The organism is Pseudomonas sp. SDO52101_S400 (assembly GCF_054071635.1).
In genome coordinates this window covers 1-57,671 of sequence record NZ_JBSVWF010000005.1, presented here as the reverse complement: position 1 = coordinate 57,671, position 57,671 = coordinate 1, and the positions used below count along the sequence as shown (strand labels likewise).

Here is a 57,671-nt window from a genome sequence, read left to right as displayed (position 1 = left end):
TGACGGGCGATACGGCCAGTCTCGAGGGTAACGGTCGACTGACCGAACTGGAATTTTTTGATTACCGGGTTCACGGTGTCCTACCTTCTTTGTGGCTCTTGGGGGAACTGGTTTCTTGCGAAATTCTTGGGCAATGCCGGGAATCGGCCCGACGCCTGTCCTAGGTAAAACGTGCATCCAGATAAAACTTGAGGCTGGAAGCCTGCCATGCGCCAGCGGGAATCCCACTGACGCACGACAGACAACCAACCTCTAGCGCAATCGCTGATTAGCGACGCAGACCCAGGCGAGCGATCAGAGCGCTGTAACGGCTCAGGTCCTTGCCTTTCAGGTAGTCCAGCAGCTTGCGACGCTGGTTAACCATGCGGATCAGACCACGACGGGAGTGGTGGTCTTTACCGTTGGCCTTGAAGTGACCTTGCAGTTTGTTGATGTTGGCGGTCAGCAGTGCAACTTGCACTTCTGGCGAACCAGTGTCACCAACAGCTTGCTGGTAGTCAGCTACGATTTGGGCTTTTTCTTGAACGTCGAGAGCCATGAGGCAATCCTTTTATCAGGAAACCGTTTCAAAAACAGTTTCAACAGGCCAGGGACAAATCCCTGTATCTATAAATGAGTAGTGACCGTGCCTGTTAACAGCCACACTCGTTCGGTCATTCTGACCGAATCAGTCGACGCGGCGCGATGCGCCCGTCTTCGCTCACTTCACCGATACCGATGAAGCGACCATTATGATCCTGTACCCGCACCATGCCGAACTTCGGAGCATCCGGAGCGCGTACCGGCTGGCCGTTTAGCCAGTAGAACGCACTGTGTTCCGAGAAGTGCAACAGTGGCCAATCCTGCAGGCCGCTGTCCGATGGCATCAAGAAGCGATCGACCGCTTCGTTGCCGCCTTCGGCATGTACCGCTTCGAGCTCTTCGAGAGTCACGGTCTGCGCCAGGGTGAAAGGCCCGGCCTGGGTACGGCGCAATTCCGCGACGTACGCACCACAACCGAGTTGCTCACCGATATCCTCTACGAGAGTACGAATATAGGTGCCCTTGCTGCAGTCCACCGCAAGACGCGCAGTATCGCCTTCGAAGGCCAGCAATTCCAAGCGCGCAATAGTAACAGAACGCGGTTCGCGCTCCACTACTTCGCCTGCACGGGCCAGCTTGTACAGCGGCTGGCCATCACGCTTGAGAGCCGAGTACATCGGCGGTATCTGACTGATTTGCCCGCGAAATTTCGGCAAAACCGCTTCAATGTCGGCGCGACCAACGGTCACCGGACGCTCCTGCAAAACTTCACCTTCGGCATCTGCCGTGGTCGTTGTCTTGCCCAGTTGCGCCAGGGTTTCGTAACCCTTGTCGGAATCAAGCAGGTATTGCGAGAACTTGGTCGCCTCGCCAAAGCACAGCGGCAGAACGCCGGTGGCCAGCGGGTCGAGGCTGCCGGTATGCCCGGCCTTCTCGGCGTTGAGCAGCCAGCGAACCTTCTGCAACGCGGCGTTGGAGGTGAACCCCAGCGGCTTGTCGAGCAGGATGATGCCGCTGACGTTACGACGGATACGTTTGACCTGAGCCACCGAGTTACTCCTTGGTGTCTTCAGGTGCTGGAGCCGCCACGTGCTGATTGTCCTCAGCCACGGCACGCTCGATCAGGGCCGACAGGTGCGCACCACGGACAACGGACTCGTCGTAGTGGAAGTGCAATTGCGGCACGCTGCGCAGCTTCATTTCGCGGGCCAGCTGCATGCGCAGGAAACCGGCGGCGGCGTTGAGAACCTTGATGCTTTGCGCGATGTCTTCGGCGTTGTCCTGCCCCATCACGGTGATGAAGATCTTGGCGTGACCGACGTCACGGCTGACTTCAACAGCGGTAATGGTGACCAGGCCGACGCGCGGGTCTTTGACTTCACGACGGATCAGTTGGGCCAGCTCTCGCTGCATCTGATCGCCGATACGTTGGGTACGGCTGTATTCTTTTGCCATGATTTGTTACCTGTTACTGCCCCGCGGTGAAACCCGCTAGGTCTGAAAGCGGCAAACGCCCGGCCTGACAAAAGCCAGACCGGGCGTTGCGTTTAGAGTCCTGACGCCGTGCCGCGCATTTTCATGCGACGGCCCGACGTGGCCCTTGAAGTGCGCGAGTCAGAGGCTGCGAGCAACCTGAACCTTCTCGAAGACTTCGATCTTGTCACCGACTTTGACGTCGTTGTAGCTCTTCACGCCGATACCGCATTCCATGCCGGCACGTACTTCGGAAGCGTCATCCTTGAAGCGGCGCAGGGATTCCAGCTCGCCTTCGAAGATCACGATGTCTTCACGCAGTACACGGATCGGACGGTTACGGTGAACAGTACCCTCGATCACCATGCAGCCGGCGATAGCGCCGAACTTAGGCGAACGGAACACGTCACGTACTTCGGCCACACCGAGGATGTTCTCGCGAACATCGCTGCCAAGCATACCGGTCAGGGCTTTCTTGACGTCTTCGATGATGTCGTAGATTACGTTGTAGTAACGCATGTCCAGACCTTCCTGCTCGACGATCTTCCGTGCACCGGCATCGGCACGCACGTTGAAGCCGAACAGTACAGCGTTGGAAGCCAGTGCCAGGTTGGCGTCGGATTCGGTGATACCACCAACACCGCCACCGACCACGCGCACTTGCACTTCGTCGTTGCCCAGGCCATTCAGAGCGCCCTGCAAGGCTTCCAGCGAACCACGGACGTCGGATTTGAGGACGATATTGAGCGTCTTCTTCTCTTCCTGGCCCATGCTTTCGAAGATGTTTTCCAGCTTGCCGGCGTGAGCGCGAGCCAGTTTGACTTCGCGGAACTTGCCTTGACGGAACAGAGCCACTTCACGGGCTTTCTTCTCGTCGGCAACCACGCTCATCTCGTCGCCGGCATCAGGCGTACCGTCCAGGCCGAGGATCTCGACCGGAATGGCCGGACCTGCTTCCTTGATCGGCTTGCCGTTCTCGTCGAGCATGGCGCGCACGCGGCCATAGTTCGAACCAACCAGCACCATGTCGCCTTGACGCAGCGTACCGTCCTGAACCAGAACAGTCGCCACCGGGCCGCGGCCCTTGTCCAGACGCGATTCAACCACGACACCACGGCCAGGAGCCGATGGGGTAGCAGTCAGCTCGAGAACTTCGGCTTGCAGCAATACAGCTTCAAGCAGTTCGTCGACGCCGGTACCCATCTTCGCGGAGACCGGAACGAATGGAGTGTCGCCACCCCACTCTTCGGAGGTCACGCCGTGGGCCGACAGTTCGCTACGGATGCGATCGAGATCAGCGCCCGGCTTGTCGATCTTGTTCACCGCAACCACCAGCGGAACGCCAGCAGCGACAGCGTGCTGAACGGCTTCGATGGTTTGTGGCATCACGCCGTCGTCCGCCGCAACCACCAGGATCACGATGTCGGTCGCCTTGGCACCACGGGCACGCATTGCGGTAAACGCGGCGTGACCCGGGGTGTCGAGGAAGGTGACCATGCCGCGTTCGGTTTCAACGTGGTAAGCACCGATGTGCTGGGTGATACCGCCGGCTTCGCCAGCAGCTACCTTGGCGCGACGGATATAGTCGAGCAGCGAGGTCTTACCGTGGTCAACGTGACCCATTACGGTCACAACCGGCGCACGAGGAACCGCTTCACCTTCAAACTTCAGGGACTCGGCCAGGGAATCTTCCAGGGCAGTGTCGCTGACCAGGGTCACTTTGTGGCCCAGTTCTTCGGCTACCAGCTGAGCAGTTTCCTGATCAAGCACCTGGTTGATGGTCGCTGGAGTACCCAGTTTGAACATGAACTTGATGATTTCAGCAGCCTTCACCGACATCTGCTGGGCGAGATCGCCAACAGTGATGGTTTCGCCGATCTTCACTTCACGCACGACAGGGCCGGTCGGGCTCTGGAAACCGTGGGCGTTGCGTTTCTTCAGCTTGGCCTTGCCGCGACCACCGCGACGGAAGCCATCGCTTTCTTCGTCGGTAGTACGTGGTGCCACACGTGGAGCAGGTGCCTTTTCCTTGACCGAAGCACGATGCGGAGCGTTTTTGCGCTCGCCATCGCCACTGCCCCGACGATTGTTGTCGTCGGCACGTGGTTTGTCCGGACGGCGCTGTTCGTCACGCTTGCGAGTGTCGGCAGCTGGCGCAGCAGCCACAACCGGCGCAGCTTCGCGCACAGGTTCGGCGGCTGGCGCAGGTGCGGCAACAGGCTCGGCAGTTGCGATCGATGCAGCAGCAGGCTGGCGACGCGCTTCTTCTTCGGCGCGAACACGGGCTTCTTCTTCAGCCTTCTGACGGGCAGCATTTTCTACTGCGCGACGCTCATCCAGTTCACGCTTGCGCTCGGCTTCGATTTCTTCCGGGCTACGCTGTACGAAAACTTTCTTTTTGCGGACTTCAACGCTGATGCTTTTGCTACCAGCCACACGCAGGGTGCTGGTGGTTTTACGCTGCAGCGTGATCTTGCGTGGTTCTTCCACTTTCGCCTTGTGGCTGCTCTTCAAGTGAGTCAGCAGGGATTGCTTCTCACTGTCAGTCACATGTTCTTCGGCGGCGGTGTGCGGCAGACCTGCCTCACGCATCTGCTGCAACAGGCGCTCTACCGGTGTTTTGACCTCATCGGCCAGTTGTTTCACCGTGACTTGCGTCATGCATTTCTCTCCTCAGGCCGCGCCTAATTACTCGAACCAGTGGGCTCGGGCGGCCATGATCAACTTGCCGGCACGATCATCGTCAATGCCGTCGATGTCGAGCAGGTCGTCAATAGACTGCTCGGCCAGGTCTTCGCGGGTAATTACGCCGCGCACCGCCAGTTCCATCGCCAAATCCTTGTCCATACCCTCAAGCGAGAGCAGGTCTTCGGCCGGATGGGCGTCTGCCAGCTTTTCCTCAGTAGCGATGGCTTTGGTCAACAAGCGATCCTTGGCACGAGCACGAAGCTCGTTGACGATGTCTTCGTCAAAGCCGTCGATGTTGAGCATTTCTTCCAACGGTACGTAGGCAATCTCTTCCAGGCTGGTGAAGCCTTCGTCAACCAGCACCTGAGCCAGCTCTTCGTCGACTTCCAGCTCGTCGATGAAGTTGCGCAGGATGTCGCCGGTTTCCGCTTGTTGCTTAGCCTGGATGTCCGATTCGGTCATCACGTTCAGGGTCCAGCCAGTCAGCTGGCTCGCCAGACGCACGTTCTGACCACCACGACCGATGGCCTGAGCCAGATTGTCTGCGCCAACGGCGATGTCCATGGCGTGGGCATCTTCGTCAACGATGATGGCCGCCACTTCTGCCGGCGACATGGCATTGATCACGAACTGCGCCGGGTTGTCGTCCCACAGGACGATATCGACACGCTCGCCACCCAACTCGCCCGACACGGCCTGGACGCGCGAACCGCGCATACCGATGCACGCGCCCTGCGGGTCGATGCGCTTGTCCTTGGAGCGGACAGCGATCTTGGCGCGCGAACCCGGATCACGGGAAGCGGCCATGACTTCGATGAGGCCTTCAGCGATTTCCGGCACTTCGATACGGAACAGCTCGATCAGCATTTCCGGCGCGGTACGCGACAGGATCAGCTGTGGACCACGGTTCTCGGTGCGGATTTCCTTGAGCAGCGCACGCAGGCGCACGCCAACACGGAAAGTTTCGCGAGAGATGATGTCTTCGCGGGCCAGCAACGCTTCAGCGTTATTACCCAGGTCGACGATCACGTTATCGCGGGTCACTTTTTTCACGGTGCCGGAGATGATTTCTCCCAGGCGCTCGCGATAAGCGTCAACCACTTGAGCGCGCTCGGCTTCGCGCACTTTCTGCACGATGACCTGCTTGGCGGTCTGCGCAGCAATGCGGCCGAATTCGATGGACTCGATCTTTTCTTCAACAACATCGCCGACCTTGGCGCCTGGGTGCGTTTCAGCAACCTTGCTCGGCCAGGTTTCAATGGCCGGATCATCGAGATCATTCTCTTCGACGACCGTCCAGCGACGGAAAGTTTCGTAAGAACCGGTGTGGCGGTTGATTTCCACACGCAGATCAACTTCGTCTTCAAAACGCTTTTTGGTAGCAGTGGCCAGAGCCAGCTCCAGCGCTTCAAAAATTACGCTTGCCGGTACGCCCTTTTCATTGGATACCGACTCAACAACCAGCAGTACTTCTTTGCTCATCGTACGCCTCGCCTTTCGCAAGCCATTGGATCCGCGGGATCCGCGTCTCAGTCAAAACTGGGAATAATGTTGGCCTTGTCGATCATATCGATCGGCAACAGGAACTCATGGTCATCTACCTGCACCACGACATCCTGTTCTTCTACACCGCGCAGAAGGCCCTGAAAGTTGCGTCGTCCTTCAAAAGGCGAGCGCAGCTTGATCTTCACTTGTTCACCGACATATTTGGCAAACTGCTCAAGAGTGAACAGTGGGCGTTCCATGCCTGGCGAGGAAACTTCAAGGGTGTATTCAACGGATATCGGATCTTCAACATCCAGCACACCGCTGATCTGACGGCTGACGATGGCGCAATCGTCCACCAGTACGCCGCCTTCCTTATCGATATAAACGCGCAACATTGAGTGGCGACCTTGAGCCGAAAACTCAATACCCCAGCATTCATAGCCTAGGGCCACGACCACCGGGGCCAGCAAGGCCTGCAACTCTTCTAGCTTGCTCGACACCTGAACCCCCTCGTGCATGTATGTGCATGCTATGCAAAATAAAAAAATGGGCGAAACGCCCATCCTTGAAACGCCGTCGAACAGCGGCGTTGAAAGTGTCCAGCTAACAAAAAGCCCCTTAAAAGGGGCTCCTTAAACTGGTTGCGGGGGCCGGATTTGAACCGACGACCTTCGGGTTATGAGCCCGACGAGCTACCAGACTGCTCCACCCCGCGACAAAGCTGGGGCGGAAGTATACGACCGATCCCCAGTAGGGTCAATGTAACCTTCCACCTGCAAGAAAGCCCGCAACAGCGGGCTCTCCTGACTAATTGGTACCGAGAAGGGGACTCGAACCCCTACACCCTATGGGCACAACCACCTCAAGGTTGCGTGTCTACCAATTCCACCACCTCGGCAATACTACGTTTGAAACCCTTCTTACTTTTGCTCTTGAGCTGGAGGCACGTCAGTCGCTGGAGTAGCCGACTTTTGCTCTTGAAGCACCGGGACATCATCAGAAGCCGGTTGTTGCTTTGGAACTTCCAACACTGCCGGGTTTGGCAAACCTGCTTGAGTCAGCTGATGAGCCTTCTCTTTAGCAAAGTATCCTAACCCCAAGCTGGTTATGAAGAAACCGGCGGCAAGTATAGCAGTAAACTTACTAAGAAAGGTAGAGGAACCTTGGCTTCCGAACACAGTATTTGAAGCACCTGCTCCGAAAGACGCGCCAGCGTCCGCACCCTTACCCTGCTGCAGCAAAACCAGAGCTACTACGCCCAATGCACCCAGCAGATGAAAAACGACTACGACTGTTTCCAGCATTTTTTCAGTTTCCCGCGGCGCGACAAATCGCACCGAACTCATCTGCATTCAGGGAAGCTCCACCTATGAGCCCCCCATCGATATCCGGCATGCCGAACAGTTCGACCGCATTGGCCGCCTTCACGCTGCCGCCGTATAGAAGCCGCACACCTCGTGCGACCTCAGAATTCTCTGCCGCCAACTGCTCACGAATGGCCTTATGCACATCCTGAGCCTGTTGCGGCGTTGCAGTCAGCCCGGTACCAATGGCCCAGACCGGCTCGTAAGCGATCACTGCATTGGCAAAAGCACCGACACCCAGCTCCTCTATGATACTGCCCAGCTGACGCCCGACAACCTCAAGAGTTTTTCCAGCTTCGCGCTGCTCCAGGGTTTCCCCTACACACAACACCGGAATCAAGCCACATGCCTGTGCCGCTGCGAACTTGCGATTCAGCATCCCGTCTCGCTCGCCCATAATCTGACGGCGTTCGGAGTGCCCGACAAGCACCAGGGAACAACCTGCATCCACCAACTGACTCGGTGCAACTTCACCGGTCAATGCACCTTGCATCGATTCCACCGCAGAGTTCTGCGCGCCGACCGAAATCGACTTTCCTTTCAAGCCATCAATCACTTGATTGATATGCAAGCAAGGCGGGAATACCGCGACATCAACACCGCTTGGCAAGGCCAGATGACGAAGGCCGTTGATCAGCTCAGCGACGCTGGCGCGGGTACCGTGCATCTTCCAGTTACCAGCTACCATAGGGCGACGCATGCTGTACCTCGTCGGTCAAAGTGGGCGCAGATGTTACCCAACACAATCATGGCTGGCAAGCCGTATCAGGCAGAAACTTCAGTTACCAGTTTTGCCAGTTCTTCGGCGTAGCTGCGAACCTGAGTTTCGTCTTCACCTTCGACCATGACGCGCACCAGAGGCTCTGTCCCGGACTTGCGCAGAAGGACACGCCCACGCCCCGCCATTGCCTCGGTCACACGCTTGCTGGCTTCCTTGACAGCCGGATGGTCGAGCGGACTGTCGCCGCCGCCAAAACGCACATTGATCAGTACCTGAGGACACTTGCGCAGGGCCTGACGGGTTTGCGCCAGACCTTCATTACGGGCTTTCAACGCCATCAACACCTGCAATGCCGCGATGATCGCATCGCCAGTCGTGGTGTGATTGAAGCAGACGACATGTCCGGAATTCTCACCACCGACCAGCCAATCGCGCTCCAGCAACTCGGCGATCACATAACGGTCGCCGACATTTGCGCGCACGAAAGGAATCCCCAGATCCGCCAAGGCCAACTCCAGACCCAGGTTACTCATCAGCGTACCGACCACGCCACCCTGCAACTTGCCGCGCTCATGCAGATCGCGAGCAATGATGAAAATCAGCTCATCGCCATCAACAATCGCGCCGGTGTGATCAACCATCAGGACCCGGTCACCGTCACCATCGAAAGCGATACCCAGGTCAGCGTGCTCGGAAAGCACCGCCGCCTGCAGCGGCCCCATGTGCGTCGAGCCACAGTTGTCGTTGATGTTCAGGCCGTTGGGCTGGGCGGACAACACCACAACCTCGGCACCCAACTCACGAAAGACGCTCGGCGCGACCTTGTAGGTTGCTCCGTGCGCACAGTCGATCACGATCTTGAGACCGGCAAAACTGGTGTTGGTCGGTACGCTGCTCTTGCAGAACTCGATGTATCGACCGGACGCATCGTTGATTCGCGAGACCTTGCCAATCTTGCTCGACTCGACCACTGTCATCGGTGCGTCGAGCAACTCCTCGATCATCAGCTCAAGTTCATCCGGCAACTTGGTGCCGCGACCGGAGAAAAACTTGATGCCGTTATCGTCATGAGGATTGTGCGAAGCACTGATCACGATACCGGCCTCAGCCTGGAATGTGCGCGACAGGTAAGCGATCGCAGGCGTCGGCATCGGCCCGAGCAGCATCACGTCGGCACCTGCCGAGGTGAGACCAGCTTCCAGAGCCGATTCAAACATATATCCGGAAATTCGCGTGTCCTTGCCAACGAGCACCTTGCAGGCACCCATTTTTCGGAAAGCCATGCCGGCTGCCCAGCCGAGCTTGAGCATGAAGTCCGGAGTAATCGGGTATTCACCGACACGGCCACGAATGCCGTCGGTACCAAAGTATTTCTTGCTCATAAGCGCTCCATCATTCTTATTCGGCTGATTCTACGGCTGCGATCATCCGCACAACATCCACCGTTTCCGCCACATCATGGACGCGCAATATACGCGCACCTTTGACAGATGCCAGTGCCGCCAAGGCCAAGCCACCATACAGACGCTCGCCCACAGGACGATTCAGGGCCTGTCCGATCATGCTTTTTCGCGAGACGCCGACCAACAGAGGTCGCCCCAATGCATGAAGGGCATCCATGTGCCTGAACAAGCTTAGATTGTGCTGCAGGGTTTTAGCGAAGCCGAAACCAGGATCAAGGATGATTCGCTCAGCAGGTATCCCGACCGACGCACATTGATCCATACGCTCAGCGAGGAACTCACCCACTTCCCGGGTGACATCCTGATAGTGCGGATTGTCCTGCATGTCGCCCGGTTCGCCCAGCATATGCATAAGACAGACCGGCAGCCCCGTGGCCGCCGCCGCATCCAGCGCACCATCACGCCGCAGCGATCGCACGTCGTTGATCAATCCAGCCCCCAACCGCGCAGTTTCCCGCATGACAGCCGGGGTCGACGTATCGACAGAGATGATCACATCCAGCTCGCGATTGATCAGCTCCACGACTGGCGCTACGCGCTCCAACTCCTCAAGCGGTGAAACCGCTCGCGCACCAGGCCGAGTGGACTCGCCGCCGACATCAATCAGCGTCGCACCGGCCAACACCATCGCCTCGGCGTGACGCAGGGCTGCATCAAGCTGGCTGTATCGGCCGCCGTCGGAGAAGGAATCGGGAGTGACATTGAGAATGCCCATGACATGCGTCCGGGCCAAATCAAGAACCCGGTTGCCGCAAGGCAACCGGGTCAGGGACTGTACAGAAGTCATTTCAAACCTTAAACGTCAGCAGCCGGACCGCCAATCGGTGTTTCCGGACGCTCATCCTGAACCACCGGAGGAGGCGTGCCAGTACCGGTGCCACCCGACCAGTCGCGAGGCTCACGCGGCGTGCGACCCGCCATGATGTCGTCGATCTGTTCGGCATCGATCGTCTCGTACTTCATCAAGGCATCAGCCATGGCATCGAGCTTGTCACGGTTATCCGTAAGGATCTGCTTGGCGGTGCCGTAGCACTGATCGATGATGCTGCGAACTTCCGAGTCAATCAGCTTGGCGGTCTCACCAGAGAAACTGGCGTTCTGACCACCACCCCCACGACCAAGGAATACCTCACCTTCTTCTTCGGCGTACATCAACGGACCGAGCTTTTCCGACAGACCCCACTTGGTCACCATGTTCCGCGCAATTTGACTGGCACGCATGATGTCGTTGGAGGCGCCGGTTGTCACACCGTCGAAGCCCAGGGTCATTTCTTCAGCGATACGACCGCCGTACAGCGAGCAGATCTGACTGATCAACGCACGCTTGGACAGGCTGTAGCGATCTTCTTCCGGCAGGAACATGGTCACACCCAGCGCACGACCGCGCGGGATGATCGACACCTTGTAGACCGGATCATGCTCAGGCACGACGCGACCGACAATGGCGTGGCCGGCTTCGTGATAAGCCGTGTTCTGCTTCTCTTTTTCGGACATGACCATGGATTTGCGCTCAGCACCCATCATGATCTTGTCTTTGGCCAGTTCGAACTCTTTCATCTCGACGATACGCTTGCCGGCACGGGCAGCGAACAGCGAAGCCTCGTTGACCAGGTTCGCAAGGTCGGCACCGGAGAAGCCCGGAGTACCACGAGCGATAACGGCCGGAGCGACGTCGTCACCCATTGGCACTTTACGCATGTGCACTTTGAGGATCTGTTCGCGACCACGGATATCCGGCAGACCGACTACCACCTGACGGTCGAAACGACCCGGACGCAGCAGAGCAGGGTCCAGCACGTCAGGACGGTTGGTTGCAGCAATGACGATGATGCCATCATTCATTTCGAAGCCGTCCATCTCGACCAGCAACTGGTTGAGAGTCTGCTCACGCTCGTCGTGACCGCCTCCCATGCCAGCGCCACGATGGCGACCAACGGCGTCGATCTCGTCGATGAAGATGATGCAAGGTGCGTGTTTCTTGGCCTGTTCGAACATGTCGCGAACACGGCTGGCACCGACACCGACGAACATTTCAACGAAGTCGGAACCGGAGATGGTAAAGAACGGCACCTTGGCTTCGCCGGCAATCGCCTTCGCCAGCAAGGTTTTACCGGTACCTGGAGGACCGACCATCAGTACGCCGCGAGGAATGCGGCCACCCAAACGCTGGAACTTGCCCGGATCCCGAAGGAACTCGACGAGCTCGCCAACCTCTTCCTTGGCTTCGTCGCAACCGGCAACGTCAGCCAGGGTGGTTTTCACCTGATCTTCGGACAGCAGGCGCGCCTTGCTCTTGCCAAAGCTCATCGGCCCGCCCTTGCCGCCTGCACCGCCCTGCATCTGGCGCATGAAGAACATAAACACCGCGATGATCACCAGGATCGGGAAGCTGGCCACCAGAAGCTGGGTCCAGATGCTTTGCTGCTCAGGCTGCTTGCCTTCGACCACGACGTGGTTGTCGACCAGGTCGCCGATCAGGCCATTGTCCTGAATTGCCGGACGAATGGTCTTGAAGCTGTCGCCGTCGTTGCGCTTGCCGGTAATCACGTAGCCATCTACCGCTACGCGTTCGACCTTGCCATCCTTGACCTGCTGGATGAAGTCGGAATAGTTGAGGGTCTGCGGCTCGTTAGGGCTGGAGAAGTTGTTCATCACCGTCACCAGGACAGCCGCGATGATCAACCACAGGATCAGATTCTTTGCCATATCGTTCAATTAACTACCCTCTGAAGCAAGCTCCGCTATTGGCGCGCGCTTCGCATGATATTCACCGGCCTAACTTACTACATTACCTACAGCTCTGGCAGGCGCCGTCTGTAACCCTTTGTGAAACACTTTCTACACAATATTCGCTTATGCGCGCGGGGCGAAATACGAAAAACCTATCACCCCGCCAAAAAACCTCGTTTTACTCGCTACGGCCGCGATAGCCCCAAGCCAGCATATATTGCTCACGGGAGCTGCCACGAGAGGAATCCGGCTTGATCATCTGGATCTTGTCGAATTTCCGACGAGCATCCTTCAGGTAAACATCAAACCCTTCGCCCTGAAAAATCTTGATCACGAAATTGCCACCCGGCTTGAGTATCCGCTCCGCCAGATCAAGCGCCAGCTCGCACAGGAACATGGCTTTGGGCATATCCACTTCAGGCGTACCACTCATATTGGGGGCCATATCGGAAATCACAAGGTCCACCTGCGAATTACCCACAGCCTCAAGGATCTGAGTGAGCACTGCGTCCTCGGTGAAGTCACCCTGAATGAAAGTCACGTCCGGAATGCCGTCCATTTCCAGGATGTCCGAGGCGATCAGTCGCCCCTGACCACCGATCAGCCGACTAGTGACCTGCGACCAGCCGCCAGGCGCCGCGCCGAGGTCAACGACGCTCATACCCGGACGGATCAGCTTGTATTTCTCCTGGATCTCCAGAAGTTTGTAACTCGCACGCGAGCGGTAGCCATCCTTCTGCGCCTGCTTCACATAGGGATCGTTGACATGTCGTTTCAGCCAACCAAGGCTTGTCTTGGAACGCGCCATTGGGCACCTCGTTGATTAGGGTCGTGATTAATTGGGCGGATCCACGAGCCCTCGGGTAAAATGGCCGCCATTTTACAGAATCCAGACGAAAGGGTCAGATTATGCCGCTCACTCAAGAGCAGAAGAAACAGTACAAATCCATTGGCCACCACCTGAAACCAGTTTTGATTGTGGCTGACAACGGTCTGACTGAAGGTGTCTTAGCCGAGCTTGAACGCGCTTTGGCGGATCACGAGCTGATCAAGATCAAACTCAACATCCTCGATCGCGAGTCGCGCCTGGCCTCCATTGCAGAACTGTGCAAGGTCGGCAAAGCGGATCTGGTTCAGGTCATCGGCAAGATGGCACTGATTTACCGCAAGAACTTCAGCGTCAACAAGCAGCTGTCGAACGTCCATCGCTTCAAGTGATGACAAGGGTCAAGGGTGTGCTTCGCGCACCCTGCCACTCCATCCCGGCACGGGTTGCAACACCAGCACCAGCCCGGAAAAACCCAACACAAGAAAGCTGAACACCTGCCAGCGCTGCGCATCCGGCCAGCCGACACGCACTGCGACATACATCGCACTTGCATACAGCGCCATCAGCAGCACTTGCCCGCGAAAATCCCGCCATAGACTGGCAAGGCCCTCGGCCTGTACCAGCACCAAAGCCTGAAAAATCACGCACGCGGCAGCGAACCCAACCACCGGCACTTCAAACGCACTGGCGACCTCGTCGATCAACAGCGGCGCCAGGCCAATCTTGCCCAGCACCGGCTGCAGGCCGAGGTGTACCAGCCACAATCCGCCGACCCACAACATCTGGGTCAGCTGCCAGAGCATGGCGCCCGCATGTAGCGGGCGCCCTGTTTCAGATGTGACGGACTTCGACAATCTCGTACTCGATAACGCCACCAGGCGTTTTCACGGCAACGACGTCGCCCTCTTCCTTGCCGATCAAGGCACGGGCCAGAGGCGAACCGACCGAAATCTTGCCGAGCTTGAAGTCTGCCTCATCCTCACCAACGATGTGGTAGGTGACGCTTTCATCAGTCTCGACGTTTGCGATTTCAACGGTGGTGCCGAAAATCACTTTGCCTGTGTGAGGAATGGTCGTGACATCAATGACGACCTGATTCTGGATCCGGCCTTCGATGTCACGAATACGCGCCTCGACCATGCCCTGCTGTTCGCGGGCAGCATGGTATTCGGCGTTTTCCTTCAAGTCACCCAACTCGCGGGCCGTACCGATGTCCTGGCTGAGCTTCGGACGAACGACCTTGGTCAGGTGAGCATGCTCTTCTTCCAGGGCGCGAGCGCCCTGAACAGTCATTGGGTACTTGGTTATGCTCATGCCTTCAATCCTGCGTGTAGATCCTGCAAGCGGCGTACGGTCTTCTCTGGACCGAACTTCAGCGCTTCGCAGATGGCTTCGCCAGCAGCAATGGTGGTGGTGCAGTAAATCTTGTGCTGCAGGGCGTTGCGGCGAATGGAATAGGAGTCGGCGATCGACTGACGACCTTCGGTGGTGTTGATGATCAGGGTGACTTCGTCATTCTTGATCATGTCGACCACGTGCGGACGACCCTCGGTCACCTTGTTCACGCGACGCACTTTCAGGCCAGCCGCCTCGATGAGCTTGGCAGTCCCGGCAGTGGCGACCACTTCGAAGCCCAAGTTGATCAGATCACGGGCCACGCCTGCAACCAGCGGCTTGTCGTCGTCACGTACGCTGATGAATGCGGTGCCGCCGGTCGGCAGCACTTCGCTGGCGCCCATCTGAGCTTTGGCAAAGGCTTCGCCGAAGGTGTCGCCGACGCCCATCACTTCACCGGTGGACTTCATCTCTGGGCCGAGGATCGGGTCCACGCCAGGGAATTTGGCGAACGGGAACACCGCCTCTTTCACACTGTAGAAGTTCGGGATGATTTCCTTGGTGAAGCCGATTTCCTTCAAGGTCTTGCCGGCCATTACACGGGCAGCAATCATCGCCAGGGAAACACCGATGCACTTCGATACGAACGGCACGGTACGGGAAGCACGCGGGTTGACTTCGATGACGTAGATGTCTTCGCCTTGCAGCGCCAACTGAACGTTCATCAGGCCGACCACGCCCAGTTCCAGGGCCATTTTCTTGACCTGTTCGCGCATCTCGTCCTGGATGTGCGCCGGCAGCGAGTAAGGTGGCAGCGAGCACGCGGAGTCACCGGAGTGAACGCCCGCCTGTTCGATGTGCTGCATGATCGCGCCGATCACTACGTCCTTGCCGTCGCAGACCGCATCCACGTCCATCTCGATGGCGCAGTTGAGGAAGTGGTCGAGCAGCACCGGGCTGTCATTCGACACTTGCACCGCATCACGCAGGTAACGCTTGAGTTCTTCTTCCTTGTAGACGATTTCCATCGCCCGGCCGCCCAGCACGTAGGACGGACGCACAACCAGCGGATAACCGATCTTCGCGGCAGCACGAACAGCTTCGTCTTCGCTGCGCACGGTAGCGTTTGGCGGCTGACGCAGGTTCAGACGCTCAACCATCTGCTGGAAGCGCTCACGGTCTTCGGCACGGTCGATGGCGTCAGGACTGGTACCGATAATCGGCACGCCGGCCGCTTCAAGGGCGCGAGCCAGTTTCAGAGGCGTCTGGCCACCGTACTGGACGATCACGCCTTTCGGCTTCTCGACGCGGCAGATTTCCAGCACGTCTTCCAGGGTCACCGGCTCGAAGTACAGACGGTCGGAAGTGTCGTAGTCAGTGGAAACGGTTTCCGGGTTGCAGTTGACCATGATGGTTTCGTAGCCGTCTTCGCGCAGGGCGAGAGCGGCGTGTACGCAGCAATAGTCAAACTCGATACCCTGGCCGATACGGTTCGGACCGCCACCCAGAATCATGATCTTGTCGCGACCGGACGGCGCTGCTTCGCACTCTTCCTCGTAAGTCGAGTACAGATAAGCGGTGTCAGTAGCGAACTCGGCGGCGCAGGTGTCAACGCGCTTGTAGACCGGGAACACTTCCAGTTTTTGACGGTGAGTGCGCAGGTTTTTCTCGGTGACGCCCAGCAGCTTGGCCAGACGCTGATCGGAGAAGCCTTTGCGCTTGAGCTTGAACATCAGGTCGCGGTCGATAGCGGACAGACCGAGGGTCTTGACCTTCTCTTCGTCCTTGATCAGATCTTCGATCTGCACCAGGAACCACGGGTCGATCATGTTCATGCCGAAGATTTCTTCGACGGTCATGCCGGCGCGGAAAGCGTCCGCCACGTACCAGATACGCTCGGCGCCCGGCACGGTCAGCTCGCGCTTGAGCACGCTCATGCTTTCCGGATTGCTCAGGTCGACCTTCTCGTCCAGACCGCAAACGCCTACTTCCAGACCACGCAGGGCTTTCTGCAGGGATTCCTGGAAGGTACGGCCGATGGCCATGACTTCGCCTACCGACTTCATTTGAGTGGTCAGGCGTGCGTCAGCGTTGGCGAACTTCTCGAAGGCGAAGCGCGGCAGCTTGGTCACGACGTAGTCGATGGACGGCTCGAAGGACGCCGGGGTCTTGCCGCCGGTGATGTCATTCGACAGCTCGTCGAGGGTGTAACCGACCGCCAGTTTGGCCGCGACCTTGGCGATCGGGAAACCGGTGGCTTTCGAAGCCAGGGCCGAGGAACGCGATACACGCGGGTTCATTTCGATCACGACCATGCGGCCGGTGTCCGGGCAGATACCGAACTGAACGTTGGAACCGCCAGTCTCGACGCCGATCTCGCGCAGTACCGCCAGCGAGGCGTTACGCAGGATCTGGTATTCCTTGTCGGTCAGGGTCTGGGCTGGAGCCACAGTGATCGAGTCACCAGTGTGCACGCCCATCGGGTCGAAGTTTTCGATCGAGCAGACGATGATGCAGTTGTCCTTTTTGTCGCGGACAACTTCCATTTCATATTCTTTCCAGCCGATCAGCGATTCGTCGATCAGCAGTTCCTTGGTTGGCGACAGGTCCAGACCACGGGCGCAGATTTCTTCGAACTCTTCACGGTTGTAAGCGATACCGCCACCGGTGCCGCCCATGGTGAAGGACGGACGGATGATGCACGGGAAGCCCAGGCGCTCGAGCACCGCGTTGGCTTCTTCCATGCTGTGGGCGATACCGGAACGCGGGCATTCCAGACCAATGGCTTTCATCGCCTTGTCGAAACGCGAACGGTCTTCAGCCTTGTCGATGGTGTCAGCGTTGGCGCCGATCATTTCCACGCCGAACTTCTCCAGAACGCCTTCGCGCTCCAGGTCCAGGGCGCAGTTCAGAGCAGTCTGACCGCCCATGGTTGGCAGCACCGCATCCGGACGCTCTTTTTCGATGATCTTGGCAACGGTCTGCCATTTGATCGGTTCGATGTAGGTGGCGTCGGCCATGTCCGGGTCGGTCATAATGGTGGCCGGGTTGGAGTTCACCAGGATGACGCGATAACCCTCTTCGCGCAGGGCTTTGCAAGCCTGGGCGCCGGAGTAGTCGAATTCGCAGGCCTGGCCGATAACGATCGGGCCAGCGCCGAGAATCAGGATGCTTTTAATGTCTGTACGTTTTGGCATGGGTTTGTCACTCAAATCCGCAGGTCAGTCGGCAAGCCGTCTTGATCGATTTCTGAAGTCCCGAGGGGGCCGCCGGTTTCGGGGCCGCCCTCGAGGGGCTTCTCGCTACAGTCTCAAGGCGAACGCTTAGCGTCGCTTGGCCATCTCGTTGATGAAGCGGTCAAACAGTGGTGCCACATCGTTCGGGCCCGGGCTCGCCTCAGGGTGACCCTGGAAGCTGAACGCGCTCTTGTCGGTGCGCTCGATACCTTGCAGGGTGCCGTCGAACAGCGATTTGTGGATCGCGCGGACGTTGGCTGGCAGGGTTGCTTCATCAACCGCGAAACCGTGGTTCTGGCTGGTGATCATCACGACGCCAGTGTCCAGATCCTGTACCGGGTGGTTGGCACCGTGGTGGCCGTGGCCCATTTTCAGGGTCTTGGCGCCGGAGGCCAGAGCCAACAGTTGGTGGCCGAGGCAGATGCCGAACACCGGAATCTCGGTTTCCAGTACTTCCTTGATGGCCTTGATCGCGTAGTCGCAAGGCTCCGGGTCACCAGGACCGTTGGACAGGAACACACCGTCCGGCTTCAGTGCCAGCACGTCGGCAGCCGGGGTTTGCGCCGGCACCACGGTCACGCGGCAGCCGCGCTCGACCAGCATGCGCAGGATGTTGACCTTGACGCCGTAGTCGTAGGCAACCACGTGGTAAGGCAGCTCGGAGGCTTCGATGGTCGCGTGGCTGTCGGTTTTCAGATCCCAGACAGTGGAGCGCCATTCGTATTGGGTCTTGGTGCTGACGACTTTCGCCAGGTCCATGCCCTTCAGGCCCGGGAAACCTTGCGCAGCGGCAATCGCGGCTTCTTCGGAGATGTTGTCGCCGGCCATGATGCAGCCGTTCTGTGCGCCTTTTTCACGCAGGATGCGGGTCAGGCGGCGGGTGTCGATACCGGCGATCGCCACAACATTGTTGGCTTTCAGGTAATCGGACAGGGACATCGTGTTACGCCAGTTGCTCGCTACCAGCGGCAGGTCACGGATAACCAAGCCAGCGGACCAGACGCGGTCAGACTCGGCGTCTTCCGGCGTGGTGCCAGTGTTGCCGATGTGCGGGTAAGTCAGGGTAACGATCTGTTGGGCGTAGGAAGGATCGGTAAGGATTTCCTGATAGCCGGTCATTGCGGTGTTGAACACCACCTCACCAACGGTCTGACCGTCGGCTCCAATGGCTTCGCCGCGAAAAATGCTGCCATCAGCAAGGGCGAGTATGGCTGGCTTAGTCAAGAAGACCTCCCGTAAATAACGCATGAAAGGGCAATCGCAGGTTGTAAAAAAGCGGAGTGACGTATGGACACGTCACCCCGCTTCTTCACTGAATTATTCTGCGCGCTTTTAGTGGACACACTAAAGCTGTAGCTTACAGAAAAAGGGTTTTTTGGTCTACCGCCAATGAGCCTGAAAGGCCGGAGAATGCGACAGGGTGTCGCCGGGCGGAGCAAAACCGGCACAAACAGAGCGTTTGCGCCGGCTTCAAACAAGGATCAACGCAAGTCGAGCACGTCTTGCATGTCATAAAGACCGGGCTCGCGAGCATCCAGCCACAACGCAGCACGCACGGCACCTTTGGCGAACGTCATGCGGCTCGAAGCCTTGTGGGTGATCTCCAGTCGCTCGCCTTCACAGGCGAACAGCACTGTGTGATCGCCCACCACATCACCACCGCGAACAGTGGCAAAACCGATGGTTTCGCGCTCACGGGCACCGGTGTGACCTTCACGACCATAGACCGCAACCTTCTGCAGATCGCGATCCAGTGCACTGGCAATCACTTCACCCATACGCAGGGCCGTACCCGAAGGCGCATCGATCTTGTGACGGTGATGGGCTTCGATGATTTCGATGTCTGCATCATCACCCAGCACCCGCGCCGCCATATCGAGCAGCTTCAGCGACAGGTTGACGCCAACACTGAAGTTGGCAGCAAACACGATCGGAATATCCTTGCCCGCCTCGGCCAGCAACTGCTTCTGGGCAGCATCCAGACCAGTCGTGCCAATCACCATGGCCTTGCCGGCCTTGCGGCAGAACGCCAGGTTTTTCAGCATGACTTCCGGAAGGGTGAAGTCGATCAACACATCGAACTCTTCCGCCACCGACTCCAGATTCCCGGACAATGGCACGCCGATTCGCCCGAGCGACGCCAACTCACCGGCATCCACCCCGATCAGCGTACTGCCAGGGCGAACGATGGCAGCCGTCAAACCGGTCAACGGCGCGCGCTGCTGCACAGCCTCGACCAAGATCTTGCCCATGCGCCCGGCAGCGCCCATCACAGCTATACGTCGCATGCCGACTCCTTACAGATCGCCGAAGAAGCGTTTTACACCGTCAAACCAACCGGTGGTTTTCGGCGAATGGCTGTTGTCGTCCGCCAGGGAGCTGCGGAACTCTTCCAGCAGTTCACGCTGACGACGGTTCAGGTTGACCGGCGTTTCGACGGCCACACGGCACATCAGGTCGCCGGCACCACCGCCACGTACTGGCGCAACGCCCTTGCCGCGTACGCGGAACTGCTTGCCGGTCTGAGTGCCTTCCGGAATCTTCAGCTTGACGCGACCGTCGAGGGTCGGAATTTCCAGTTCGCCACCCAGAGCCGCATCGACGAAGCTGATCGGCACTTCGCAGAACAGATGCTTGCCGTCACGCTGGAAGATGTCGTGTTCGCGGACGTTGATCACCACATACAAGTCGCCGGTCGGGCCACCCTGAGTACCCGCCTCACCTTCGCCCGACAGACGAATGCGATCACCGGTGTCGACACCGGCCGGCACTTTGACGGAGAGGGTTTTGTACTCTTCGACGCGACCGTCACCGTGGCAGGAGTCACACGGATCGGAAATGATTTTGCCCTGGCCATGGCAGCGCGGGCAGGTCTGCTGCACCGAGAAGAAGCCTTGCTGCATGCGCACCTGACCGATGCCGCCGCAAGTCGGACAAGTCGATGGCGACGAGCCTTTCTTGGCGCCCGAACCGTCGCATGGTTTGCAATTGACCAGTGTCGGAACACGGATATTCACGGTCGTACCGCGCACCGCTTCTTCCAGGTTCAATTCCAGGGTGTAGCGCAAGTCGCTGCCACGCTGGGCGCCGCCACGGGAACCACCGCGACCGCCACCGAAGAAGTCACTGAAGACATCGCCGAAAATGTCAGAGAAATTCTGACCGCCGAAACCGGCACCGCCGCCGCCCATGCTCGGGTCGACGCCGGCATGACCGTACTGATCGTACGCCGCACGCTTGCTGGAATCGGACAATACTTCGTAGGCCTCGTTGGCCTCTTTGAACAGTTCTTCCGATGCTTTGTCATCGGGATTACGGTCCGGGTGATGCTTCATCGCCAGACGGCGATAGGCCTTCTTCAGGTCTGCGTCGCTTGAGCCGCGCTCAACACCCAACACTTCGTAATAGTCACGCTTTGCCATAAGTCTTTGCACTCTTAAGGACGTTCGGCAAACCCCTCCTGAGCTTCGCCAAACTCGTTGAGCCCCAATACAGGCCCGGACCCAACTCACGTCAATTCAACGATCCTGGTCTTTGATTCATGCGGCACTTTCGGCTCGAAAAGCAGGAGCATTTCCGGCCATGCCGCCAACACGCGAAGCTTGTCGCATGCTGTAAAAATTCGCGTATTCCAGATACGCCAACGCGGGAGCAAGCTCCCGCGCGGCGACATCCTACCAGTCAGTGCCCAAAGGCAGTCAACCGGCCGACCAACAACTTACTTGTGGTCTTTGACTTCTTCGAACTCGGCATCGACAACATCGTCAGCCTTTTCAGCTTTCTCTGCGTGCGGTGCCGCGCCTTCAGCAGGCTGAGCCTGTTCGGCGTACATCTTCTGGGCAACCGGAGCGGAGACTTTCGACAGTTCTTCAACCTTGGCGTCGATGGCAGCCTTGTCGTCGCCTTTGACGGCGGCTTCCAGGGCAACCACGGCCGCTTCGATTGCAGTCTTCTCTTCTGCAGTCACTTTGTCGCCAGCGTCAGCGATCATCTTGCGAGTCGAGTGAACCAGTGCATCACCCTGGTTGCGGGCAGCGGCCAGCTCTTCGAACTTGCGGTCTTCTTCAGCGTTCAGCTCGGCGTCGCGCACCATCTTCTGGATTTCTTCATCCGACAGGCCGGAGTTGGCCTTGATGGTGATCTTCTGCTCTTTACCGGTCGCCTTGTCTTTCGCGCCGACGTGCAGGATGCCGTTGGCGTCGATGTCGAAGGTCACTTCGATCTGTGGCACACCACGTGGCGCTGGTGGAATCTCGGCCAGGTCGAACTTGCCCAGGGACTTGTTCTGAGCGGCTTGCTTGCGCTCGCCCTGCAGAACGTGAATGGTCACGGCGCCCTGGTTGTCGTCGGCAGTCGAGAACACTTGCGATTTCTTGGTAGGAATCGTGGTGTTTTTCTCGATCAGCGCGGTCATCACGCCGCCCATGGTTTCGATACCCAGGGTCAGCGGGCTGACGTCGAGCAGCAGAACGTCTTTCACGTCACCGGCCAGAACGGCGCCCTGGATGGCAGCACCCATGGCAACAGCTTCGTCCGGGTTCACGTCTTTACGTGCTTCTTTACCGAAGAAGTCGGTAACTGCCTTCTGCACCAGTGGCATACGAGTCTGACCACCGACCAGAATCACGTCGTCAATTTTGCTGGCGTCGATACCGGCGTCCTTCAGAGCAGTACGGCATGGCTCGATGGTGCGGTTTACCAGATCTTCGACCAGCGACTCGAGCTTGGCACGAGAAATCTTCACGTTCAGGTGCTTAGGACCCGTTGCGTCTGCAGTGATGTACGGCAGGTTAACGTCGGTCGACTGAGAAGAAGACAGCTCGATCTTGGCTTTCTCAGCGGCTTCTTTCAGACGCTGCAGAGCCAGAGGATCGTTCTTCAGGTCCATGCCGGACTCTTTCTTGAACTCGTCGACGAGGTAGTCGATCAGACGCATGTCGAAGTCTTCGCCGCCCAGGAAGGTATCACCGTTGGTGGCCAACACTTCGAACTGGTGCTCGCCGTCAACTTCAGCGATTTCGATCACGGATACGTCGAAAGTACCGCCACCCAGGTCATAAACGATCACGGTGTGATCGCCCTTGGCCTTGTCCATACCGTAAGCCAGAGCGGCTGCGGTTGGTTCGTTGATGATACGTTTCACGTCCAGACCAGCGATGCGACCAGCATCTTTAGTCGCCTGACGCTGGCTGTCGTTGAAGTAGGCCGGAACGGTGATCACCGCTTCGGTCACAGCTTCGCCGAGGTAGTCTTCGGCGGTCTTCTTCATTTTCTTCAGGACTTCAGCGCTGATTTGCGGCGGAGCCATCTGCTTGCCGGAGGCCTCGACCCAAGCGTCACCATTGTTGGCCTTGACGATCTTGTAAGGCACCAGCTTGATATCTTTCTGCACGACATCTTCGTCGAAGCGGCGGCCGATCAGGCGCTTCACCGCAAACAGCGTGTTGTGCGGGTTGGTCACAGCCTGACGCTTGGCGGACTGACCCACCAGGATTTCGCCATCGTTGGCGTAAGCGATGATCGACGGCGTGGTACGCGCGCCTTCGGCGTTTTCAATAACTTTGGCTACGCCGTTTTCCAGCACGGAGACGCAGGAGTTGGTAGTCCCCAGGTCGATACCGATAATTTTGCCCATGTTCACTCTCCCGAAACTTTGGATTTGGTTGCCGCAGCAGTGGTGGCTAACTGCGGTAATACTTAAACGCTTGACTTCTAAATGGGGGCCTTGCGGCTAATTTCAAGCCTTCTCGTCAATCGAAGGCGAAACTGGCGCCGGCGCCTTGCTGACCACGACCATCGCCGGACGCAGCAGACGACCGTTGAGCTGGTAGCCCTTCTGGAAAACCTTCAGAACACTGTTCGGCTCCAGGTCGGCGCTTTCCTGCATGGCCATTGCCTGATGTTCCACGGCATTGAACGGCTCACCTTCCTGCGGACTGACGGCTACAAGCTGATAGCGCTTGAGAGTGTCCTGGAACATTTTCAGGGTCAGCTCGATGCCTTCGCGCATCGGACGGATGCTTTCGTCGTCCGGGTTCGACAGCTCGAGGCCGCGCTCCAGGCTGTCGACGATCGGCAGCAGGTCGCCGGCGAATTTTTCCAGCGCAAACTTGTGAGCCTTTTCGACGTCCTGCTCGGCGCGGCGGCGGACGTTCTGCAGATCGGCAGCTACGCGCAGAGATTGATCCTGCGCGGCGGCCAATTGCTCTTCGAGCACTTGTACACGGGTCGCCAGGTCATCACCCGAAGCCTCGGGCGCCTGATTGGCTTCTGGGTTTTGCGTATCTACTGTCTGTTCGTCAGCCATAGAATTCTCCTTTCAATATCGTCCGCGAGTTCGATTCGCGCTTCTGCCCCGGTATATGGGGCCGCAAAATCAGGCTTCAAGGGCTGACAACGATTAACCCTACAAAAAAGTGCTGCATTGTCATTCCCAGGCGCGATAAGCATTTGATCGGATCAAGCCAATCGAGCTAAACGAGGGCATTGTCAGGCCGAAACAAAACACTGTATAAATAACCAGACCTAAAGCCTGGGAGCGGCCTTTATGCTGGTGCACCTGTCCGTACACAACTACGCCATCGTTGAACATCTCGATCTCGAACTCGATCGCGGGATGAGCGTGATTACCGGGGAAACCGGCGCCGGCAAGTCGATCATGCTCGACGCCCTCGGCCTGACCCTTGGTGACCGCGCCGACAGCGGCGTGGTTCGCCCGGGTGCCGACAAGGCCGACATTCTGGCAACCTTCGACCTGGCCGACATTCCCGAAGCCAGCGCCTGGCTCGCCGAGCGCGACCTGGAAATCGACGGCCCGTGCATCCTGCGCCGGGTCATCACATCCGAAGGCCGTTCCCGTGGCTATATCAACGGCACGCCCTGCCCGCTCGGCGACCTCAAAGCTCTCGGCGAGCTGCTGATCGACATCCACAGCCAGCACGAACACCAATCCCTGCTCAAGACGGACACTCACCGCCGCCTGCTCGACGAGTACGCCGGCGCAACCGATCTGGCCCGTCAGGTACAACTGGCCGCTCAGCGCTGGCGTCAGACCCGACTGGAACTGGAGCGCCTGTCCAACTCCGGTGACGAGCAGCGCGCCCGCCACCAACTGCTCAGCTATCAGCTCGAAGAACTGGAAAACCTCGGTCTCGGCGAGAACGAACTGGAAGATCTGGAGCAGGAACACAAGAACCTGACCAACGCCGAAACCCTTCTGGGCATCTGCCGGCAAGTGGTCGAGCAGTGCAGTGAAAGCGATTCCGGCAACGTGCTCAATGCGCTGACCGCCAGCCTCAATCGCCTGTCGAGCGTGAACAACTCGATCGGCGCCCTGGGCGAAGCCAGCAGTTTGCTGACCAGCGCGCAGATCCAGGTCGAAGAGGCTGTCGGCGAACTCAACCGTTTCCTCGACAACTTCGACGCCGATCCGGCGCGCCTGCAGTATCTGGAAGAACGTCTGGACGCCATTTACACCCTGGCACGCAAGCACCGGATCCAGCCGACAGAAGTCGCCGAAATGCAGCAAAAACTGTTGGATGAAATCGAAACGCTCAACGCCAACGACGAATCCGTCGAACGCCTGGGCGAAGAACTCGCCTCGTATGCCCGTCACTACCAGGAGAAGGCCCGCGAACTGAGCGATCTGCGCCATCAGGCTGCGGGTAGCCTGGCCAGCGCAGTCGAACAGGAGATTCAACGCCTCGGCATGCCTGGAGGACGCTTCACCATCGAGTTGCGGCCCAACGCCAGCGGTGAGCTCCTACCCAACGGCCTCGAACAGGTTGAATTACTGGTGAGCGCCAACCCTGGCCAGCCATTAAAGGCCTTGGCCAAAGTGGCATCCGGCGGTGAACTTTCGCGGATCAGTCTGGCGATTCAGGTCATCACCGCCCAGACCTCACGCGTGCCGACACTGGTATTCGACGAAGTGGACGTCGGCATTGGTGGCCCGACCGCCGAGATTGTCGGCCAATTGCTGCGACGCCTGGGCGAACGCGGACAAGTACTGACCGTTACGCACCTGCCGCAAGTGGCAGCCCAAGGGCATCAGCATTTATTCGTGCACAAGGTGCGAGGCGAGCAGGCGACGCACACCGCCGTCTCGAAGCTGAGCAAAAATGATCGTATAGAAGAAGTCGCGAGGATGCTCGGCGGCATCGACCTGACCAAGGAATCTCTGGCGCACGCCAAAAAGATGGTCGTTACCGCAAAGGTTTAAGCACGACAGAAAGCACGAAGGCGACCCTTGGGTCGCCTTCGTTCGTTTCGCGAACCTGAAATTCGCGCGACATGCTTACTTTTTCTTGCGCACGTACAGCACCAGGTTGTGATCCACCAACTCGACACCGTGCTCCTCGGCAATTGCCTTCTGGAGCTTTTCGATTTCGATGCTGACGAACTCGACAACCTCACCGGTTTCCACGTTGACCATATGGTCGTGGTGGCCACCGTCGGCCAATTCGAATACCGCGTGACCGCCGTCGAAGTTGTGACGGACCACGAGGCCAGCCGCTTCGAACTGGGTCAGAACACGGTAAACCGTGGCCAGACCGACGTCCTCGCCAGCTTCCATCAACGCCTTGTAGACGTCCTCGGCACTCATGTGACGCTGCTCGGTAGAGTCGAGCATTTGCAGGATCTTGACCCGTGGCAGGGTCACTTTGAGGCCGGCTTTGCGTAGTTCGCTATTTTCAACCATGGTCAGCTTTCTCGCGATGCTGCTTCGCAGCTTCTCTTAATGCGGGTATGATCGGCGTTTACGTTGTCCCAGCCAAGATAGTGGAAGTCGCCCACCGATGCAAAACACCAAGCTCTTGCTAACCAGTTTCACCTTTGTGGGACTGCTCGCACTCGCCGGTTGTTCATTCCCCGGGGTTTACAAAATCGACATCCAGCAGGGCAATGTCGTCACGCAGGACATGATAGACCAGTTACGCCCGGGAATGACCCGGCCGCAAGTACGGTTTATCATGGGTAACCCTCTGCTTGTCGACACGTTCCATGCCAATCGCTGGGATTATCTGTACAGCCTGCAACCTGGTGGCGGTGAACGCCAGCAGGAACGCATGAGTGTCATTTTCGACTCAAACGACCGCCTTGTCAGCCTGTCCGGTGACTTCATGCCGGGCGTGAGCCGTGACGAAGCCATTCTCGGCAAGGACAGTGGCACCAGCGTGACCGCTCCTGCTGAAAACGCCGAGAAGCCAAAACCGGAAAAACCGGTCAAGCCAGGTTCCTTGCTGGATCAGATCCAGAAAGACGTCGATGGTGTTGAAACCGTTCCGGTTCCGACCCCAGAGCCGCTGGACACCTCGCCGCAATAATTTGCGATGCAATAAAAAACCCGGAAATTCCGGGTTTTTTATTGCCTGCAGATTGGCGCATCACTGATTTCTGGCCTTGGCCTCGGCAGCCTTGGCTGCCCTCAATCGACGCACTTCTTTTGGATCAGCCAGCAGCGGTCGGTAGATTTCGAGGCGATCCCCCGCCTGAACAACCCGAACATCCGGATCGGCAATCACCTTGCCGAAAATCCCGACCGGGCAACCGGCCAGATCCAGCTCAGGAAAGTCGGCATCAATGCCGCAGGCCAACAGCGCAGCACGCACCGTCGAACCCTCTACAACGCTGATCGTACGCAACACCTGACGATCAACCGCCGCGTACACCACTTCTATTTCGATCACCGGCTCAACCATGCATCTGCTTGGCGCGCTGGCAGAATGCATCCACCAGTGTGTTCGCAGCCTGATTGAACAGCGGCCCGAGCGTGGCGCGCACCAAGGGGCCGGCATAATCGAAGGACAGATCGAGGCTGATCTTGCAGGCCTTCTCGTTCAACGCCTTGAACACCCAGACCCCGTGCAACTGATTGAACGGACCTTCCTCAAGATTCATCTCGATCGACTGTCCCGGCACCAGGGTATTGCGTGTCACGAAGTGCTGACTGAGACCGCCCTTGGCCACACCGACGCTGGCGCGCATGTGTTCAGGCGAGCTTTCCAGGACTTCTGCTGACGAGCACCACGGCAGAAACTCCGGATAACGCGCCACGTCATTAACCAGGTCATAGAGAAATTGCGCCGGGTAAGGCAGCAGCGCTGATCGTTGAATATGTGTCGTCATGTAAGCGTCACTTCCAGAGCTGGGTGGCAAACACTACAAGAATGCCGATGGGCGCCACATAGCGCATCAAGAACAGAGACAAGGCGAACAGCACCGGGCTGCGAATCGACAATTCGTCACGCACCGCTTCACGCCCCATCACCCAACCGGCAAACAGCACAAAGCACAGCCCGCCGAGCGGCAACATGATCCGCGAGGTGAAGAAGTCGATCACACCAAAGAAGTCCAGACCGCCCGCGGCACCCCATTGGTAGAGATGGAACATCCCGCCTTCGTTCACGAAAAATTTCGCTTCCTTCCAGATATTGAAGGAAAACACCGTGCCCAGACCGACAAACCAGCAGGTGAACGCCAACCAGAATGTCACCCAGCCACGACTGATTTTAGTCCGCTCGACCAAATAGGCGACCATCGGCTCCAGCAGGGAAATCGCCGAGCTCCAGGCCGCAATGGCCACCAGAACGAAGAACACCACGCCCATCAACTGGCCGAAAAGCACGTTGCCGAAAGCAAATGGCAGACTGACGAACATCAACCCCGGGCCTTCGCTCGGGTTCAAACCGCCGGCGAACACAATCGGAAACAATGCCAGACCGGCCACCAGCGAAACGAAGGTATCGAGCAACGCCACACCCACGACCGTGCCGGACAGCGAGGCTTCCTTCGTCATGTAAGCGCCGTAGATCATGATCGAGCCCACGCCCACGCTCAGGGAAAAGAAAGCGTGCCCCATAGCCGGCAGCAAGCCGTCGAGGACTTTTTCCGGGTGGAAGTCGAACATGAAATGCACGCCCTCCATGAAATGCCCGGTGGTCATGCTGTAGCCCAGCAGGACGAGGACCATCACAAACAGCAGCGGCATCATGATCCGCAGACTGCGCTCAAGCCCGGCAACCACCCCTTTGGCAATCACCACCGCAGACAGCAGCATGAAAACCGTGTGCCACAGCGTGAGGCGCCAAGGGTCGGCGATGACATTACCGAAGTAGGCACCGACCTGATCGGCCGTCGCGCCCTGGAAGTCCCCGCGCCCCATATCGATGATGTAATCCAGCGACCAGCCGCCGACCACACTATAGAAAGACAGGATCAGCAACGCCGTGATCATCCCGGCGAACGCGCCCCACGACCACTTGCCCGAATGCCCGGCTTCGAGTGCCAGCACCTTGAGAGCGTTGGCCGGACTCAGCCGCGCACGCCGGCCGATCAGGGTTTCCGCGAGCATCACCGGAATGCCGATCAGCGCGATGCAGGCCAGAAACATCAGCACGAAGGCGCCGCCACCGTAGACCCCGACCATGTACGGGAACTTCCAGATGCTGCCCAGTCCCACGGCCGAGCCGGTCGCGGCGAATATGAAAACCCAGCGGCTAGCCCAACTGCCGTGGACAGAAACCTTGTCTGTCGACATCGTTTATCACGCCCAAGCGTTAGAAAAAGAGGCCGCATTGTCCGGGATTCACTCAACCTGCTCAAGCACGCAGCATCACCGTAGCCGACAGCCGTTTATCTCCATATAATGCCGCCCCTATGGCTAAACAGAAGAAACACCCAACAGGGACCATCGCGCAGAACAAAAAGGCGCGACACGATTACTTCATCGAGCACAAGTTCGAGGCTGGTCTGGTCCTGGCCGGCTGGGAAGTAAAAAGTCTGCGGGCAAGCAAGCTGCAACTGGTCGACAGTTACGTCCTGCTCAAGGATGGCGAAGCCTGGCTGCTTGGCAGCCACATCACGCCTCTGATGACCGCCAGCACCCACGTCATCGCTGACCCGGTCCGCACCCGGAAGCTGCTGCTCAACCGGCGCGAGCTGGAGAAGCTGGCCGCCGCCGTGCAGCAGAAGGGTTATGCCTGCGTATGCCTGTCCTGGTACTGGAGCAAGCACATGGTCAAGTGCGAGATCGCTCTGGGCAAGGGCAAGAAGGAATACGACAAGCGTGATACCGAGCGCGAACGCGATGCCGGTCGCGAGTTGCAGCGTGCGGTGCGCAACAAGGGCAAGGAAGACTGACTCTTCTGCCTGAATGACCGTTCCCATGCTCGGCACGGGAACGGTCATGCTCACATCCCCTTGCGCCGCTCGGCCCGAGCCACGCGCTGAACTTCCTGGCGTACCTCTTCCAGCACTTCCTGCACATACAAAATGTGTCGGCTGGACACCTCTCGCGCCTGCTCCGCACGCCCTTCAATAATTGCCTGATACAGCTCCCGGTGCTGAGTGATCAGCATGTCGCGGGTTTCCGTGCGCTGCTTGTACATGCCGCCGATGTTGGTCACCACATTGCGCTTGAGCAGGTCGAACAGCCCGCGAATGGTGTGCAGCAACACTGCGTTATGACTGGCCTCGGCGATCGCCAGATGAAATTTCGCATCCGCCGCCCCCTCCTCCGCCCGACTCACTTCGTCATGGCGCGAGTAGCAATCCTGTAGTTCTTCGAACGCCGCGGTCAGCCGCTCGCGATCCACATCGGTGGCGCGCAATGCCGCGTAATAGGCGCACGATGCCTCCAGAGTGTGGCGAAACTCCAGCAGATCGCGCTGGGCCTCGGGATTGCTTTCCAGCAGTTGCAGCAACGGATCGCTGAAGGTCGAGCCCAGGCTTTCCACCACGTAATTGCCGCCGCCCTGCTTGCTGACCAGCAGCCCCTTGGCCGCCAGCTTCTGAATCGCCTCGCGCAACGAAGGCCGGGACACACCGAACTGCTCGGCCAATGCACGCTCGGCCGGCAGCCGCTCACCGGACTTCAATGTCCCCTCGAGGATCATCCCCTCAAGCCGCTCGACAATATCGTCAGACAAACGGCGCTGACGTATCTGATCAAACCCCATCACTCAATTCTCCACGATCCCGACCACTCGCCGGGCTCTCTATTCTGGCCTATCGGCGCCTTGCCGACACCTGCCAGATGAAACGCCCCGGACCGGATCAGATCGATTCTGCACCGGTGATTCGACGAAAGTTTCAGGGCGGCAAATTGACACACCGACATCAAGGCTTTTACCCTAGCCAACAGCGATTGTAAATTGGTCTTACCAATTAACCAAGAACGCTGACAGTGCCTGACCAACAACAATTAGGGGCCACCCCATATGCAAACCTGGCAACAGCTCTACAGCCCGCTCGGCAGTCTCGGCGTGTCCGCTCTCGCGGCCGTCATCCCCATCGTGTTCTTCTTCCTCGCCCTGGCGGTGTTCCGCCTCAAAGGTCATGTCGCCGGCAGCATCACGCTGGCCCTGGCGATTCTTGTGGCGATCTTCGCGTTTCAGATGCCGGTGGACATGGCGTTCGCCGCCGCCGGGTATGGTTTCGCCTATGGTCTTTGGCCGATTGCCTGGATCATTGTCGCGGCGGTGTTCCTCTACAAACTGACGGTCAAGAGTGGTCAGTTCGAAGTCATCCGCAGTTCGGTGCTGTCGATCACCGATGATCAGCGCTTGCAGGTGCTGCTGATCGGCTTCTGCTTCGGCGCCTTCCTCGAAGGTGCAGCCGGTTTCGGCGCACCGGTGGCGATTACCGCTGCGCTGCTCGTAGGACTGGGCTTCAACCCGCTGTATGCCGCCGGCCTGTGCCTGATTGCCAACACCGCGCCGGTCGCGTTCGGCGCATTGGGAATTCCCATCATCGTGGCCGGGCAGGTCACCGGCATCGACGCGTTCAAGATCGGCGCCATGACCGGCCGCCAACTGCCGCTGCTGTCGCTGTTCGTGCCGTTCTGGCTGGTGTTCATGATGGACGGCCTGCGCGGCGTGCGCGAAACCTGGCCAGCCGCGCTGGTTGCCGGCCTGAGCTTCGCCGTGACCCAGTACTTCACCTCGAACTTCATCGGCCCGGAACTGCCGGACATCACCTCGGCCCTGGCCAGCCTGATCTCGCTGACCCTGTTCCTGAAAGTCTGGCAGCCAAAACGCACTGCGGGCGCACAGATCGCTGGCGCCACCTCGAACGTGGCGGTCACTGCCAGCGTCGGCGGTTTCGGCCAGAAGCGCACCACCATCGCTTCGCCCTACAGCTTCGGGGAAATCTTCAAGGCCTGGTCGCCGTTCCTGATCCTCACCGTGCTGGTCACCATCTGGACCCTCAAACCGTTCAAGGCCATGTTCGCCGCTGGCGGCTCGATGTACGCCTGGGTGTTCAACTTTGCGATCCCGCACCTGGATCAACTGGTGATCAAGACTGCGCCGATCGTAGCCACGCCGACAGCCATCCCGGCGGTGTTCAAACTCGACCCGATTTCCGCCACCGGCACAGCGATTTTCTTCTCCGCGCTGATCTCGATGGTCATCCTGAAGATCAATTTCAAAATTGGTCTTACCACATTGAAAGAGACCTTCTACGAACTGCGCTGGCCGATTCTGTCGATCGGCATGGTGCTGGCGTTTGCCTTCGTCACCAACTACTCAGGTATGTCTTCGACCATGGCCTTGGTGCTGGCTGCGACCGGCGCGGCATTCCCGTTCTTCTCGCCGTTTCTGGGTTGGCTGGGTGTGTTCCTCACCGGTTCAGATACCTCGTCCAACGCGCTGTTCAGTTCGCTGCAAGCGACCACCGCGCATCAGATCGGGGTCAACGACACCTTGCTGGTGGCGGCCAATACCAGCGGCGGCGTGACCGGCAAGATGATTTCGCCACAGTCGATTGCCGTGGCCTGCGCCGCGACCGGGCTGGTGGGCAAGGAATCCGATCTGTTCCGCTTCACCCTCAAGCACAGCCTATTCTTTGCAACGATTGTCGGCCTGATCACCCTGGCTCAGGCCTACTGGTTCACCGGCATGCTGGTGCACTGATAACGACAAGAAGACCACAAGCGACATGGAAATAACCGACGCCGGTTCGTGATTCCGGCGTCAGCAATTCACAACCCGGTCTGTAAGGCTGCTGAAAGCAACGCGCTCTATATTCGGCAGCCTCAATAGACGGATAACCGGGCCCACCCGGAGACACGCCTGATGAGCGAGCTTTTTTACAACGCTGTGCCCAATGCCACTCGCGTTGCACCGCCACTGCCCGAACCCCGGCAATACCCGAGCGAGAAACCGTCGCGGGTCTACCTGTTCGGCACCTGCGTGGTCGACCTGTTTTATCCCGAAGCCGGGATGGACGCGATCCACTTGCTGGAGCGCGAAGGCATTCGGGTCGACTACCCGCAAGGGCAGAGCTGCTGCGGACAACCGGCCTACACCTCGGGCTACACCGAGCAGGCGCGGACCGTAGCGCGCTCGCAACTGGCGCTGTTTGCCGGGGATTATCCGGTGGTGGTGCCGTCGGGTTCCTGCGCGGGAATGATCCGTGAGCATTACGCCGACTTGTTCAAGGACGAGCCGGAAACGTTGAAACAGGTTCAGGCCCTCGCGGCGAGAACCTATGAACTGGCCGAGTTCCTGCTGTTCGTCTGCAAGGTGCAGCTCAAGGACAGCGGCGAGCCGGTCAAAGTGGCGCTGCACACCTCGTGTTCGGCGCGACGGGAAATGAACACCCACCTGCACGGCCGCGAGTTGTTGGCGCAGCTGAGCAACGTGGAACGGGTCAATCACGACCATGAAAGCGAATGCTGTGGCTTCGGTGGGACATTCAGCGTCCGTATGCCAGACATTTCCGGCGCGATGGTGGCTGACAAGACCCGGGCGTTGAAGGAGTCCGGCGCGCATCAGGTACTCAGTGCCGACTGCGGCTGCTTGATGAACATCAACGGCTCGCTGGAAAAACAGCAGGAAGCGCTGCGCGGGCAACACCTGGCGAGCTTTCTCTGGCAACGAACCGGAGGTGCGCGATGAGCACTTCCACGATTATTCCTACGGTTGCCGTAGAAGAAGATTTCCGCACACGGGCGCACAACGCCCTGGGCGATTCGCAGTTGCGGAACAACTTCCGCACCGCGATGGATTCACTGATGACCAAGCGGGCAGCGGCTTTCAGCGATGCCCACGAAAGAGAACACTTGCGCGCCCTGGGCAACTCGATCAGGGCGCGTGCGCTCTCCAAGTTGCCCGACCTGCTCGAGCAACTGGAACAGAACCTGACCCGCAACGGTGTGACAGTGCACTGGGCGGAAACGGTGGATGAGGCCAATGGCATCGTCCTTTCGATCATCCGCGCTCACGAGGCGCGGCAAGTGATCAAGGGCAAATCGATGGTCAGCGAAGAGATGGAGATGAACCATTTCCTCGAGGCTCGGGACATTGAATGTCTGGAGTCCGACATGGGGGAGTACATCGTCCAGCTCGACCACGAGAAGCCTTCTCACATAATCATGCCGGCAATCCACAAGAATGCCGGTCAGGTCGCGTCCTTGTTCCACAACAAACTTGGCGTGGAATACACCAAGGACGTTGACCAACTCATTCAGATCGGTCGCAGGGTCCTGCGGCAGAAATTCTTCGAAGCGGACATCGGCGTCTCCGGCGTCAACTTCGCCGTGGCCGAAACCGGTACCCTGCTGCTGGTGGAAAACGAAGGCAACGGGCGCATGACCACCACCGTGCCGCCGGTACACATCGCCGTCACCGGCATCGAAAAGGTCGTGGAAAACCTGCGCGACGTGGTGCCGCTGCTGTCGTTGCTGACCCGCTCGGCGCTGGGCATTCCGATCACCACCTACGTCAACATGATCTCCGGCCCGCGCAAGGAACACGAACTCGACGGCCCGCAGGAAGTGCATCTGGTGTTGCTCGACAACGGTCGCAGCCAGGCGTTTGCCGACAGCGAGTTGCGCCAGACCCTGAACTGCATCCGCTGCGGCGCGTGCATGAATCATTGCCCGGTCTACACCCGTGTCGGCGGCCATACCTACGGCGAGGTTTACCCTGGCCCGATCGGCAAAATCATCACTCCGCACATGGTCGGCCTGGCGAAAGTCCCGGATCACCCGAGTGCGTCTTCGTTGTGCGGCGCCTGCGGTGAAGTGTGCCCGGTGAAAATCCCGATCCCCGCGTTGCTGCGTCGTCTGCGCGAAGAAAACGTCAAAGCCCCCGACAGCCCTCATCAAGTGATGCACGGCCAGGGCAGCAAGTATTCGCGCAAGGAACGCTTTATCTGGAACGCCTGGGCGAAGCTCAACAGCTCGCCGACTTTGTATCGGCTGTTTGCGTTTTGCGCCACGCGCCTGCGCGCTCTGGCGCCGAACAATGTCGGCCCGTGGACGCAGAATCACAGTGCTCCGAAACCCGCCGCCCGCTCACTGCATGACATGGCTCGCGAACATCTGGCCAAACAAGGAGACCGCTGATGAGCGCCAAGCAAAACATCCTCGGCAAGCTGCGCAAAAGTCTGACCGGCACCACTCCGATTGCCGACAACTTCGATGTCGATCTGGTGACCCAGCCCTACACCTACAGCGACGAACAACGCATTCCGCAGCTGCGCAAATTGATGGAGGCGGTGCACACCGAAATTCACCTGACGTCTGCTGAAGCGTGGCCCGCGCTGCTGGCGCAATTGCTGCGCGACCGCCAGTTACCGAGCCTGTTGATCGCACCGACTACGCCTCACGGACAGCGCATCACACAGCACTGGGCGAACACTCCTGATCTGCCAGCGCTGAAGTCCTACGACCGCTCTATGGAAGAGTGGAAAGCCGAGTTGTTCAACGACACCCCGGCCAGCCTCACCGGCACCCTCGGCGCCATCGCTGCTACCGGCAGCCTGATTCTGTGGCCGACCCGTGAAGAACCACGGCTGATGAGCCTGGTACCGCCGGTGCATTTCGCCCTGCTCAAGGCCAGCCAGATCCGCGACAACTTCTATCAGGTCCAACAGGAATTCGAGTGGGCGCAAGGCATGCCGACCAACGCGCTGCTGGTGTCCGGCCCGTCGAAAACTGCCGACATCGAACAAGTGCTGGCCTACGGCGCCCACGGTCCGAAAGACCTGGTGGTGTTGATCCAGGAGGACCAATGACCCTACCGGCGACTTTCCTGCGCGATGCGCAGCAACTGATTCCTGCCGAACGGCGCTTCGACGATCCGCTGTCGACCCTGGCCTTTGGCACCGACGCCAGTTTCTACAGGTTGATTCCGCAACTGGTGATTCGCGTCGAGTCTGAAGACGAAGTGGTGGCGCTGCTGAAACTGGCCCAGCGCGATCAGGTCCCGGTGACCTTCCGCGCCGCCGGCACCAGCCTGTCGGGCCAGGCGATCAGCGATTCTGTGCTGATCGTGCTGGGGGATAACTGGAACGCTCGAGAAATTCGCGGCCAAGGCATGCAAATCCGCCTGCAACCGGGCGTGATCGGCGCCCAGGCCAACGCGTGGCTTGCGCCATTCGGGCGCAAGATCGGCCCGGATCCAGCCTCGATCAACGCCTGCAAGATCGGCGGCATCGTTGCCAACAACGCCAGCGGTATGTGTTGCGGCACCGCGCAAAACACCTATCACACGCTGGCCGGGATTCGTCTGGTGCTGGCCGACGGTACACGCCTGGACACCGAAGACGCCGCCAGCGTCGCGGCATTTCGCACAAGCCACGGCGAATTGCTGGAACGCTTGGCGACATTGGGCCGCGAGACCCGCGCCAATGCCGAACTGGCCGCACGAATCCGCCACAAATACCGTCTGAAAAATACCACTGGCCTGTCGCTCAACGCCCTGGTGGATTTCGATGAGCCTGTGGATATCCTGAGCCACTTACTGGTCGGCTCAGAAGGCACCCTCGGCTTCATCAGCGCGGTGACCTATGACACGGTGATCGACCACCCGAACAAGGCCTCGGCACTGATCGTTTTCCCCGACGTGGAAACCTGCTGCAACGCCGTCACCGTGCTGAAAAGCCAACCGGTGTCCGCCGTGGAACTGCTGGATCGACGCAGCTTGCGCTCGGTGCAGGACAAACCCGGCATGCCGGATTTCGTACAGCAGCTGTCGAACAATGCCTGCGCGCTGCTGATCGAATCCCGCGCCGCCTCCTCCACGTTGCTGCAGGAACAACTGGCGCAGATCATGGCCTCGCTCAGCGGCTTCCCGGTGGAGAAACAGGTCGACTTCACCGAAGACCCGGTCGAGAACGCCCGCCTCTGGGCGATCCGCAAGGACACCTTCCCCGCCGTCGGCGCCGTGCGCAAAACCGGTACCACGGTGATCATCGAAGACGTGACCTTCCCGGTGGAACAACTGGCGATCGGCGTGAATCGCCTGATCGAGCTGTTCGACAAACATCACTACGACGAAGCGATCCTTTTCGGACACGCGCTGGAAGGTAATCTGCACTTCGTCTTCACCCAAGGCTTCAACAGCCCGGAAGAAGTCGCACGCTATCAGGCGTTCATGGACGACGTGGCGCAACTGGTGGCCGTGGAGTTCGGCGGTTCGCTGAAGGCCGAACACGGCACCGGACGCAACATGGCGCCGTTTGTCGAACTGGAATGGGGCAGCGATGCCTATCAATTGATGTGGCAACTCAAGCGCCTGCTCGACCCTCAGGGCATTCTCAATCCGGACGTGGTGCTCAGCGAAGATCCGCAGATTCACCTCAAGCACCTGAAGCCGCTGCCAGCCGCCGATGAGATTGTGGATAAGTGCATCGAATGCGGTTTCTGCGAGCCGGTCTGTCCATCGAAAGGCCTGACCCTGAGCCCGCGCCAGCGCATCGTGATTTGGCGAGATATTCAGGCGAAAAAACGTGCCGGAATCGACACGCGCGAACTTGAAGAAGCCTACGAATACCAAGGCATCGACACCTGCGCCGCGACCGGTTTGTGCGCGCAACGCTGCCCTGTAGGAATCAATACCGGCGAACTGGTGAAGAAGCTGCGCAGCCGTAACGCCACGAGTACGAAAACGGCTAACTGGATCGAAGGAAATTTCGCCACCACCCTGCAAGGAGCGCGCGTCACCCTGCACGTGGCCAACGGTGCGCGGATGTTGCTGGGGGCTCCACGTCTGGCGAAGCTTTCGGCAACGCTGACGCGCTTGTCCAAGGGCCAAGTACCGCAGTGGACCAACGCGATGCCGCAGCCGGAAAGAGCCATTCGCCTCAGTCCGACACTCTCGGACGAACGCCCCCGCGTGGTGTATCTGGCGGCCTGCGTATCGCGGGTGATGGGACCTGCAGCGGGCGACAAGGAGCAGATGTCGCTGTACGACAAAACCCGTGGCCTGCTGGAGAAGGCCGGTTATCAGGTGGTGTTCCCGGACAATCTGGACAACCTCTGCTGCGGTCAGCCTTTCGCGTCCAAGGGCTATGCCGAACAGGCCGAGCACAAGCGTCAGGAACTGATCGGCGCATTGCTCCACGCCAGCCGTGGCGGACTCGACCCGATCTATTGCGACACCAGCCCCTGCACCTTGCGACTGGTGCAGGATGTGGGAAATTTTCGCCTTGATCTGTATGACCCTGTCCGTTTCATTCGCACACATCTGATCGACCGGCTGGAATTCACCCCGCAGGAAGCACCGATTGCCGTTCATGTAACGTGCAGCACTCAGCATCTGGGGGAAAGCCAGGCGTTGATCGATCTGGCGCGCAAGTGCAGCAAGAACGTGGTGATCCCGGAAGGCATTCATTGCTGTGGTTTTGCCGGCGACAAAGGCTTTACCACACCGGAACTCAACAGCCACTCGCTGCGCACCCTCAAGGATGCGGTGCAGCATTGCAGCGAAGGGATTTCCACCAGCCGCACTTGTGAGATCGGTCTGACACAACACGGCGGAATCGACTACCACGGTCTGGTCTATCTGGTGGATCGAGTGACCCGGGCCAAAACCTGCGAAACCGCCACCTGAAGAAAAATAGAACCCTTGCGAGCGACCGTAGTCCACAGAACAGGCCCCGCTGACGGGGCTATTCCTCCACTCGGTTGCCCGTCCTGACGGCCAGCGAAGTCTGGATCCTCAGTTCAAGGAGATTCATATGAAACGTTCTGTACTGTTAGGTCTGTTCGTTACTGCCTCGATGATGGCGTCTGCTTCGTTTGCCGCTGACAAGCCTGCCAGCCTTTGCGATACCAATATCCAGACCATCAACAACGCCAAGGGGCAGCTGTCATCGTCGCCCGAATTGAGTCAGCGTGCCGAGGCCAGTGTGCAGAAGGCACAAGCGCTCAAGGCCCAGGGCAAGATCGACGACTGCGTTGCGGAAACCCAGCAAACCATTCTGGAACTGCGCAAATCCACCGGCACCAACAATTGATCCAGGCCCGGCCAACCTTCGGGTTGGCCTTGACGGCCGATTGGCGTACACTGCGCAGGCTTGCTGCTCTTTAAGATGTACAGAGCATCAGGCTCGGGGCCGTTTAGGATTCGACGCCGGTTGCGAAACTTTAGGTGCATGCCGACTTGGTAACAGAAGTCGTAAATCCACTGTTGCAACTACTTATAGTTGCCAATGACGACCAATACGGTGCTGCTCTCGCTGCTTAATTGCAGCTGACATGCACTCCTGGTACCTTCGGGTCCAGCAATCATCAGGGGATGTCTGTAAACCCAAAATGATTGTCATATAGAACAGAATCGCCGTGCAGTACGTTGTGGACGAAGCGGCTAAAACTTACACAACTCGCCCAAAGCACCCTGCCCGTCGGGTCGCTGAGGGTTAACTTAATAGACACGGCTACGCATGTAGTACCGACAGCGGAGTACTGGCGGACGGGGGTTCAAATCCCCCCGGCTCCACCAAATAAGCGTTAAAAAATCAGGCACTTAGCGAATAGCTACAGTGCCTTTTTTGTGCCTTTCTGGGCTGTTTTGGCTGTGTTATGCCAGCTCTAGACAGCGTGTCTGCCCGTGAAGCCCATCTGCGGCTGTCGCCTTTCCAGTGTCCACCTGATTTTGTTGGGGTCGCTCGTATCGTGGCAGTCAGCGCCCTAGCCGCGGTTTCGTAGGTAGCCCTTCTCCCTGGCAGGGATAAAAACTGCCACAACAACAGTGATCTCCGAGTTCCTACCTACTTGGGTGAGCCGGCCAGCTAGTTTGTGACTCACTCTTCCGCGAAGTAATCACTATCCAGCTGCTTCACTTCGTACACCTGCTTAACGCTCACGCCCAAGTTGTTCTCCACCATCAACCGCGCCAGCTCAACACCATCGATCAGCACCACTTTGATGTCCAACCCTTGCGCTGCAGTACGGGCACCATCGGAAAAATCCGAGGTAGTAATAAACACGCCTTTCCGCGCCCGCTGACGAGTCAGGGCGCCGATGAACTTGTCGATCTCCGGCCGATGTACCGTGTTCGTCCAGCGTTTGGCTTGCAGGTAGATCACGTCGAGGCCGAGCTTGTCCTCCTTGATAATGCCGTCGATGCCGTCATCGTTGGTCGCCTGGGTCGCCTTACCAGCTTCCTTGCGCGAACCGCCGTACCCCATGGCAATCATCAGATCGACCACCAACTGCTCAAAGAAGCTGGGTGTCGCTGCCCGGACCTGCGCCAGCAACTCGTCTGCGAGGGACTGCACAAGCGCCTGATGCGCCTCGGCCAACTGCTCGTCCGGCGTAGTTTCGGCAGTCTCAATGCCCAACTCGGCAGGTGCGTCAGGTGTTTGCGGCTTGGCGGTATGAAAGTTCGCGAACTCGGGAAACTGCTTCAGCCAGCTCACAGTGATGCGCTCGGGGCCACTGACCAAAGCGTCCCGGCCACGCGCAGTGATCTGCACCATGCCCTTGGAGGGAATGCACAGCAGCCCAGCCTTATTCAAGTAGGTGCGAGCCCAGCCCACACGGTTGTTGATCACCGTCTGATGGCCGGAGGGCAGCCGCTCCTTACGCTCGTCCTCGGTCAACTGAAAATGGTTGGCCACCCGCTCACGCAACTCATTGAGAGACAGCGATGCACCGTTCTGCACGGTAGCCAGCACCGGTCGCATGACGCTTTGAAAATCCGGAATTGCCATCATCACTCCCCAACATTATTGGCCGCTTAGATGCCGCGCGAGCCGCCCTTATCGAGCCCGGCCACCGTCTTCAGCATCTTCAAAATCACCAGCGCAAACGCACGGCTCTTGGTCTCGTTATCCAGTACCTCCAGCGACAGCTTCTCGTGGTCGGTCATGGCATCCAACACTGTATCGAGGACGCGCTTGGGGAAAAGACCGTGCATCACTTGCTCAACCGAGTGATTGTTCACTTGAGCCATCACGTCTTCTTGGCGGCTGATGCGCTGGGCGATACCGGTGAGGAACTGCAGTTGGTCGTCGTCCCCCACCTCGGCACCGAAGATATCGTTCAGCGCCTCGATGATTTCCGACAGGAGCTTTTTCTCCGGGTCGTGGGGCTTACCGCTGCCTACATCGCTGCCGGGCTTGAGGGTGTATTCACCGTGTTCTTCGCTCAGCCGCAATTGATGCTCGGCGCGCTTGCTCAGGCGGTAGTGGCTCAGCTGCAGTTCGCCCACGTCCACGTCGTCTTGTTGCAGACGATCCACGCGTAGCAGCGGGTGTAGGTGCTTGGCGTACACACACAGCTGCTCTAGCTCGCGGTCCTCATAAGGCACGATCTGGGAGAGGAACTCATACAGGCGCACAAAGCTCTGCAGGTTCTTGCGGAACAGGTCGAGCTGATCAATTTGCTCGCCAGCCTCTTTCAGCGCGTGCTCGGCCTTTTTCAGGCCGGCGCTGTCGCCGTTGGCTTCGGCGGTGCGCTTGTAATCCAGCGCCTGCTCGCGCGATTCGATCGAGAAAGCATAACGCTTGGCAAAGCGCTCTCTAGCCGGGGCGCAGTAGTAGCTGAGCTTGCTGGCCGCCGCCTTGGGGTCGAAGAAGGCCATGGCGAACGCTTCGACCTCCTGCCAGTGATAAATTCCCTCTGCATCCAGCGTCTTCTGCAGGTCATAAATGATCTGCGGATCAGTCACATCGGTCAGTTCGGCCTTGGTGTAGTAAGGCAAGAAGGCGTCAAGAATGTCCTGCGGCTCGTTGAAAAAGTCGAGGATGAAGGTTTGCTTGCTATCACCGAAAGTGCGGTTCAGCCGCGACAAGGTTTGTACACAGTCCACGCCTTGCAGCTTCTTGTCCACGTACATGGCGCACAGCTTGGGCTGATCGAAGCCGGTCTGGTACTTGTTAGCGGCGATCATCACGTTGAAGTCTTGGGTGTCGAAGGCGTCCGCCAAGTCCCGGCCATTGAGGCCAGCGTTGAGCAGGTTACTGTTTTCCGTCACTTCTTCGGGGATCACCTCATCCGGTAACACGCTACCGGAGAACGCCACCAGCGGGTGCACATCGCTGTAACCCATCTGCTGCACGTAAGCCTTCATCGCCAACTGGTAGCGCACGGCTTCCTGGCGGCTAGTAGTCACCACCATCGCCTTTGCCTGCCCCCCCAGCAGGCCACGGATATTGGCGCGGAAGTGCTCGACGATCACTTCGACCTTTTGGCTAATGTTGTACGGGTGCAGGCGCACCCAGCGTGCCAGCTTGATGCGCGCCTTTTTGCTGTCCACTTCGTCGTCTTCGCCATCCGGGTGGGCGATCTTCCAGGCGGTGCTGTAGGTGGTGTAGTTGCGCAGCACGTCGAGGATAAAACCTTCCTCAATGGCCTGGCGCATGGAGTACAGGTGAAACGCCTCCGGCTTATTGCTTGAGCTGGCTGGCAGCGTCGGGTCGGCCGGGCGCCCGAATAGCTCCAAGGTCTTGGCCTTGGGCGTGGCGGTAAAGGCGTAGTAGCTGATGCGCTCATTCGGTTGACGCGCCTGCACGGCGGCGTCGAGCAGCTCTTCGGCGCTGACTTCTTCCCCTTCCAGGGCATCGCTGCCAAGAATCTGCTTCAGCTTGCTGGCCGATGAGCCGGTTTGCGAGGAATGCGCCTCGTCGGCGATTACCGCATAGCGCCCGCTGGCGAGCTTGGGGTATTTATCCAGCGCGTCGAACAACGCCGGGAACGTCTGAATCGTGACGATGATGATGCGCGTCTGCTCGGCCAGTGCTTCGGCCAGTTGTTCGGATTTACTCTGGTTGCTGGTTTCACGATTGATCTGCTTGACCACGCCTTGGGCATGCTCGAACTGGTAGATGGTGTCCTGCAGCTGCTTATCCAACACGGTGCGGTCGGTAATCACGATCACCGAGTTGAACAACCGTTGGCCGGCATCGTCGTACAGCGAGGCCAGTTGATGCGCCGTCCAGGCGATGGAGTTGGACTTGCCCGAGCCGGCGCTGTGCTGGATCAAATAGCGCTTGCCCGGCCCTTCGGTGCGGGTGGTATCGATTAGCTTATTGACCACTTCCCATTGGTGATAACGCGGGAAGATCATCGTCTCCTTGGTCACCAGCGTTCCATCGAAGCTTTCACTGGTTTTCTTGTCCAAGTGCAGAAAGCGACCCAACACTTTTAGCCACGCATCCGGCTGCAGCAGGCGTTGCCATAAGTAGCTAGTGGAGTATTGGCTGTCGTCCTCAGGTATCGGATTGCCCGCGCCGCCTTCCTCGCTGCCGAGATTAAACGGTAGGAAGAAGGTGTCTTTACCTGCCAGCTTGGTGGTCATCGCCACCTCGTTCTGACCTACGGCAAAGTGCACCAGCGCGCCACGCTTGAAGGTCAGCAGCGGCTCGGGCTTGCGCGTGAGCGGGTCTTTGACCGGGCGGTCTTGGCGGTACTGGCGCTTGGCGTTTTCCACCGACTGCTTGAAGTCGCTTTTCAGCTCCAGCGTGGCGGTGGGGATGCCGTTGACGAACAGCACCAGATCCAGCCGTGGGTTGTAGCTTTGCCCACTGCTGCCAGCCTCACGCGCATGCGGCGAGTAGGACACCTCCGGCACCACGCGCAGGCGGTTGCACTGGTAGCGTTTGAGGGTATCCGGGTTCATGCCGTGGTCGGGCTGGAAGCTGCACAGCTCCACCTTGACTGCCGGTAGTTTGAAACCATGGCGCAGCACATCCAGGGTGCCGCTCTGCTCAAGCTCGCGGACCAGCTTTTGCACCAGCACGCCATCCGGGTCATTCGGGTTAGCCTTGGCGAACTTGTCCCAACGCTCCGGCCAGGCATCCTTGAAGTAGCCCAGCACGTCTTCGGTATACAGCGCGGTGCGCCGGTCGTAGCCGCTGGCGGTGCCGACTAGCCAGCCTTGGGCGGCCAAGGCGTCGATAATGTCGCGTTGAAACTGAGCTTCCTTGCTGTCCGCCATTACATGGCCTCTTGTTCTAATTCTGGAGTTGGCGCGCTGGTCGGTGGCTGCCAGCCGCGCACGTCGATTTTTCCGGTGACGGCGGCGGAGATGAGGGCGGAGCGGCGTTCTTTTAGCAGATCAATAGCCTTGATTCCTTGCTCCAGTAAAGAAGCGAATTCCGCAGTGACTTTTTCTAAAAAGTCAGAGATTTTTATTTGCTCAACTATCGGCGGAAGGGTTACAGGCAGCAGCTTCAATAAGTCCTGACTTAAAGACGCTCTGGTAACCAAATTCATTTCCTTGTTGAAGAAAATACGTAGTCCTTGGTTACGGAAATAATATTTCGAGAACCCAGGCATTAGAGACGTCCCTGTCGGCCTGAATCGAATGAGGAATCCAGCGAAAACAGCATTTGGAAGCTCTTGAAGGCAGGTAGCACTGAAGCCTATCTCTTCAACTGTTTCCGATGTCCGGGTGAAAAGCACATCTCCGTACTCAATCGAGTAACGTTGCCGGTCTTCAGGTGATGATTGAACAAGCCCCGTAACTTCAGCAGGTAACACGTCGTTCTTATACACATCGCCATAACTTACAAAAGGGGAGCCCGACCCGAAAGCCTCTCCTCCAATGTTAATACCGTTTTGGCACTCACCCAGATAACGCAAAGCCTTCACATCCCAATGCGCCGGCACCTCGCCTAGCCACTCCACGCCGGAGTCTTTCATCAGCACCGTAGGGTCGAGGCCTTTGGTGACGGCGCGGAAAATCACGGCCTGGCGCTTTTCTTTGAGCAGTTCGATCAGAAGTTTCTGCTCTTCAATTAGCGCGTCTATACGGGCGGTTTCGTGGTCGAGGAAGCGGGCGATTTTAGTTTGCTCGAATAACTCGGGCGCTGCGATCTTGAAGTTATTAATCACATCAGTGGGCACCCGCTTAAGCCCCCCAGCACCGATCATGCTAGACGTGCAAAAGTTCATATAGCTGCCTTCTTGCACGCGGTAAAAAAGATACTCCGTATTAACACCCTTATAGGGTCTGAGTACGTTGATTTCGCTGGAGCCAAACCCAATTCCATTAGTCAACCCCTTGGCAATCGCAACATTCATGTTCTCGAAGCAAGGAGTGACCTTGGCCTGAAGTACGTCTCCGTCCTCGAAATAGGTGTAGCCGCCAATAACCTCTTCGATGGGGCGCTCTTCGTCCAGCTGAACAACACCAGTTTTCAGCTTCTCCATGGGCACAAAGCTGCATAGCTGCTTAGTATCACCAGCGAAACCTGACTTCCTCGGATTGAGTAATGCGAGATGCTTTATAGGCATCAACTTCCAATGCTCTGGTACCTCGCCTAGCCACTCCACCCCGGAATCCTTGTACACCGGATACTTCAGAACCGCACTCAGGTTTTCCCTGCCCTCGCCCCACGGGTCAATGGCTACGCCGTTGTACAAATATTCTCCCGACAAACTTGTCATGCCGACAGCCCCTCAATCATCTGCTTGATGCGGTCAGTGCAGGCTTTCAAGTCGCTATCGATCTCGGCCAACGGGCGCGGTGGTTGAAACACATAGAAATGGCGGTTAAAGGGAATCTCGAAACCGACAATGCCGACCTCACCATCCTGCGCATCGGTTTTGCTCTCGTCGATCCAGGCATCCGAGACATGGGGGATGACTTCGCGCTGGAAGTAGTCGTACACCGACTCGCCCAGCGGCACATTCTCGTTGTCGCGCAGGCCAGTGTCCGCTTCCGGCTGGCCCTTGGTGGTGCAGATATCCGCCTCTGAATCACGCTCGCTCAGGGCGCTCATCAGGGCTTTCAGTTCCGGCGTGCTGAGGCTGACGCTGTGCGCGGTGAGGACTTTTTTCAGCAGCTTGCTGAACTGCTCGCGGTTGCGGTGCAATACGCTGGCGTCCATTGCTTGCAGGGCGGCTTGCAGCTGCTGCAGGGCGGCGCTGTCGAGCTTCTGCAGGGCTTTTTCTTCCAGCACTTTAGCGATGCGCTCGGCGCTGGTTTGGAAGTTCAGCCGCAGCGGGCGCTCGACGGTGATACGGCGGTATCCGAAGGCGTCGATGGGGAAGATTTTGCTCTGTGCGGTTTGCTCGAAGCTGCCATACAGGCGCACCAGCTCGCTGATTTGATCCTCGGTGATGTACTGGCGTTTGCTGCCCAGCGACTTGCGCATTTTGGCGTAGTGCTGGCTGCCATCGATCAACTGCACCTTACCCTGGCGCGCAGCGGTCTTGTGGTTGCTGAGTATCCACACATAGGTAGCGATGCCGGTGTTGTAGAACATGTCGGTGGGCAGCGCGATGATGGCTTCAACCAGATCATTCTGCAGCAGGTAGCGGCGAATCTCCGACTCACCCGAACCCGCACCGCCGGTAAACAGCGGCGAGCCGTTGAGGATGATGCCGATGCGCGAGCCACCGTCGCGCGGGTCACGCATCTTGCTAACCAGGTGCAGGAGGAACAGAAGCGAGCCATCGGACACACGCGGCAGGCCGGGGCCGAAACGACCGTCGAAGCCCTTGTGGCTGTGCTCGTCGGTGATCTGCTTCTGCACCTTTTTCCATTCCACGCCGAACGGCGGGTTGCTGAGCATAAAGTCGAAGTGATGTTCAGGGCCGGTCAGTTGGTCGTTGGACAGGGTATTGCCGAGCTTTATGTTCTCGACCTTCTGGCCCTTGATCAGCATATCGGCCTTGCAGATGGCGTAGGACTCGGGGTTGAGCTCCTGGCCGTGCAGCGACACGCTGACATTTTCGCTGATGGACTGGATGTACTCATCACCCTCAGACAGAAAGCCGCCGGTGCCGGCGGTTGGGTCGTAGATGGTGACGATGTTGTTGGGCGCGAGCTTCCCGTCCTGCCCGGTGATCACCAGCGAGGTAGTCAGGTGCACGATATCGCGCGGAGTGAAATGCTCCCCGGCTGTTTCGTTGGAGCTTTCCGCAAACTTGCGAATCAGCTCCTCGAAGATGATGCCCATACCGAAGTTGCTGATGCGCTCAGGACTGAGATCAGTGGCAGCGAAACGTTGCACCACCTGATACAGCAGGTTGGCGGTTTCCAGCTGTTGGACGAAATCCTCAAAGTGGAAGTGCTCGAAGATCTCGCGGGCATCCTTGCTGAACGCCTGCACGTAGCTCATCAGGTCGGCGGCAGTCTGGGTGTCGGACAGGCTTTCCAGAGTTAGCTTGGAGCTATTGAAGAACTGCAGTCCGCCTGCGGCGCGCAGCATATACATCTCGCGCACGGTATCCGGGCGGCCTTCCTGAGCGTAGGACTCGCGAATCACGGCATCCTTGGTGGGCGCCAGAACGCATTCCATACGGCGTAGCAGGGTGAACGGCAGGATGATGCGACCGTACTGGGACTGCTTGAAGTCACCGCGCAGCAGATCGGCAATGGACCATAGAAACGCGGCCGTCTGGGAATGATTTTCCGTGTTCACGCAATAATTCCTCGGAGTACGGGCAAAATCGCAAGTCTATCACCAGAGGAGGCTCATCCGGAGCGTGTGCTTTAGCGATCAGGACGTAAGGATCGCAACCCGAGTCAAACGCTGGGACTTAATCGCTCAAGCGTATACACCCGTGCACCGGCCCCCACGAACACCGGAAGAGCCGTTTCCTTACATTGAGGTACCTGCTTCCAGATTCTTAAAATTTCAACATTGAAATTCAGCAAGCTGAGAGGCGTCTCACTTCCGAAGCCTTGCGGTTTTCCGACCCTGTACACCGCGTCAATCGCCAGAGTACACGGGTCAAAAATGTAACCCTCACCATTGGCAACTATCCCAATGGCTGCGTATCGTCGCGTGTCTGCCAATAACAAAGGATTTGCCGTGTTCTGGAACAAGGAAAAGAGGATCAAGGTTGAGTTGATGTCACCCGTCAATCTTACGCTACCCCTAGGGAGGGATTGCTCGGTGGCGACCGAAACAGCGCCTCCGGTGGATCAACCGAAGGTCAACACGGAGCTCGCTTTCAAGCTTTTGATTTACGGGGCGGTTGTGTCACAGGCAGCTCTATTAATCATCGGATATTCGCTGCTGGTCGGTTACTACGAGCAGTTTGGCATTGATACGAACGAGCTAACCCTTGGCACACCTACCCTGCTGCTTTACGGATACATAAACATATTGTCGGGCGCTTTGTCCGTCACACATCGATTACCCTTGCTAGGTCCTGGCCTACTAGCTGCTGCTTACATCTGCGTATCCGCGTTGTTCCTTTTACTCATCACAAAACGACTGAAGGAAGGCGTCATCATTGGCTTATCGAGCTGGATCGGTTTCTCGTTACTGCTCATCTCTTTTGCTCCTGGAATAGGCGTTCAGAATGGCGCAGACATGGGCTTGAAAGACTTCGCTGAATATACGCATCAGGAAGTGCCTAAAGGACTGGATGATATTCATACAGTCATAACTGATAAAGGCGAAAGGCTCACTGGCTACTTGATCCTCGCGGATAGCAAATCCACCTTTCTCCTGATGGGCACCAAGGTACTTAAAGTAGATGGAGTCAAAGGCCGGATCATCCGTGAAACAGAGTTACGAGTGAAGGAACCTGCTTCGAAGAAACCCAACTGATGCGCGAGCTTATGAGGGCAAACAAAATGCTTTGTGTATACCCATCTGTATACCGAGTTCTTTAAAGCCACGATAAGCCAATGTTTATTGGGGCTTCCCTAATCAGTTCAATTGCCTCTTCAACGACAAGGCCTGCCCAGTACGGGCCTTGTCGCATCTGGAAATTCATATCCGAAGAGCAAGCTCCGATCCTCCCCGTCAACATCCTAGGAAATTTCCCTCAACCCGCGTCGACTTCCATGAACTAGTCCCCCCGCCCCCACCCGGTTACCCTCCACCCCTCGCAACAAACAGGTGAACGGCACTACCCCGCCGCAGCGCAAGGATCACCCCTCACATGGAGTCCGGTCATGAAAAAAGACACCCCCGATCCATCCGAAAATTCCCCGGTTGCCGAGTCCAGGACGATCTCGACTTCCGAACGGCCAATTACCGTTGCCCGCAGGCGCAATTCCCGGCTTCTTCCAGTTGATCAGATCTTCAGCGTGCGCCCCGACGCCGACCTGGTCACTCTGTTGACCCACGCCAGCCAGAATCTCGCGGCACTCAATATGATGGCGCATGATCTGGTCCATCGACCGGATGAGGTGCAACGTGCGCGGATCGTTGCGATGCATCAGTTGGCGGGGTTGGCGGAGATGCTGGTCAGCAGCGCCCTGAACAAGCTTGATCCATTGCAGCAGGCGGCCGATTCGAAGCCGGTTATCTGCCACTGACCCTCTTGAAAGAGCCGAAATCAGGGGGCCTGGCGTCTTGAGCTAAGGTGCAGCGAGATGAATTTTTCTTCACTGCTCCGCTTTCGCCAAAGCTGTAAAGTCCGCTCGCTCATTCAAGAAACTACGGTTCGCCCGCTCTCCTGCGGGCTTTTTTTTGCCCGGGTTTTGGCCACGCGTTTGTGTTTTGCAGCCCACCGCGCAATTCTGGCGATCAACCCCGATCCCCGGAGCCCCCAATGCCGCTGTTGACCCTGCCCTGCCAACGCCTGACGCTCGCGGTGCTCGATCCGGATCAGGCGCCTCTGGAAAGCGATTTCTATCAACGCAACCTGCGCCATCTCGCCCCGTGGTCACCGATTCGCACCACCGATTACTTCTCCACCGAACAGATCCGCCGACGTCTCGAAGTCCAGGCCAGCGCTTTCGATGCCGGGCTGGCGGTGCACATGGCGCTGCTGACTCCGGACGGTCAGCAAATGATCGGTGCGTGCAATTTCAGCGGGATCATTCGTGGCGCATTCCAGGCGTGTTATCTGGGTTATCACATCGATGCAGCCCATCAGGGTCAGGGCCTGATGCAGGAGGCGCTGGAATCCGCGATCGCCTACATGTTCGAGACCCAGAACCTGCACCGGATCATGGCCAATTACATTCCCGGCAATGAACGTAGTGCGCGGCTACTTGAGCGCCTTGGGTTCGAGAAAGAAGGCTACGCCAAGGCTTATCTGAACATTGCCGGACGCTGGCAAGACCATGTGCTGACGGCACTGGTCAATCCGGCATTCGAAGCACCGGATCAGCGCTGGTCGCGGCGTCTTGCGTGAGTTTCACAATTTGTTAAGCATTGGCGAAGTATGCTCACGCCTCTCGCCCCTTCCGGTTATCTGAAACCTATGTCGTCGCGTGCCGCCACTTCCCTGTTCCTGCTTGCCGCCCTGCTGTTTTTCTTCGCGCTGGGTAACCATCAATTGCAAGGCTCCACCGAGGCCCGCGTCGCTGGCATCGCCATGGAGATGCATCTGGACGATGACTGGGTGACGCCCCGTCTGTTCGGCGAACCGTTTCTGGAAAAACCGCCCCTGAGTCTGTGGCTGGACGCCGGCGCCATGCGCGTGTTCGGTGTTTCTCCATGGGCGGTGCGGCTGGCGTCGGCGGTGGCCGGTCTGCTCAGCGTGATGATTCTGTACGGCATGCTGCGGCGCTTCGGGCGACCGAAAGCGATTGCGTGGACGGCGGGGATTCTGCTGGCAACCATGGCCAGTTACTGGAGCAACGTGCGCGGGGTTGGCGAGGATGCCTTGCTCGCGCTCGGCGTGACCACGGCACTGTTGGCGTTCTTCCAGGCGCAACGAGCGTCGACCCTCGGCAATTCGCTGCTGTTTGTGGTCGGGATCGCGATCGCCACGTTGAGCAAAGGCGTGCTCGGTCTGGCGATGCCGGGGGTGGTGATTTTTGCTTACCTGCTGGCCGACAACCTGATGGACAGGCGCTTCAAACTGACCGAGTGGTTGCGGCCCGGTTTGTTGACAGCGCTCGGGTTGATCCCGCTGCTGATCTGGCTCGCGGTGCTCTATCAGCACGGCGGCGCTCAGGCAGTCAGAGAAGTACTGCTGACTAACAGCGTCGGGCGTTTCAGCGGGTCGTTCGTAGAGGCTGGGCACTACGAACCGTTTTATTACTACATCGCCAAACTGCCCGAAGCGTTCCTGCCCTGGAACATTCTGGTGTACCTGGGGCTGTGGCATTTCCGCAAACAATTGAAGGCCAATCGTTACCTGCTGTTTTTCAGCCTGTGGATCGTTGCGCAGTTCATCATGCTGACCCTGGCGTCGAGTAAACGCACGGTGTACCTGATGTCGATGACACCGGCGGCGGCGGTGATTGCGGCGGAATATGCAGGCGTACTGTTCGACAGGTTGAAGGACCGTAACAGCGGGTTTGTCGGATGGATCGCCCGTCATCGTCAGGCACTGGCGACCGGTATCCTGACCGTGGTGATCGCCAGCTACCTCGGCGCCGCGCAATGGGCACTGCCAAACGCAGACAAGGAATTGTCATTCCTGCCATTGACCCAACACATCCAGTCGCTGCAAGCCAGCGGCCATCAGGTCGCACTGTTCCAGGCCAACGAACGGGTCGGCGGCGCCAGCGTGTTCTACACCCAGAGCGTCCTCAAGGGCCTGGACACCGATGCGCAATTAAAGGACTTCCTCAGTGCCTCGCCTTCCAACATCGCGGTGATGTCAGGGGACAGCGAACCCGCCGCACCGCTGAAGGTGCTCAAGGTCATGATGGTCGGGCGCCAGGCGTACTACTTCGTAGGCTATTGATACAGCGATGCACCAACAAAAAAACCGCCGGTCATGGCGGTTTTTTCATTTCAATCGCGATGCTTCAGAGAGCAGCCTCAGGCTGAGCACTGAAGACCTGCCGCTCACGCTTGCTCAGCACCGGCAACTCCAGACGCGCCCGTCCATAAAACGCCAGCGCCGTCAGCAAACACGCCAGCCAGACAAAGATACCGGCCCAGAACGTGTGGGACATGTAGTGCCAGCCCTGCAGGACCCGCGTGGTGCCGTAGACGAAACCGAGCAACAGCGATCCCCACAACAAGGCGCTGGAGAATCGCCACTGATACCGACGCGCGACAAAATACAGCGCCAGCATGGTGAAACCGCCGGACGCATGTCCGCCCGGCCAGCAACGACCGTCACCGGCTTCATGGAACAGCTGGAAATTGCTGTACCACTCGATGTGAGCCATTTTGCCGCCGTACAGCGTCGTTTCGATCGGGCAGTAAACGCTGGTGTGGGCCTTGAGGAAGTGAATCACGCCGGTACACACCGCGAAGGCCACCACCACAAACAGAAAATCCCGGCGATGGTCAGCGGTAAAACGCAGCACCGGCGCCACTTTGCAGCGTTCCAGAAACCCGGCGAGGCCCGGGCGCTTCTGCGGATTGACCAACGGCCAGATCACCGACAGCATCGCGCCGATCAGCGCGATTTCAGCGGTCCAGTTCGGAATGATCCGCGCCCACTTGTGGGTCAGCTTTTCAAAGAAGTGAATCTTGTCGAGCGGGAAGGTATTGGTCAGCGGATCGAACAGCAGGTTGCTGAAGGCGATGTCGATGTTCGTCATGTCGAACATCAGAAACACCACCGCCGCACAAAACAGCGGGATGCCGAAGTTGTAAGCGTAAAAGCGAGAAGTCATCGGGTGGTCACCGTGCGCCAGTCAGAGGCCTCGATGAAGCCGAGCATTTTTGGAGCCGCCGGGCTGGCAGCGGAAACGAACAGTGAAGAACCATAGCCAAGGGTAGAGGCCGGGACCTTGAGGTCTTTCTCCATCTGCGCCATGCATTCGCTGTGAGTGACCAGGATCAGGTTACGCCCCGGCACCTTGTGCGCGAGCGCGTCCTGCAACATGCGGCCCTTGCAACTGATCAACCAGTCTTCACCGGTCGTCGCCCGGTTGAACATGTAACCGGCGGTCTGCACGGTGCGCGTCATCGGGCTGTTATAGATGTCGGCATGGTTCAGGCCCAGGCGCTCGAATTGCGCGCCGACGGCGACCGCGACACTGCGCGAACGATCGGTGATGCCGTCATTGCCGCTCAGGCATGCGGCCTTGGAGTGATCGCAGCGCTCGACATGACGCACCAGCACGATCATGTCGCCCTTGGCCCAACCGGTCGCCAATGCCTGCGCGCCGGCCACATTGCCGTGAGCGAGGTCTGGCACCGCCGCCGGAGCCAGCAGCCACAAGGTCAACGGAATCACCAGCGCCGAGGCCGCCAGTACGACCCCGAGGTTTCGAAAACGGGCCAAACCACTCAAATCGATCGAGCGTTTGACGCCGAACAGACTCAGTCTCAATTCCACAAAAATTCGCCTCGCCAGCCTATATCACTGTCATTTGATGCGGCGAAGGTACAGACGCCCCCGTGGGCGCCCGGTGAAACTCATGTGAAAAAAGTCTTGGGATCCCTTGTTACAAATTCCGTCGGACAAAATCCTTTCAGCTCCGGGATTTGCGGCCGATACAGTCCTGCTAACACCCTTGCTGGCTCAAAAAAACAACAATCTTCCAGCCTAACCGACGATCAAGAAGCACAACGTTTCTGGAGGAATTGTGATGAATAGCTGGTTCGGCAACATCAGCGTGAACCTCAAACTGGGGCTGGGATTCGGTCTCGTCCTGGCCCTGACCTGCATTCTGGCCCTGACCGGCTGGACCAGCCTGGGCGGCCTGATTGACCGCAGCAACTGGATGAGTGACATCACCCAGCTCAACTCTGGCCTGACCAAGCTGCGCGTGGTGCGCCTGCAATACATGCTGACCAACGGCGATGAAACCGCCGCGCAGAACGTGCAGACCACTCTCGACGGCTTCGCTGCGCAACAGCAGGCGCTGATCGGCAAATTCAAGAGCCCGGAAAACGTCAAGTTGCTCAAGGCGCAGGCGGCGACCATCGCCGAGTACCAGACGTCCCTGAACAAGATGCGCAACGCCTACCGCACCGGCAACACGGCGCGCGACACCATGAGCGTCAATGCCGAGACCGCGTACAACCTGATCGAATCGATCAGCACCCGCGTCCAGCAGATGGCCATGAGCGAACAGCGTTTCGAGCAGTTCCAGGCCATTACCGCCGCCAAGGAAGCCTTCATCCTGGCGCGCTATGAAGTGCGCGGCTACACCGCCACCACCAACGCCGAGACCGAGCAGAAAGCCGTCGGACAGCTGGACGTGGCCATTGCCAGCCTCAAGCAACTGAACGCGCACTTCGCCGACACTCAGCAAGACGCCCTGCGTCAGCTGGAAACCGCGCTGACCAACTACCGCAGCGCGTTGCAGGCTTACAAGAACGCCAACACCGAGGCGGTGCAGGCACGCAAGGAAATGACCGATCAGGGCGCCACCATCGTGACCCTGAGCGAGCAGATGTATCAGATCCAGCTCGACCGTCGTGACGTGGAAAGCGCTCAGGCCCGCACCCTGCAACTGATCAGCACCCTGCTGGCCTTGCTGGTGGGCGTCATCGCTGCCTTCATCATCACCCGCCAGATCACCCGCCCGCTGCAGGAAACCATGGCCGTGGTCGACCGCATCGCCAGCGGCGACCTGAGCCACAACGTGATCGTTACTCGCCGCGACGAACTCGGCGTGCTGCAACAAGGCATCGCGCGCATGGGCGTGACTCTGCGTGACCTGATCAGCGGCATCCGCGACGGCGTGACCCAGATCGCCAGTGCTGCCGAAGAACTGTCGGCCGTCACCGAGCAAACCAGCGCCGGCGTCAACAGCCAGAAGATCGAGACCGATCAGGTGGCCACCGCCATGCACGAAATGACTGCCACCGTGCAGGAAGTCGCGCGCAACGCCGAAGAAGCCTCGCAAGCCGCAGCCGCCGCTGACGGCGAAGCCCGCGAAGGCGACAAGGTCGTGAACGAAGCCATCGCCCAGATCGAGCGTCTGGCCAGCGAAGTGGTGCGTTCCACCGAAGCCATGAGCGTGCTGCAACAGGAAAGCGACAAGATCGGCAGCGTCATGGACGTGATCAAGGCCGTCGCCGAACAGACCAACCTGCTGGCCCTCAACGCCGCCATCGAAGCCGCCCGTGCCGGTGAAGCCGGTCGCGGTTTTGCCGTGGTCGCCGACGAAGTCCGTGGCCTGGCCCAGCGCACCCAGAAATCCACCGAGGAAATCGAAGGTCTGGTGGCCGGTCTGCAGAACGGCACTCAGCAAGTTGCCGCCGTGATGAACAACAGCCGCGCCCTGACCGACAGCAGCGTCGCCCTGACCCGCAAGGCCGGCGATTCCCTGGAAAACATCACCCGCACGGTGTCGAACATCCAGTCGATGAACCAACAGATCGCCGCTGCCGCCGAACAGCAAAGCGCCGTGGCCGAAGAAATCAGCCGCAGCATCATCAACGTCCGCGACGTGTCGGAACAGACGGCGGCGGCGAGTGATGAAACGGCCAAGTCGAGTGTTGAACTCGCGCGGTTGGGTGGGCAGTTGCAGCAGATGGTGAGCCATTTCCGCGTCTGATGTTCAGCGTCGAATAGCAACTCACAACAAAAAGCCCGCGCCTGAAATGATTCATCATCACTTCGGACGCGGGCTTTTTTTGAGTGTTAAAAACGACTACGCCATCGCTCCGGTCACCCAAGGGTTGATTACCTCTACCCCGCTGAACTCAAAGTCCTTCACATTGCGAGTAGCAATCGGCACTCCATGAGTCCGACAGATGGCTGCTATCTGCGCATCCGCCATCGATGCGGCTCTCCCCTTTGACTCGCAATCTGCAACCAGTGTCGCGTATTCGACGGCGGCATGCGCATCGAAGGGCAAAATTCGTCCGGCGAAGTCCTCTTCGAACATCGCCATGGCAAGGGCTTCAAGATTTTGTTTGCGCTTTCCCGAGGGAAGCCGCGCGATTCCGTGGAGTATTTCTGCCACCGTTATCGCGCTGATTGCCAAATCCATCGAGGGTTGAGCATCAACCCAGGTAAGCACCCGGGTCTCAGGTTCAACGCGCATAAACTCTGAAAGAACGTTGGTATCGAGCACTATCATTCAGAAAAATCCACCCCGGCAGCTTTCTCTGAACGCTCAGGCAGATCAAGATCCACTCCGCCGACAGCACTGAACCTATTACGTATCCGACTTCCAAGACCTCCGGCACGATCAACTGTTGCCAAGGCCCGGCCGAGTATCAGACGAGCCTCTTCTTCCATGGAGTGTCCGTTGTGAGCGGCAGTGATCCGCAACTGCTCCTTGAGCTTTTCATCAAGGTTTCGAATGGTGATGCTGGCCATGATGCCTCCTGCAATCAATGAAATCATTGATTGCAGGCTAGCACACTGGTTCTTGCTGAAACTTGAAAAACTGCCGAACGGCCGATTTACCTGTTCAGCGCGTCCCCCGCTGCCGCAACGCCGACGGCATGAAATACGAATCCTCCGGCACCGGTTGCGAGAAGTCGACGGTCGAGGCCTCTTCGTTATCCAGGTTCTGCACGTAGTACCGACGGGCCTGCAAGTCGTGGAAAACGTCGAGTGCGCTCCAGGTGGTGGGCAGGTCGTAGAAGTTTTTCAGGTAGGCCATCGACACGCGCCACAGCTCCCCTCGCCCGTCGTATTGATCCACCAGGGCGGCGCCCCAGCTGTCTTCGTCGAGGAACAGTACGCGTTTGGAATAGATATGCCGCGCGCCCGGCTTGAGCGTGCCTTCGACCACCCAGACCCGGTGCAGCTCGTAGCGGGTGTATTGCGGGTTGAGGTGGCCGGGGGTCAGGAGTTGGGCGTATTTCACGTCGGGGCTGCCGACTTTGTAGTTGTTGTAGGGAATGTAGATCTCTTGCTTGCCCTTGAGCTTCCAGTCGAAGCGGTCCGGCGAGCCGTTGAACAGGTCGGTGTCGTCTGCGGTGCGCAGGCCATCGGAGGATGCGATCGGCGTGTCGTACGCCAGGTTCGGTGCGCGGCGGACGCGGCGTTGGCCGGCGTCATAGATCCAGGCCTGGCGGGCATCCTTGAGCTGGTCCAGGGTTTCGTGAACCAGCGCTGCGCCACCGGCCAGACGCGCCGGGCTTTTCACGAAGGCGAGGTAGTAGAACAGGATGTTTTTCAGGTCGGCGAACTGGCCGCCCGGGCGGTAGTAGTTGAAGAAACCTTCCTGCTGCGAAGTCACCAGCGCGAAACTTCCGTTGCGTTGTACCGGTGCTTCGGAGGCGCGACGAACAACGTAGATACCGCGATAGCGAGTGATGTGATTCCACAACACTTCGACCCCGTCCTTGGGCACCGGAAACGGCACGCCGCCATAGGCATCGGCGAATCCGCTGCCGCCCTCCAGCAACTTGGCCGAGGTCGCATTTTTCAGGGTGTTGTCATACAGCCACTGCGGTGCGGAGCCGGATCGACGCGAAGGGTAGACCGGCATCTGGAAGGTGTCGGGATAGCTGTTGAACAGGGCGATCTGACCGGGGCTGAGATGCGCCTTGTATTGGTCGAGATTGGCCTTGGTGATGGTGAACAGCGGTTTGTCCGCCGCGTACGGATCAAGGTGATGTTGGCCGGGTTTGTAGCCGGCCGGTGCCTGGGTGATGCCGCCGGTCCAGGCCGGGATGGTGCCGGCCGCGTTGCCGGCGCGCTCGGCGCCCATGGGGGTCAGCGTGGTTTTCAGTTGTTCGGCTTGCTGGGGCGAGATGGCGGCCAGGGTGCTGGCGGCGGTGAGGCTCAAAAGCAGCGCCAGTGTGATTTGGGTCAGTCGTGCAGCTTGAAACATGATCGTTCTCCGAAGTGACAAGACGCCGCGTATCGCCAGTGGGAGCGGGCTTGCTCGCGAA

50 protein-coding genes, 2 tRNA genes, 1 other RNA gene and 1 pseudogene (1 of these 54 running past the window's edge) are annotated in these 57,671 nt (G+C 58.5%); 17 read left to right on the top strand and 37 right to left on the bottom strand.

Translation table 11 applies throughout. From position 1 onward, the window contains the following. From pnp to rlmE, 15 genes are all read right to left on the bottom strand, one after another. On the bottom strand, window positions 1-74 hold the 5' portion of the coding sequence (pnp, locus tag ACW9HX_RS03535) for a polyribonucleotide nucleotidyltransferase (RefSeq protein ID WP_457379514.1). The gene continues 2,032 nt to the left of window position 1, outside the view; only the first 74 of its 2,106 coding nucleotides appear in the window; it begins with the start codon at window positions 72-74; the stop codon falls past the left edge of the window. A gap of 194 nt (window positions 75-268) precedes the next feature. Beyond that, window positions 269-538 (bottom strand): 30S ribosomal protein S15, encoded by a 270-nt coding sequence (gene rpsO, locus ACW9HX_RS03530; RefSeq protein WP_085698397.1) that lies wholly within the window; start codon window positions 536-538, stop codon window positions 269-271. A 115-nt stretch (window positions 539-653) separates the two neighbouring features. After that, window positions 654-1,571, bottom strand: a complete 918-nt coding sequence (gene truB, locus ACW9HX_RS03525) for a tRNA pseudouridine(55) synthase TruB (protein WP_457379513.1) — start codon at window positions 1,569-1,571, stop codon at window positions 654-656. 4 nt (window positions 1,572-1,575) lie between these two features. Continuing rightward, window positions 1,576-1,977 (bottom strand): 30S ribosome-binding factor RbfA, encoded by a 402-nt coding sequence (gene rbfA, locus ACW9HX_RS03520; protein WP_016771753.1) that lies wholly within the window; start codon window positions 1,975-1,977, stop codon window positions 1,576-1,578. A gap of 159 nt (window positions 1,978-2,136) precedes the next feature. Further along, window positions 2,137-4,656, bottom strand: a complete 2,520-nt coding sequence (gene infB, locus ACW9HX_RS03515) for a translation initiation factor IF-2 (RefSeq protein WP_457379512.1) — start codon at window positions 4,654-4,656, stop codon at window positions 2,137-2,139. A 27-nt stretch (window positions 4,657-4,683) separates the two neighbouring features. After that, window positions 4,684-6,165, bottom strand: a complete 1,482-nt coding sequence (gene nusA, locus ACW9HX_RS03510) for a transcription termination factor NusA (protein WP_003221546.1) — start codon at window positions 6,163-6,165, stop codon at window positions 4,684-4,686. Between the two features lie 47 nt (window positions 6,166-6,212). After that, entirely contained in the window at window positions 6,213-6,671 is a 459-nt protein-coding gene (gene rimP / locus ACW9HX_RS03505) for a ribosome maturation factor RimP (protein WP_039769696.1), read from the bottom strand. 138 nt (window positions 6,672-6,809) lie between these two features. Beyond that, window positions 6,810-6,886: transfer RNA gene (locus tag ACW9HX_RS03500), tRNA-Met, on the bottom strand. Window positions 6,887-6,983: 97 nt separating this feature from the next. Next, window positions 6,984-7,069 (bottom strand) — tRNA-Leu (locus ACW9HX_RS03495). A 22-nt stretch (window positions 7,070-7,091) separates the two neighbouring features. Then, a complete protein-coding gene (gene secG / locus ACW9HX_RS03490) occupies window positions 7,092-7,475 on the bottom strand; it encodes a preprotein translocase subunit SecG (protein ID WP_011332406.1) in 384 nt (127 codons plus the stop codon). A 4-nt stretch (window positions 7,476-7,479) separates the two neighbouring features. Continuing rightward, window positions 7,480-8,235, bottom strand: a complete 756-nt coding sequence (gene tpiA, locus ACW9HX_RS03485; RefSeq protein ID WP_096818836.1) for a triose-phosphate isomerase — start codon at window positions 8,233-8,235, stop codon at window positions 7,480-7,482. A gap of 65 nt (window positions 8,236-8,300) precedes the next feature. After that, window positions 8,301-9,638, bottom strand: a complete 1,338-nt coding sequence (gene glmM, locus ACW9HX_RS03480) for a phosphoglucosamine mutase (protein ID WP_457379511.1) — start codon at window positions 9,636-9,638, stop codon at window positions 8,301-8,303. Window positions 9,639-9,654: 16 nt separating this feature from the next. Beyond that, window positions 9,655-10,506, bottom strand: coding sequence for a dihydropteroate synthase (gene folP, locus ACW9HX_RS03475; protein WP_457379510.1), 852 nt, complete (start codon window positions 10,504-10,506; stop codon window positions 9,655-9,657). Window positions 10,507-10,514: 8 nt separating this feature from the next. Beyond that, window positions 10,515-12,425: an ATP-dependent zinc metalloprotease FtsH gene (gene ftsH / locus ACW9HX_RS03470; RefSeq protein WP_085711849.1), complete on the bottom strand. Its 1,911-nt coding sequence runs from the start codon at window positions 12,423-12,425 to the stop codon at window positions 10,515-10,517. A gap of 202 nt (window positions 12,426-12,627) precedes the next feature. Further along, entirely contained in the window at window positions 12,628-13,257 is a 630-nt protein-coding gene (rlmE, locus tag ACW9HX_RS03465) for a 23S rRNA (uridine(2552)-2'-O)-methyltransferase RlmE (RefSeq protein WP_457379509.1), read from the bottom strand. A 101-nt stretch (window positions 13,258-13,358) separates the two neighbouring features. On the opposite strand from rlmE, the gene ACW9HX_RS03460 reads away from it, so the two are divergent. Further along, on the top strand, window positions 13,359-13,667 hold the full coding sequence (locus ACW9HX_RS03460; protein ID WP_007942889.1) for a YhbY family RNA-binding protein: 309 nt from the start codon (window positions 13,359-13,361) through the stop codon (window positions 13,665-13,667). 9 nt (window positions 13,668-13,676) lie between these two features. On the opposite strand, the gene ACW9HX_RS03455 is transcribed toward ACW9HX_RS03460, so the two are convergent. The 8 genes from ACW9HX_RS03455 to grpE all read right to left on the bottom strand — a co-directional run bounded on the left by ACW9HX_RS03455 (window position 13,677) and on the right by grpE (window position 24,156). After that, window positions 13,677-14,081 (bottom strand): MFS transporter, encoded by a 405-nt coding sequence (locus tag ACW9HX_RS03455; RefSeq protein ID WP_457379508.1) that lies wholly within the window; start codon window positions 14,079-14,081, stop codon window positions 13,677-13,679. A 28-nt stretch (window positions 14,082-14,109) separates the two neighbouring features. After that, window positions 14,110-14,586, bottom strand: coding sequence for a transcription elongation factor GreA (gene greA, locus ACW9HX_RS03450; protein WP_192564950.1), 477 nt, complete (start codon window positions 14,584-14,586; stop codon window positions 14,110-14,112). Window positions 14,587-14,588: 2 nt separating this feature from the next. Then, the gene (gene carB, locus ACW9HX_RS03445) at window positions 14,589-17,810 is read right to left on the bottom strand and encodes a carbamoyl-phosphate synthase large subunit (protein ID WP_085711853.1); all 3,222 of its coding nucleotides are present in this window, start codon (window positions 17,808-17,810) and stop codon (window positions 14,589-14,591) included. A gap of 126 nt (window positions 17,811-17,936) precedes the next feature. Then, window positions 17,937-19,073 carry a glutamine-hydrolyzing carbamoyl-phosphate synthase small subunit gene (gene carA / locus ACW9HX_RS03440; protein ID WP_064593337.1) on the bottom strand — a complete coding sequence of 379 codons (1,137 nt, stop codon included), beginning with the start codon at window positions 19,071-19,073 and terminating at the stop codon, window positions 17,937-17,939. 257 nt (window positions 19,074-19,330) lie between these two features. Next, window positions 19,331-20,137: a 4-hydroxy-tetrahydrodipicolinate reductase gene (dapB, locus tag ACW9HX_RS03435; RefSeq protein ID WP_114881376.1), complete on the bottom strand. Its 807-nt coding sequence runs from the start codon at window positions 20,135-20,137 to the stop codon at window positions 19,331-19,333. A gap of 9 nt (window positions 20,138-20,146) precedes the next feature. After that, window positions 20,147-21,271 (bottom strand): molecular chaperone DnaJ, encoded by a 1,125-nt coding sequence (gene dnaJ / locus ACW9HX_RS03430; protein ID WP_003221522.1) that lies wholly within the window; start codon window positions 21,269-21,271, stop codon window positions 20,147-20,149. A gap of 296 nt (window positions 21,272-21,567) precedes the next feature. After that, entirely contained in the window at window positions 21,568-23,484 is a 1,917-nt protein-coding gene (dnaK, locus tag ACW9HX_RS03425; protein ID WP_457379507.1) for a molecular chaperone DnaK, read from the bottom strand. A gap of 102 nt (window positions 23,485-23,586) precedes the next feature. Next, entirely contained in the window at window positions 23,587-24,156 is a 570-nt protein-coding gene (grpE, locus tag ACW9HX_RS03420) for a nucleotide exchange factor GrpE (protein ID WP_085729540.1), read from the bottom strand. A gap of 240 nt (window positions 24,157-24,396) precedes the next feature. On the opposite strand from grpE, the gene recN reads away from it, so the two are divergent. Next, window positions 24,397-26,070: a DNA repair protein RecN gene (gene recN / locus ACW9HX_RS03415; protein WP_457379506.1), complete on the top strand. Its 1,674-nt coding sequence runs from the start codon at window positions 24,397-24,399 to the stop codon at window positions 26,068-26,070. Between the two features lie 75 nt (window positions 26,071-26,145). On the opposite strand, the gene fur is transcribed toward recN, so the two are convergent. Then, complete coding sequence (fur, locus tag ACW9HX_RS03410) at window positions 26,146-26,550, bottom strand: ferric iron uptake transcriptional regulator (RefSeq protein WP_064119476.1); 405 nt, start codon at window positions 26,548-26,550, stop codon at window positions 26,146-26,148. Window positions 26,551-26,647: 97 nt separating this feature from the next. On the opposite strand from fur, the gene ACW9HX_RS03405 reads away from it, so the two are divergent. Further along, window positions 26,648-27,175: an outer membrane protein assembly factor BamE gene (locus ACW9HX_RS03405; protein ID WP_085729538.1), complete on the top strand. Its 528-nt coding sequence runs from the start codon at window positions 26,648-26,650 to the stop codon at window positions 27,173-27,175. 60 nt (window positions 27,176-27,235) lie between these two features. Here ACW9HX_RS03405 and ACW9HX_RS03400 read toward each other — a convergent pair whose 3' ends face one another. The 3 genes from ACW9HX_RS03400 to ACW9HX_RS03390 are packed head-to-tail and all read right to left on the bottom strand — an operon-like array spanning window position 27,236 to window position 29,388. Next, window positions 27,236-27,550, bottom strand: coding sequence for an RnfH family protein (locus ACW9HX_RS03400; protein ID WP_457379505.1), 315 nt, complete (start codon window positions 27,548-27,550; stop codon window positions 27,236-27,238). Further along, on the bottom strand, window positions 27,543-27,977 hold the full coding sequence (locus tag ACW9HX_RS03395; RefSeq protein WP_003221509.1) for a type II toxin-antitoxin system RatA family toxin: 435 nt from the start codon (window positions 27,975-27,977) through the stop codon (window positions 27,543-27,545). The genes ACW9HX_RS03400 and ACW9HX_RS03395 overlap by 8 nt, the downstream gene beginning before the upstream one ends. A 7-nt stretch (window positions 27,978-27,984) precedes the next feature. Next, window positions 27,985-29,388, bottom strand: coding sequence for a sodium-dependent transporter (locus ACW9HX_RS03390; protein ID WP_457379504.1), 1,404 nt, complete (start codon window positions 29,386-29,388; stop codon window positions 27,985-27,987). A gap of 119 nt (window positions 29,389-29,507) precedes the next feature. Between ACW9HX_RS03390 and smpB the strand changes: the two genes are divergently transcribed. After that, window positions 29,508-29,990 carry an SsrA-binding protein SmpB gene (gene smpB / locus ACW9HX_RS03385; RefSeq protein WP_007915208.1) on the top strand — a complete coding sequence of 161 codons (483 nt, stop codon included), beginning with the start codon at window positions 29,508-29,510 and terminating at the stop codon, window positions 29,988-29,990. A gap of 50 nt (window positions 29,991-30,040) precedes the next feature. Here the strand turns inward: smpB and ACW9HX_RS03380 are convergent, their stop codons facing one another. Further along, the gene (locus ACW9HX_RS03380) at window positions 30,041-30,808 is read right to left on the bottom strand and encodes an FCD domain-containing protein (RefSeq protein ID WP_457379503.1); all 768 of its coding nucleotides are present in this window, start codon (window positions 30,806-30,808) and stop codon (window positions 30,041-30,043) included. Window positions 30,809-31,069: 261 nt separating this feature from the next. Between ACW9HX_RS03380 and ACW9HX_RS03375 the strand changes: the two genes are divergently transcribed. The 7 genes from ACW9HX_RS03375 (at window position 31,070) to ssrA (ending at window position 39,583) form a co-directional block, all read left to right on the top strand. Beyond that, complete coding sequence (locus ACW9HX_RS03375; protein WP_457379502.1) at window positions 31,070-32,764, top strand: lactate permease LctP family transporter; 1,695 nt, start codon at window positions 31,070-31,072, stop codon at window positions 32,762-32,764. 162 nt (window positions 32,765-32,926) lie between these two features. After that, entirely contained in the window at window positions 32,927-33,751 is an 825-nt protein-coding gene (locus ACW9HX_RS03370) for a (Fe-S)-binding protein (protein WP_039769136.1), read from the top strand. Next, entirely contained in the window at window positions 33,748-35,202 is a 1,455-nt protein-coding gene (locus ACW9HX_RS03365; protein WP_457379501.1) for a LutB/LldF family L-lactate oxidation iron-sulfur protein, read from the top strand. The genes ACW9HX_RS03370 and ACW9HX_RS03365 overlap by 4 nt, the downstream gene beginning before the upstream one ends. Continuing rightward, window positions 35,202-35,873 carry a LutC/YkgG family protein gene (locus tag ACW9HX_RS03360; protein ID WP_457379500.1) on the top strand — a complete coding sequence of 224 codons (672 nt, stop codon included), beginning with the start codon at window positions 35,202-35,204 and terminating at the stop codon, window positions 35,871-35,873. The genes ACW9HX_RS03365 and ACW9HX_RS03360 overlap by 1 nt, the downstream gene beginning before the upstream one ends. Further along, window positions 35,870-38,692: an FAD-binding and (Fe-S)-binding domain-containing protein gene (locus ACW9HX_RS03355; protein WP_457379499.1), complete on the top strand. Its 2,823-nt coding sequence runs from the start codon at window positions 35,870-35,872 to the stop codon at window positions 38,690-38,692. Before ACW9HX_RS03360 ends, ACW9HX_RS03355 begins: the two co-directional genes overlap by 4 nt. Window positions 38,693-38,819: 127 nt before the next feature. Further along, a complete protein-coding gene (locus ACW9HX_RS03350) occupies window positions 38,820-39,098 on the top strand; it encodes a hypothetical protein (protein WP_102619387.1) in 279 nt (92 codons plus the stop codon). A 95-nt stretch (window positions 39,099-39,193) separates the two neighbouring features. Further along, window positions 39,194-39,583: a transfer-messenger RNA gene (ssrA, locus tag ACW9HX_RS03345) on the top strand. A 301-nt stretch (window positions 39,584-39,884) separates the two neighbouring features. On the opposite strand, the gene ACW9HX_RS03340 is transcribed toward ssrA, so the two are convergent. The 4 genes from ACW9HX_RS03340 to ACW9HX_RS03325 are packed head-to-tail and all read right to left on the bottom strand — an operon-like array spanning window position 39,885 to window position 47,459. After that, entirely contained in the window at window positions 39,885-40,796 is a 912-nt protein-coding gene (locus ACW9HX_RS03340) for a restriction endonuclease (RefSeq protein WP_457379498.1), read from the bottom strand. A gap of 26 nt (window positions 40,797-40,822) precedes the next feature. Further along, on the bottom strand, window positions 40,823-44,023 hold the full coding sequence (locus tag ACW9HX_RS03335; protein WP_457379497.1) for a type I restriction endonuclease subunit R: 3,201 nt from the start codon (window positions 44,021-44,023) through the stop codon (window positions 40,823-40,825). After that, window positions 44,023-45,477: a restriction endonuclease subunit S gene (locus ACW9HX_RS03330; RefSeq protein WP_457379496.1), complete on the bottom strand. Its 1,455-nt coding sequence runs from the start codon at window positions 45,475-45,477 to the stop codon at window positions 44,023-44,025. Before ACW9HX_RS03330 ends, ACW9HX_RS03335 begins: the two co-directional genes overlap by 1 nt. Then, a complete protein-coding gene (locus ACW9HX_RS03325; RefSeq protein ID WP_457379495.1) occupies window positions 45,474-47,459 on the bottom strand; it encodes a type I restriction-modification system subunit M in 1,986 nt (661 codons plus the stop codon). Before ACW9HX_RS03325 ends, ACW9HX_RS03330 begins: the two co-directional genes overlap by 4 nt. A gap of 393 nt (window positions 47,460-47,852) precedes the next feature. On the opposite strand from ACW9HX_RS03325, the gene ACW9HX_RS03320 reads away from it, so the two are divergent. The 4 genes from ACW9HX_RS03320 (at window position 47,853) to ACW9HX_RS03305 (ending at window position 51,645) form a co-directional block, all read left to right on the top strand. Next, a complete protein-coding gene (locus ACW9HX_RS03320) occupies window positions 47,853-48,599 on the top strand; it encodes a hypothetical protein (RefSeq protein WP_457379494.1) in 747 nt (248 codons plus the stop codon). 350 nt (window positions 48,600-48,949) lie between these two features. Continuing rightward, window positions 48,950-49,315: a DUF6124 family protein gene (locus tag ACW9HX_RS03315; protein ID WP_457379493.1), complete on the top strand. Its 366-nt coding sequence runs from the start codon at window positions 48,950-48,952 to the stop codon at window positions 49,313-49,315. Between the two features lie 236 nt (window positions 49,316-49,551). Further along, window positions 49,552-50,139 (top strand): ribosomal protein S5-alanine N-acetyltransferase, encoded by a 588-nt coding sequence (rimJ, locus tag ACW9HX_RS03310; RefSeq protein ID WP_457379492.1) that lies wholly within the window; start codon window positions 49,552-49,554, stop codon window positions 50,137-50,139. Window positions 50,140-50,169: 30 nt separating this feature from the next. Then, window positions 50,170-51,645 (top strand): ArnT family glycosyltransferase, encoded by a 1,476-nt coding sequence (locus ACW9HX_RS03305; protein ID WP_457379491.1) that lies wholly within the window; start codon window positions 50,170-50,172, stop codon window positions 51,643-51,645. Between the two features lie 64 nt (window positions 51,646-51,709). On the opposite strand, the gene ACW9HX_RS03300 is transcribed toward ACW9HX_RS03305, so the two are convergent. Next, on the bottom strand, window positions 51,710-52,531 hold the full coding sequence (locus ACW9HX_RS03300) for a phosphatase PAP2 family protein (RefSeq protein ID WP_457379490.1): 822 nt from the start codon (window positions 52,529-52,531) through the stop codon (window positions 51,710-51,712). Further along, complete coding sequence (pmrG, locus tag ACW9HX_RS03295; RefSeq protein ID WP_457379489.1) at window positions 52,528-53,199, bottom strand: lipopolysaccharide core heptose(II)-phosphate phosphatase PmrG; 672 nt, start codon at window positions 53,197-53,199, stop codon at window positions 52,528-52,530. The genes ACW9HX_RS03300 and pmrG overlap by 4 nt, the downstream gene beginning before the upstream one ends. 253 nt (window positions 53,200-53,452) lie before the next feature. On the opposite strand from pmrG, the pseudogene ACW9HX_RS03290 reads away from it, so the two are divergent. Together ACW9HX_RS03290 and ACW9HX_RS03285 are read left to right on the top strand one after the other, a co-directional pair. Continuing rightward, window positions 53,453-54,514: pseudogene (locus ACW9HX_RS03290) on the top strand (methyl-accepting chemotaxis protein); the annotation flags it as partial. Continuing rightward, a complete protein-coding gene (locus ACW9HX_RS03285) occupies window positions 54,509-55,372 on the top strand; it encodes a methyl-accepting chemotaxis protein (protein ID WP_457379586.1) in 864 nt (287 codons plus the stop codon). The pseudogene ACW9HX_RS03290 and the gene ACW9HX_RS03285, both read left to right, overlap by 6 nt. A 96-nt stretch (window positions 55,373-55,468) precedes the next feature. On the opposite strand, the gene ACW9HX_RS03280 is transcribed toward ACW9HX_RS03285, so the two are convergent. The 3 genes from ACW9HX_RS03280 to ACW9HX_RS03270 all read right to left on the bottom strand — a co-directional run bounded on the left by ACW9HX_RS03280 (window position 55,469) and on the right by ACW9HX_RS03270 (window position 57,610). Next, window positions 55,469-55,900 carry a PIN domain-containing protein gene (locus ACW9HX_RS03280; RefSeq protein WP_457379488.1) on the bottom strand — a complete coding sequence of 144 codons (432 nt, stop codon included), beginning with the start codon at window positions 55,898-55,900 and terminating at the stop codon, window positions 55,469-55,471. Continuing rightward, entirely contained in the window at window positions 55,897-56,142 is a 246-nt protein-coding gene (locus ACW9HX_RS03275; protein WP_248738370.1) for a FitA-like ribbon-helix-helix domain-containing protein, read from the bottom strand. The genes ACW9HX_RS03280 and ACW9HX_RS03275 overlap by 4 nt, the downstream gene beginning before the upstream one ends. A 94-nt stretch (window positions 56,143-56,236) precedes the next feature. Continuing rightward, entirely contained in the window at window positions 56,237-57,610 is a 1,374-nt protein-coding gene (locus ACW9HX_RS03270; RefSeq protein ID WP_457379487.1) for a DUF1329 domain-containing protein, read from the bottom strand. Window positions 57,611-57,671: the final 61 nt, after the last annotated feature.

Bases quoted from the DNA above. Each gene is read 5' to 3' on its own strand.
- ACW9HX_RS03375 (WP_457379502.1), top strand. From the start codon at position 31,070: ATGCAAACCTGGCAACAGCTCTACAGCCCGCTCGGCAGTCTCGGCGTG.
- tpiA (WP_096818836.1), bottom strand. From the start codon at position 8,235: ATGCGTCGCCCTATGGTAGCTGGTAACTGGAAGATGCACGGTACCCGC.
- ACW9HX_RS03390 (WP_457379504.1), bottom strand. From the start codon at position 29,388: ATGTCGACAGACAAGGTTTCTGTCCACGGCAGTTGGGCTAGCCGCTGG.
- ACW9HX_RS03300 (WP_457379490.1), bottom strand. From the start codon at position 52,531: ATGACTTCTCGCTTTTACGCTTACAACTTCGGCATCCCGCTGTTTTGT.
- ACW9HX_RS03305 (WP_457379491.1), top strand. From the start codon at position 50,170: ATGCTCACGCCTCTCGCCCCTTCCGGTTATCTGAAACCTATGTCGTCG.
- ACW9HX_RS03355 (WP_457379499.1), top strand. From the start codon at position 35,870: ATGACCCTACCGGCGACTTTCCTGCGCGATGCGCAGCAACTGATTCCT.
- secG (WP_011332406.1), bottom strand. From the start codon at position 7,475: ATGCTGGAAACAGTCGTAGTCGTTTTTCATCTGCTGGGTGCATTGGGC.
- ftsH (WP_085711849.1), bottom strand. From the start codon at position 12,425: ATGGCAAAGAATCTGATCCTGTGGTTGATCATCGCGGCTGTCCTGGTG.
- ACW9HX_RS03360 (WP_457379500.1), top strand. From the start codon at position 35,202: ATGAGCGCCAAGCAAAACATCCTCGGCAAGCTGCGCAAAAGTCTGACC.
- rpsO (WP_085698397.1), bottom strand. From the start codon at position 538: ATGGCTCTCGACGTTCAAGAAAAAGCCCAAATCGTAGCTGACTACCAG.
- ACW9HX_RS03460 (WP_007942889.1), top strand. From the start codon at position 13,359: ATGCCGCTCACTCAAGAGCAGAAGAAACAGTACAAATCCATTGGCCAC.
- fur (WP_064119476.1), bottom strand. From the start codon at position 26,550: ATGGTTGAAAATAGCGAACTACGCAAAGCCGGCCTCAAAGTGACCCTG.
- ACW9HX_RS03380 (WP_457379503.1), bottom strand. From the start codon at position 30,808: ATGGGGTTTGATCAGATACGTCAGCGCCGTTTGTCTGACGATATTGTC.
- infB (WP_457379512.1), bottom strand. From the start codon at position 4,656: ATGACGCAAGTCACGGTGAAACAACTGGCCGATGAGGTCAAAACACCG.
- dapB (WP_114881376.1), bottom strand. From the start codon at position 20,137: ATGCGACGTATAGCTGTGATGGGCGCTGCCGGGCGCATGGGCAAGATC.
- ACW9HX_RS03285 (WP_457379586.1), top strand. From the start codon at position 54,509: ATGGGCGTGACTCTGCGTGACCTGATCAGCGGCATCCGCGACGGCGTG.
- ACW9HX_RS03340 (WP_457379498.1), bottom strand. From the start codon at position 40,796: ATGGCAATTCCGGATTTTCAAAGCGTCATGCGACCGGTGCTGGCTACC.
- carB (WP_085711853.1), bottom strand. From the start codon at position 17,810: ATGCCAAAACGTACAGACATTAAAAGCATCCTGATTCTCGGCGCTGGC.
- ACW9HX_RS03395 (WP_003221509.1), bottom strand. From the start codon at position 27,977: ATGACGACACATATTCAACGATCAGCGCTGCTGCCTTACCCGGCGCAA.
- recN (WP_457379506.1), top strand. From the start codon at position 24,397: ATGCTGGTGCACCTGTCCGTACACAACTACGCCATCGTTGAACATCTC.
- ACW9HX_RS03330 (WP_457379496.1), bottom strand. From the start codon at position 45,477: ATGACAAGTTTGTCGGGAGAATATTTGTACAACGGCGTAGCCATTGAC.
- ACW9HX_RS03270 (WP_457379487.1), bottom strand. From the start codon at position 57,610: ATGTTTCAAGCTGCACGACTGACCCAAATCACACTGGCGCTGCTTTTG.
- ACW9HX_RS03315 (WP_457379493.1), top strand. From the start codon at position 48,950: ATGAAAAAAGACACCCCCGATCCATCCGAAAATTCCCCGGTTGCCGAG.
- ACW9HX_RS03365 (WP_457379501.1), top strand. From the start codon at position 33,748: ATGAGCACTTCCACGATTATTCCTACGGTTGCCGTAGAAGAAGATTTC.
- ACW9HX_RS03455 (WP_457379508.1), bottom strand. From the start codon at position 14,081: ATGCTCTGGCAGCTGACCCAGATGTTGTGGGTCGGCGGATTGTGGCTG.
- nusA (WP_003221546.1), bottom strand. From the start codon at position 6,165: ATGAGCAAAGAAGTACTGCTGGTTGTTGAGTCGGTATCCAATGAAAAG.
- folP (WP_457379510.1), bottom strand. From the start codon at position 10,506: ATGACTTCTGTACAGTCCCTGACCCGGTTGCCTTGCGGCAACCGGGTT.
- ACW9HX_RS03405 (WP_085729538.1), top strand. From the start codon at position 26,648: ATGCAAAACACCAAGCTCTTGCTAACCAGTTTCACCTTTGTGGGACTG.
- rlmE (WP_457379509.1), bottom strand. From the start codon at position 13,257: ATGGCGCGTTCCAAGACAAGCCTTGGTTGGCTGAAACGACATGTCAAC.
- rimJ (WP_457379492.1), top strand. From the start codon at position 49,552: ATGCCGCTGTTGACCCTGCCCTGCCAACGCCTGACGCTCGCGGTGCTC.
- ACW9HX_RS03350 (WP_102619387.1), top strand. From the start codon at position 38,820: ATGAAACGTTCTGTACTGTTAGGTCTGTTCGTTACTGCCTCGATGATG.
- ACW9HX_RS03335 (WP_457379497.1), bottom strand. From the start codon at position 44,023: ATGGCGGACAGCAAGGAAGCTCAGTTTCAACGCGACATTATCGACGCC.
- ACW9HX_RS03280 (WP_457379488.1), bottom strand. From the start codon at position 55,900: ATGATAGTGCTCGATACCAACGTTCTTTCAGAGTTTATGCGCGTTGAA.
- glmM (WP_457379511.1), bottom strand. From the start codon at position 9,638: ATGAGCAAGAAATACTTTGGTACCGACGGCATTCGTGGCCGTGTCGGT.
- dnaK (WP_457379507.1), bottom strand. From the start codon at position 23,484: ATGGGCAAAATTATCGGTATCGACCTGGGGACTACCAACTCCTGCGTC.
- rbfA (WP_016771753.1), bottom strand. From the start codon at position 1,977: ATGGCAAAAGAATACAGCCGTACCCAACGTATCGGCGATCAGATGCAG.
- grpE (WP_085729540.1), bottom strand. From the start codon at position 24,156: ATGGCTGACGAACAGACAGTAGATACGCAAAACCCAGAAGCCAATCAG.
- smpB (WP_007915208.1), top strand. From the start codon at position 29,508: ATGGCTAAACAGAAGAAACACCCAACAGGGACCATCGCGCAGAACAAA.
- ACW9HX_RS03400 (WP_457379505.1), bottom strand. From the start codon at position 27,550: ATGGTTGAGCCGGTGATCGAAATAGAAGTGGTGTACGCGGCGGTTGAT.
- dnaJ (WP_003221522.1), bottom strand. From the start codon at position 21,271: ATGGCAAAGCGTGACTATTACGAAGTGTTGGGTGTTGAGCGCGGCTCA.
- ACW9HX_RS03370 (WP_039769136.1), top strand. From the start codon at position 32,927: ATGAGCGAGCTTTTTTACAACGCTGTGCCCAATGCCACTCGCGTTGCA.
- ACW9HX_RS03275 (WP_248738370.1), bottom strand. From the start codon at position 56,142: ATGGCCAGCATCACCATTCGAAACCTTGATGAAAAGCTCAAGGAGCAG.